The 57,286-nt window shown below is 69.0% G+C and carries 54 protein-coding genes and 3 pseudogenes (1 of these 57 cut by a window edge); 43 read left to right on the plus strand and 14 right to left on the minus strand.

Going from position 1 to position 57,286, the window contains the following annotated elements:
* The 14 genes and pseudogenes from A5787_RS28465 to A5787_RS06060 form a co-directional block, all read left to right on the plus strand.
* Positions 1-582: pseudogene (locus tag A5787_RS28465) on the plus strand (PE family protein); the annotation flags it as partial.
* Positions 583-649: 67 nt separating this feature from the next.
* A complete protein-coding gene (locus tag A5787_RS06000; protein WP_066963119.1) occupies positions 650-1,816 on the plus strand; it encodes a CaiB/BaiF CoA-transferase family protein in 1,167 nt (388 codons plus the stop codon).
* Positions 1,817-1,907: 91 nt separating this feature from the next.
* Positions 1,908-2,459 (plus strand): hypothetical protein, encoded by a 552-nt coding sequence (locus A5787_RS06005; RefSeq protein ID WP_066963122.1) that lies wholly within the window; start codon positions 1,908-1,910, stop codon positions 2,457-2,459.
* 3 nt (positions 2,460-2,462) lie between these two features.
* Entirely contained in the window at positions 2,463-3,167 is a 705-nt protein-coding gene (locus A5787_RS06010; protein WP_066963125.1) for an NIPSNAP family protein, read from the plus strand.
* A complete protein-coding gene (locus A5787_RS06015) occupies positions 3,164-4,375 on the plus strand; it encodes a cytochrome P450 (RefSeq protein WP_066963128.1) in 1,212 nt (403 codons plus the stop codon). The genes A5787_RS06010 and A5787_RS06015 overlap by 4 nt, the downstream gene beginning before the upstream one ends.
* Before the next feature lies 1 nt (position 4,376).
* Positions 4,377-5,345, plus strand: coding sequence for a zinc-binding dehydrogenase (locus tag A5787_RS06020; protein WP_066963131.1), 969 nt, complete (start codon positions 4,377-4,379; stop codon positions 5,343-5,345).
* Positions 5,342-6,082, plus strand: a complete 741-nt coding sequence (locus tag A5787_RS06025; protein WP_066963134.1) for an HpcH/HpaI aldolase/citrate lyase family protein — start codon at positions 5,342-5,344, stop codon at positions 6,080-6,082. The genes A5787_RS06020 and A5787_RS06025 overlap by 4 nt, the downstream gene beginning before the upstream one ends.
* On the plus strand, positions 6,079-6,477 hold the full coding sequence (locus tag A5787_RS06030; RefSeq protein WP_066963137.1) for a nuclear transport factor 2 family protein: 399 nt from the start codon (positions 6,079-6,081) through the stop codon (positions 6,475-6,477). The genes A5787_RS06025 and A5787_RS06030 overlap by 4 nt, the downstream gene beginning before the upstream one ends.
* A complete protein-coding gene (locus A5787_RS06035; RefSeq protein ID WP_066963140.1) occupies positions 6,474-7,202 on the plus strand; it encodes an SDR family NAD(P)-dependent oxidoreductase in 729 nt (242 codons plus the stop codon). Before A5787_RS06030 ends, A5787_RS06035 begins: the two co-directional genes overlap by 4 nt.
* Positions 7,184-8,671 (plus strand): flavin-containing monooxygenase, encoded by a 1,488-nt coding sequence (locus A5787_RS06040; RefSeq protein ID WP_369829086.1) that lies wholly within the window; start codon positions 7,184-7,186, stop codon positions 8,669-8,671. Before A5787_RS06035 ends, A5787_RS06040 begins: the two co-directional genes overlap by 19 nt.
* Complete coding sequence (locus tag A5787_RS06045; protein WP_066963146.1) at positions 8,668-9,609, plus strand: alpha/beta hydrolase; 942 nt, start codon at positions 8,668-8,670, stop codon at positions 9,607-9,609. The genes A5787_RS06040 and A5787_RS06045 overlap by 4 nt, the downstream gene beginning before the upstream one ends.
* A 54-nt stretch (positions 9,610-9,663) precedes the next feature.
* Positions 9,664-10,971, plus strand: a complete 1,308-nt coding sequence (locus A5787_RS06050; RefSeq protein ID WP_066963149.1) for a hydroxyacid-oxoacid transhydrogenase — start codon at positions 9,664-9,666, stop codon at positions 10,969-10,971.
* A 3-nt stretch (positions 10,972-10,974) separates the two neighbouring features.
* Positions 10,975-11,430, plus strand: coding sequence for a thioesterase family protein (locus A5787_RS06055; protein WP_156763785.1), 456 nt, complete (start codon positions 10,975-10,977; stop codon positions 11,428-11,430).
* A gap of 61 nt (positions 11,431-11,491) precedes the next feature.
* Positions 11,492-11,932, plus strand: coding sequence for an SRPBCC family protein (locus A5787_RS06060; RefSeq protein ID WP_066963152.1), 441 nt, complete (start codon positions 11,492-11,494; stop codon positions 11,930-11,932).
* A 6-nt stretch (positions 11,933-11,938) separates the two neighbouring features.
* Here A5787_RS06060 and A5787_RS06065 read toward each other — a convergent pair whose 3' ends face one another.
* Complete coding sequence (locus A5787_RS06065) at positions 11,939-12,631, minus strand: GntR family transcriptional regulator (RefSeq protein WP_066963155.1); 693 nt, start codon at positions 12,629-12,631, stop codon at positions 11,939-11,941.
* A 137-nt stretch (positions 12,632-12,768) separates the two neighbouring features.
* On the opposite strand from A5787_RS06065, the pseudogene fadD5 reads away from it, so the two are divergent.
* The 14 genes and pseudogenes from fadD5 (at position 12,769) to A5787_RS06135 (ending at position 28,336) form a co-directional block, all read left to right on the plus strand.
* Positions 12,769-14,438, plus strand: a pseudogene (gene fadD5 / locus A5787_RS06070) (fatty-acid--CoA ligase FadD5).
* Positions 14,439-14,633: 195 nt separating this feature from the next.
* The gene (locus A5787_RS06075; RefSeq protein WP_066963158.1) at positions 14,634-15,446 is read left to right on the plus strand and encodes an ABC transporter permease; all 813 of its coding nucleotides are present in this window, start codon (positions 14,634-14,636) and stop codon (positions 15,444-15,446) included.
* A gap of 1 nt (position 15,447) precedes the next feature.
* Positions 15,448-16,317 carry an ABC transporter permease gene (locus tag A5787_RS06080; protein WP_066963161.1) on the plus strand — a complete coding sequence of 290 codons (870 nt, stop codon included), beginning with the start codon at positions 15,448-15,450 and terminating at the stop codon, positions 16,315-16,317.
* Between the two features lie 2 nt (positions 16,318-16,319).
* Complete coding sequence (locus tag A5787_RS06085) at positions 16,320-17,699, plus strand: MCE family protein (RefSeq protein ID WP_066963164.1); 1,380 nt, start codon at positions 16,320-16,322, stop codon at positions 17,697-17,699.
* Positions 17,696-18,736, plus strand: a complete 1,041-nt coding sequence (locus tag A5787_RS06090) for a virulence factor Mce family protein (protein ID WP_066963167.1) — start codon at positions 17,696-17,698, stop codon at positions 18,734-18,736. The genes A5787_RS06085 and A5787_RS06090 overlap by 4 nt, the downstream gene beginning before the upstream one ends.
* Positions 18,733-20,322 carry a virulence factor Mce family protein gene (locus A5787_RS06095; RefSeq protein ID WP_066963171.1) on the plus strand — a complete coding sequence of 530 codons (1,590 nt, stop codon included), beginning with the start codon at positions 18,733-18,735 and terminating at the stop codon, positions 20,320-20,322. The genes A5787_RS06090 and A5787_RS06095 overlap by 4 nt, the downstream gene beginning before the upstream one ends.
* Positions 20,319-21,938 (plus strand): virulence factor Mce family protein, encoded by a 1,620-nt coding sequence (locus A5787_RS06100; protein WP_066963174.1) that lies wholly within the window; start codon positions 20,319-20,321, stop codon positions 21,936-21,938. The genes A5787_RS06095 and A5787_RS06100 overlap by 4 nt, the downstream gene beginning before the upstream one ends.
* A 17-nt stretch (positions 21,939-21,955) precedes the next feature.
* Positions 21,956-23,104, plus strand: a complete 1,149-nt coding sequence (locus A5787_RS06105; protein ID WP_066963177.1) for a virulence factor Mce family protein — start codon at positions 21,956-21,958, stop codon at positions 23,102-23,104.
* Positions 23,098-24,648, plus strand: a complete 1,551-nt coding sequence (locus A5787_RS06110) for a virulence factor Mce family protein (protein WP_066963180.1) — start codon at positions 23,098-23,100, stop codon at positions 24,646-24,648. The genes A5787_RS06105 and A5787_RS06110 overlap by 7 nt, the downstream gene beginning before the upstream one ends.
* An 11-nt stretch (positions 24,649-24,659) precedes the next feature.
* On the plus strand, positions 24,660-25,418 hold the full coding sequence (locus tag A5787_RS06115) for an Mce protein (protein ID WP_369829087.1): 759 nt from the start codon (positions 24,660-24,662) through the stop codon (positions 25,416-25,418).
* Positions 25,415-26,404: an RDD family protein gene (locus A5787_RS06120; protein ID WP_066963183.1), complete on the plus strand. Its 990-nt coding sequence runs from the start codon at positions 25,415-25,417 to the stop codon at positions 26,402-26,404. The genes A5787_RS06115 and A5787_RS06120 overlap by 4 nt, the downstream gene beginning before the upstream one ends.
* A complete protein-coding gene (locus A5787_RS06125; RefSeq protein ID WP_066963185.1) occupies positions 26,401-26,955 on the plus strand; it encodes a mammalian cell entry protein in 555 nt (184 codons plus the stop codon). Before A5787_RS06120 ends, A5787_RS06125 begins: the two co-directional genes overlap by 4 nt.
* Positions 26,922-27,635: a mammalian cell entry protein gene (locus A5787_RS06130; protein WP_066963188.1), complete on the plus strand. Its 714-nt coding sequence runs from the start codon at positions 26,922-26,924 to the stop codon at positions 27,633-27,635. Before A5787_RS06125 ends, A5787_RS06130 begins: the two co-directional genes overlap by 34 nt.
* Positions 27,636-27,658: 23 nt before the next feature.
* Positions 27,659-28,336 carry a YoaK family protein gene (locus A5787_RS06135; protein ID WP_066963191.1) on the plus strand — a complete coding sequence of 226 codons (678 nt, stop codon included), beginning with the start codon at positions 27,659-27,661 and terminating at the stop codon, positions 28,334-28,336.
* Here A5787_RS06135 and A5787_RS06140 read toward each other — a convergent pair.
* From A5787_RS06140 to A5787_RS06155, 4 genes are all read right to left on the minus strand, one after another.
* On the minus strand, positions 28,333-29,442 hold the full coding sequence (locus A5787_RS06140) for a phosphodiester glycosidase family protein (protein ID WP_156763786.1): 1,110 nt from the start codon (positions 29,440-29,442) through the stop codon (positions 28,333-28,335). The genes A5787_RS06135 and A5787_RS06140 overlap by 4 nt on opposite strands.
* Positions 29,443-29,521: 79 nt before the next feature.
* Entirely contained in the window at positions 29,522-30,916 is a 1,395-nt protein-coding gene (locus tag A5787_RS06145; protein ID WP_066963196.1) for a YhgE/Pip domain-containing protein, read from the minus strand.
* Between the two features lie 36 nt (positions 30,917-30,952).
* Positions 30,953-31,678 carry a pirin-like bicupin family protein gene (locus A5787_RS06150; RefSeq protein WP_066963199.1) on the minus strand — a complete coding sequence of 242 codons (726 nt, stop codon included), beginning with the start codon at positions 31,676-31,678 and terminating at the stop codon, positions 30,953-30,955.
* 10 nt (positions 31,679-31,688) lie between these two features.
* Positions 31,689-32,543, minus strand: coding sequence for a MarR family transcriptional regulator (locus A5787_RS06155; protein WP_156763787.1), 855 nt, complete (start codon positions 32,541-32,543; stop codon positions 31,689-31,691).
* Positions 32,544-32,605: 62 nt separating this feature from the next.
* Here A5787_RS06155 and A5787_RS06160 point away from each other — a divergent pair, with 62 nt between their 5' ends.
* Positions 32,606-33,745, plus strand: a complete 1,140-nt coding sequence (locus tag A5787_RS06160) for a dihydrodipicolinate reductase (protein ID WP_082977092.1) — start codon at positions 32,606-32,608, stop codon at positions 33,743-33,745.
* Here the strand turns inward: A5787_RS06160 and A5787_RS06165 are convergent, their stop codons facing one another.
* On the minus strand, positions 33,746-34,318 hold the full coding sequence (locus A5787_RS06165) for a TetR/AcrR family transcriptional regulator (protein WP_066963329.1): 573 nt from the start codon (positions 34,316-34,318) through the stop codon (positions 33,746-33,748). It abuts the gene before it with no gap.
* A 106-nt stretch (positions 34,319-34,424) separates the two neighbouring features.
* Between A5787_RS06165 and A5787_RS06170 the strand changes: the two genes are divergently transcribed.
* Complete coding sequence (locus tag A5787_RS06170; RefSeq protein ID WP_066963332.1) at positions 34,425-35,294, plus strand: SDR family oxidoreductase; 870 nt, start codon at positions 34,425-34,427, stop codon at positions 35,292-35,294.
* On the opposite strand, the gene A5787_RS06175 is transcribed toward A5787_RS06170, so the two are convergent.
* Together A5787_RS06175 and A5787_RS06180 are read right to left on the minus strand one after the other, a co-directional pair.
* Complete coding sequence (locus tag A5787_RS06175; RefSeq protein ID WP_066963206.1) at positions 35,285-36,715, minus strand: alpha/beta hydrolase domain-containing protein; 1,431 nt, start codon at positions 36,713-36,715, stop codon at positions 35,285-35,287. The two genes, A5787_RS06170 and A5787_RS06175, sit on opposite strands and share 10 nt — an antisense overlap.
* Positions 36,712-37,825 (minus strand): annotated as a pseudogene (locus tag A5787_RS06180) (sigma-70 family RNA polymerase sigma factor). Before A5787_RS06180 ends, A5787_RS06175 begins: the two are co-directional and overlap by 4 nt.
* On the opposite strand from A5787_RS06180, the gene A5787_RS06185 reads away from it, so the two are divergent.
* From A5787_RS06185 to A5787_RS06200, 4 genes are all read left to right on the plus strand, one after another.
* A complete protein-coding gene (locus A5787_RS06185) occupies positions 37,773-38,612 on the plus strand; it encodes an alpha/beta hydrolase (RefSeq protein ID WP_066963209.1) in 840 nt (279 codons plus the stop codon). The pseudogene A5787_RS06180 and the gene A5787_RS06185 sit on opposite strands and share 53 nt — an antisense overlap.
* A gap of 149 nt (positions 38,613-38,761) precedes the next feature.
* The gene (locus tag A5787_RS06190; protein WP_066963211.1) at positions 38,762-39,511 is read left to right on the plus strand and encodes a DUF2786 domain-containing protein; all 750 of its coding nucleotides are present in this window, start codon (positions 38,762-38,764) and stop codon (positions 39,509-39,511) included.
* Positions 39,508-40,008 (plus strand): TIGR04338 family metallohydrolase, encoded by a 501-nt coding sequence (locus A5787_RS06195; protein WP_082977093.1) that lies wholly within the window; start codon positions 39,508-39,510, stop codon positions 40,006-40,008. The genes A5787_RS06190 and A5787_RS06195 overlap by 4 nt, the downstream gene beginning before the upstream one ends.
* Positions 40,005-42,122, plus strand: a complete 2,118-nt coding sequence (locus A5787_RS06200; protein WP_197506973.1) for a beta-glucosidase — start codon at positions 40,005-40,007, stop codon at positions 42,120-42,122. The genes A5787_RS06195 and A5787_RS06200 overlap by 4 nt, the downstream gene beginning before the upstream one ends.
* Before the next feature lie 44 nt (positions 42,123-42,166).
* Here A5787_RS06200 and A5787_RS26445 read toward each other — a convergent pair whose 3' ends face one another.
* A complete protein-coding gene (locus A5787_RS26445; RefSeq protein ID WP_077100228.1) occupies positions 42,167-42,313 on the minus strand; it encodes a metallothionein in 147 nt (48 codons plus the stop codon).
* Between the two features lie 108 nt (positions 42,314-42,421).
* Between A5787_RS26445 and A5787_RS06205 the strand changes: the two genes are divergently transcribed.
* Positions 42,422-43,081, plus strand: a complete 660-nt coding sequence (locus A5787_RS06205; RefSeq protein ID WP_066963214.1) for an O-methyltransferase — start codon at positions 42,422-42,424, stop codon at positions 43,079-43,081.
* 5 nt (positions 43,082-43,086) lie between these two features.
* Here A5787_RS06205 and A5787_RS06210 read toward each other — a convergent pair whose 3' ends face one another.
* Positions 43,087-44,070, minus strand: coding sequence for a nitronate monooxygenase family protein (locus A5787_RS06210; RefSeq protein ID WP_066963217.1), 984 nt, complete (start codon positions 44,068-44,070; stop codon positions 43,087-43,089).
* A 116-nt stretch (positions 44,071-44,186) separates the two neighbouring features.
* Between A5787_RS06210 and A5787_RS06215 the strand changes: the two genes are divergently transcribed.
* The gene (locus tag A5787_RS06215; RefSeq protein ID WP_066963220.1) at positions 44,187-44,627 is read left to right on the plus strand and encodes an SPW repeat protein; all 441 of its coding nucleotides are present in this window, start codon (positions 44,187-44,189) and stop codon (positions 44,625-44,627) included.
* On the opposite strand, the gene ilvD is transcribed toward A5787_RS06215, so the two are convergent.
* Positions 44,624-46,339 (minus strand): dihydroxy-acid dehydratase, encoded by a 1,716-nt coding sequence (ilvD, locus tag A5787_RS06220; RefSeq protein ID WP_066963223.1) that lies wholly within the window; start codon positions 46,337-46,339, stop codon positions 44,624-44,626. The genes A5787_RS06215 and ilvD overlap by 4 nt on opposite strands.
* Positions 46,340-46,416: 77 nt before the next feature.
* Between ilvD and A5787_RS06225 the strand changes: the two genes are divergently transcribed.
* The 5 genes from A5787_RS06225 (at position 46,417) to A5787_RS06245 (ending at position 52,092) form a co-directional block, all read left to right on the plus strand.
* Positions 46,417-46,707, plus strand: a complete 291-nt coding sequence (locus A5787_RS06225; RefSeq protein ID WP_066963226.1) for a metal-sensitive transcriptional regulator — start codon at positions 46,417-46,419, stop codon at positions 46,705-46,707.
* A gap of 119 nt (positions 46,708-46,826) precedes the next feature.
* Complete coding sequence (locus A5787_RS06230) at positions 46,827-48,068, plus strand: MFS transporter (protein WP_066963230.1); 1,242 nt, start codon at positions 46,827-46,829, stop codon at positions 48,066-48,068.
* A gap of 130 nt (positions 48,069-48,198) precedes the next feature.
* Positions 48,199-49,179 carry an Ig-like domain-containing protein gene (locus tag A5787_RS06235; protein ID WP_369829089.1) on the plus strand — a complete coding sequence of 327 codons (981 nt, stop codon included), beginning with the start codon at positions 48,199-48,201 and terminating at the stop codon, positions 49,177-49,179.
* Positions 49,180-49,279: 100 nt separating this feature from the next.
* Positions 49,280-49,867: a TetR/AcrR family transcriptional regulator gene (locus A5787_RS06240; RefSeq protein ID WP_066963237.1), complete on the plus strand. Its 588-nt coding sequence runs from the start codon at positions 49,280-49,282 to the stop codon at positions 49,865-49,867.
* Entirely contained in the window at positions 49,864-52,092 is a 2,229-nt protein-coding gene (locus A5787_RS06245; RefSeq protein ID WP_066963240.1) for a molybdopterin-dependent oxidoreductase, read from the plus strand. The genes A5787_RS06240 and A5787_RS06245 overlap by 4 nt, the downstream gene beginning before the upstream one ends.
* Here A5787_RS06245 and A5787_RS06250 read toward each other — a convergent pair.
* The gene (locus A5787_RS06250; RefSeq protein WP_066963243.1) at positions 52,089-54,065 is read right to left on the minus strand and encodes a M13 family metallopeptidase; all 1,977 of its coding nucleotides are present in this window, start codon (positions 54,063-54,065) and stop codon (positions 52,089-52,091) included. The genes A5787_RS06245 and A5787_RS06250 overlap by 4 nt on opposite strands.
* A gap of 42 nt (positions 54,066-54,107) precedes the next feature.
* Here A5787_RS06250 and A5787_RS06255 point away from each other — a divergent pair, with 42 nt between their 5' ends.
* Positions 54,108-54,764, plus strand: a complete 657-nt coding sequence (locus A5787_RS06255) for a hypothetical protein (protein WP_066963246.1) — start codon at positions 54,108-54,110, stop codon at positions 54,762-54,764.
* A complete protein-coding gene (locus A5787_RS06260; RefSeq protein ID WP_066963249.1) occupies positions 54,761-55,450 on the plus strand; it encodes a hypothetical protein in 690 nt (229 codons plus the stop codon). The genes A5787_RS06255 and A5787_RS06260 overlap by 4 nt, the downstream gene beginning before the upstream one ends.
* A gap of 4 nt (positions 55,451-55,454) precedes the next feature.
* Here A5787_RS06260 and A5787_RS06265 read toward each other — a convergent pair whose 3' ends face one another.
* Positions 55,455-55,985, minus strand: a complete 531-nt coding sequence (locus A5787_RS06265) for a hypothetical protein (RefSeq protein ID WP_066963252.1) — start codon at positions 55,983-55,985, stop codon at positions 55,455-55,457.
* Positions 55,982-57,286 carry the end of an MMPL family transporter gene (locus A5787_RS06270; RefSeq protein WP_066963255.1) on the minus strand. It continues 1,716 nt past the right edge of the window, so 1,305 of the gene's 3,021 nt are visible here — the last part of the coding sequence; its start codon lies beyond the right edge, outside the window; the stop codon is at positions 55,982-55,984. Before A5787_RS06270 ends, A5787_RS06265 begins: the two co-directional genes overlap by 4 nt.

Raw genomic sequence — 57,286 nt, forward strand, 5'->3', positions numbered from 1 at the left:
GCCCGCCGCACCGGCGGGCGGGTGTACGGGAACGGCGGGGGCGGCGGTAACGGGGGCGTGGCCTTGCGGGACGGCGGCTTGAACGCCTTTACCGGCGGAACCGGCGGAGTCGGCGGCGCCGCGGGGTTGTGGGGCGCTGGCGGGAGCGGCGGGCAGGGCGGCAACAGCGGACCCAACAGTGCGACGGTGTCCACCGGCCAGACCACCTCGTTCGTCCTGAACGGCGGCAATGGCGGCGATGGCGGGCGCGGCGGGTGGCTTCACGGCCTAGGCGGAGCCGGTGGGCAAGGTGGGACGGGCAGCAGCAGTTCACCACCCGTGACCCTTGACGTCGGTACGGGCTTCACGATCCTCAACAACACCCCCGGAAGCGCTACCGTCGGCTACCTTCCCGCTCCCGGCGGCAACATCAATTCCATTAGTCCCGCGGCTTCAACCCTGGCTAGCGGCGGCACGGGCCAAGTGTCGATCACGCTCACGGCCGGCCACACCAGCGGCACCATCCAGTTCATATCCATACCCGCCGGTCTTGCCGGGACCGCGGGCCGGGCCGGCCTCCCCGGGCCCAACGGGTTGTTCTAGGGCGAAATCAGCGGCGCCGACCCCAGTCGATGAGTGGCGCCCGCAGCGGCTGATTAGTGTGCCAGTCATGGCCGGACCGGTGGAAGGCATCAAGGTCGTCGAGCTCGGGGTCTGGGTGGCCGGACCGGCCGCCGGCGGGATCCTGGCCGACTGGGGCGCCGACGTGATCAAGATCGAACCGCCGACCGGTGATCCGGGCCGCCTGTTCGGCCGGATGCTGGGTTGCGACCTCGGGGTCAACCCGCCATTCGAAATGGACAACCGCTCCAAGCGCAGCGTCGTCTTGGACCTCACCACCGACGAGGGTCGCGACACCGCACTCGAATTGCTCAGCGACGCCGATGTTTTCGTGACCAACGTGCGGCCCGGCGCGCTACAACGCCTCGGGCTCGACTTCGAGTCGGTGTCGGCCCACAACCCCCGACTGGTCTACGGCCTGATCACCGGGTACGGCGAGACGGGGCCCGACGCCGACCGCGCCGCCTACGACGTGGCCGCATTCTGGTCGCGGGCGGGGGTGGCCCACCTGCTCACCCGCCCCGGCGAGACGCCCCCGTTCCAGCGCGGCGGCATGGGCGACCACTCCGCCGGGATGACCCTGGCCGCGGCGGTGTGTGCGGCGCTGCTCGCCCGCGAACGCACGGGAACCGGCCAATTGGTGAGCACCTCGCTGTATCGCCAGGGCGCCTACACCGTCAGCTTCGACCTCAACACCTACCTGCTGACGGGCCAGCCGATCGCGATCGGTCAACGCGAAACGATGGGCAACCCGTGCATGAACAACTACACCGCCGGCGACGGGCGGCGGTTCTGGATCGTCGGGCTGGAGGCCGAGCGCCACTGGCCCCCGCTGTGCCGCGCCGTCGGCCGCCCCGAATGGTGCGACGACCCCCGCTTCGCCGACGCCCGGTCCCGCGCCGCCAATGCCGTGCAGCTCATCGCCGAGCTGGACGAGATCTTCGCGGCCCGCCCGCTCGACGAATGGGCGCGGATCTTTGCGGGGGAACCCGACCTCTTCTGGTCGCCGGTCAACGCGCTCGAGGACGTCGTGGCCGACGAGCAGTTCCACGCCGCCGGCGGCATCATCGAGGTGCCCGACGGACAAGCCTCCGTCGCGATGGTGGCCACCCCGGCGGACTTCCATGGCACGCCCTGGGCGCCGCGTTCCGCGGCGCCGGAGCTGGGGCAGCACACCGACGAAGTTCTCGCCGAACTCAAGGCCCGGCGGTCCTGAAGCCGGCCGGGCACCTTTACAAATTTCCCTCGAAGTGTCACGCTGTCCGGTGACAACAAGCCCAGGACAAGCGCTGCAGGAAACGCCAACGATGGTCACTCCAACGTTCAACATCGGCCACGACAGCCGGGTCAGGTCTGCACGATCGACCCGCGCCGACGGTGAATGCCTGCGCTACCGGTTGGACGTCGTCGCGGCCAGCACCGCCGACGTCGTGCAGTCCGCCGGGGGTTGGCTCTACGACCGGGTGATGGCCGGTTGGGAGGTGACCGTGCAGCTGCCGCACGGCTGCGACACCCGCGCGCTGCGGATCCTCGGGGTGCGGGCATTGGACTTCGACGAGCAGCCGGATCCGGCGGGCGCACGGAGCCACACCCTGGCGGTCAGCGCCGAGGCGTTCACCGCCGACGCGCGCGTGCGGGAGAAGGTGCTCGAGGCCATGGGTGACCGTCTGACCGAGGTCGCGTTGTGGGGTGACGGGTGGCCGTTGGCGGTCGACCGCGCGATGACCCAGGCGCAGCACGTGCTCACCGCGGCGGCGCGCAGGTTCAAGGGCTACGCCCTTGCGGCGGCCGGAATCGGCTGCGACTCGGTCGATCCCACCGAGACGCTGCTGTGCGACGCGGCGACCCGGCTCCACTAGCCCATGAAGAAGTACCACCGCCACACCCTGCTCTACCTGCACGAGACGATTTCGCTGGGATCCGGGCGAAGCGACGGCTTCACCGAGGCGTTCACCGACACCTACCAGCCGATGATGGACGACCTCGGCGCCAGGCTCTTCGCGATCTGGGAAACCACCCCCTACAACGGCCATTGGCCGCAGGCCACGGTCATTTGGGAGATCGACGGGTTCGCCGACTACGCCCGCATCGGGGCCGCCCAGGCGCGCGGCGGCAGCCACGAGGCCGCGGCCGGCAAGTGGGCGGCCTACCTGTCCGACATCGGCGCCTCGGGGGAGGGACGGATCATGTACCCCGGTCCCAGCAACAAGACGCTGGCACAGCTGCGCGAAGCGAATTTCGCTGCGCCGCTGGTAATCCAGGAGATCATGCAGACGAAGCCGGGGCGCCAGGACGACTACATTCGTGAGCTGGAGCGCCTGTATGTCCCGTGGTCGGAGCGCACCGGCAAGCGGTGGCTGGGTTCCTTCACCACGACGTTCCGCTACAACGAGGTCATCCACTACTGGGCGCTGGACGGCGGCTGGGAGTGCTTCGCCAATCACTATCCGTCATTCAAGGAGAGCCCGCCCGCCGAGCTCGTCACCTGGATGAGCGTGGCGCCGGCCCTGCGCGACGGCTGGGAAGACTCGATTCTGCAAGCCCTACCCCCATCGCCACTGCAGTGAGCTTTTCGTACGATCCGTTCGACGCGGAAGTAATGGCAAACCCGGTGCCGTACTACCGGATCCTGCGCGATGACCACCCGGCGTACTACATGCCGCAGTGGGACACCTTCGCGCTGTCCCGCTTCGACGACATCTGGCGGGTCCTGGAAGTCAACGACGGCACCTTCGTGGCGTCGGAGGGGACCCTGCCCGCGGCGGCCGTGCTGGCCAAGCACAACACCGGGCCGGTCGACGACCCGCCGCTGCACCCGCTGCCGTTCCACGCGGTGTTCGACACGGATTTGTACGCCGAGATCCGTCGTGCGCACTCCCAGCCGTTGCGCCCGAGGTCGGTGGCCGGACTGGAAGCCAGAATCCGCACGCTCGCCAACGAGCGCCTCGATGCGTTGCTGCCCCAGGGCTCCTTCGACCTGACTCAGCAGTACGGGGGCATCGTCGCGGCTTCGATGGTGTGCGGATTATTGGGCCTACCAGACGATCTCGCGCCACAAGTGCTGGCCGCGGTCAATGCCGGCAGCCTAGCCGAGCCCGGCGAGGGCGTCGACACTGCCCAAGCCAGGCCCAACTACCTCGAATACCTCACACCGGTGGTCGAGCGCCGCCGCGCCGACTCGTCCGGGGATGCGCTGCCGGTGGTCGACGGCCTGCTTGGCTACCGCCTGCCCGACGGCAGCGCGCTGTCCGACGTCGAGGTAGCGACCCAGATGCTCTGCATCTTCATCGGCGGGACCGAAACGGTCCCCAAGATCGTCGCCCACGGGCTGTGGGAGCTCAGCCAGCGGCCCGACCAGCTGGCCGCGGTGTGCGCCGACCCCGTTACCTACGTTCCGATCGCGCGCGAGGAGATGATCCGGTACTGCGCACCGGCGCAGTGGTTCGCCCGAACGGCGCGGAGGCCGTACACAATTCACGGCCAGACGATCGAGCCGGGCCAGCGAGTCATCACCCTGCTGGCGTCGGCCAACCGCGACGAACGGGAATACCCGGAGCCCGACGAGTTCATCTGGGACCGGCCCATCCGCCGCTCGCTCGCGTTCGGACGTGGTCAGCACTTCTGCATCGGCTACCACCTGGCGCGTCTGGAAATCGATGTGCTGCTGCAGGAATGGCTGCGACGGGTGCCGGACTTCGCCATCCAAGGAGACGCCGCCACCCGGCTGCCGTCCAGCTTCCAATGGGGATACAACAACATCCCGGTGGAGGTCTGACGTGTGGTCCTACCGGATCATCGCCCCGTACCGGTTCGAACGGAGGCCGATCCCCGACAACACGGCCGAGCACCTGGCCGACGGTCAAGTGCTGCTGCAGTTTTCGGCCGCCGGCGTCTGCGGCAGCGACCTACCGGCCTTCCGCGGCAACCGGGGCCGGCTTCCGGGCGACGACGGGAAAAGCGCCGCCGAGAAGGACGGCTTCCCGATCCACGAGGTGGCCGGCGAAGTCATCGCCAGCCGGCACCGCGATCACCGCGCGGGCGATCGCGTGGTGGGCTGGGCGTCGGGGTTCGACGGCCTGATGGAACGCGTGATCAGCGATGGCGACATGCTCGCCCCGTACGACCCGGCGCTGAGTCCGGCGGAGGCGGTCGGCCTGCAACCGCTGGCGTGCGTCCTGTACGCGTGCGAACAGCTGCCGGACCTGTCCGGGCGGCACGTCGCGATCGTCGGCCAGGGCTCGATCGGGCTGCTGTTCTCCTACGTCGCCAAGGCGGCCGGCGCCCGGCGCGTCACCGGCGTCGACCCCGTCGACCGCACTGGCCACGCAACGGCTTTCGGGGTCGACGACCCGGTGCGGGCCACCAGCGACCGCTGGGTGAGTCAACTGGCCCCGGGCGACCGCGCCGACGTCGTCATCGAGGCGGTCGGGCATCAGGTGGCCACCCTGGGGCACGCCATCGAAGCCGCTGCCCCCGGCGCCACCGTATTCTATTTCGGCGTGGCCGACGACGAGGCATACCCGATCAACATGCGCCTGATGCTGCGCAACAACCTGACGCTGAAATCCGGTGTGACCCTGGACCGGCGACGCGTCCTGGATCTCGCGGCCAAGTTCACCGATGAACATCCCGAGCTGCTCCGCAGCTATCTCACCCACACCTTCGGCGTCGACGACGTGCAGGGCGCGTTCGACCTGGCTTGCCGGCCGGACCCCGAGCGCATCAAGATCGCGATCGCGGGATGAGCGTCTTCGATCGCAACCACCCGGGCCCGATATGGGGCGGCTGGATCACCGGGCCGACGGTGCTCGGGCCGGAGGAATTCGCCCGGGCCGGTTACGACTACGTGGGTTTCGACACCCAGCACGGCTACCTCGACGACGCCGACGTCGCGCGCATGCTGCGGCGCATCGAGCATGTTCCCATCGGCACGGTGGTGCGGCTGCCCAACGCCGACGCGGCGCCGATCGGGCGGGTGCTGGACGCCGGCGCCGATGCCGTCGTCATCGCGATGATCGAGTCGGCGGATCAGGCCGCCGCGGCGGTGGCCGCCACCCGCCACCAGCCCAGGGGAATCCGCAGCTTCGGCCCGCTGCGCGCCAGCCTCGGCCACGACGCCGCCGCCCTGGAGTCCCGCGTCAGCTTGTTCGCGATGATCGAGACCGCGGCGGCGAGCTCGGGGCTCAGCGAGATCTGCGCCGTCGAGGGCCTAGCCGGCCTGTATGTCGGGCCCGCCGATCTGGCCCTCTCGATGGGAGTGGATGTCGTTGGTGCCACCCAGCATCCGGCGATCATCGATGCCGCCGCGCGCATCCACGCCGCCGCCACCAGCGCGGGGCTGGTCACCGGCATTCACGCGGGGGACGGCAAGACGGGTCGCACCATGGCGAAGCTGGGATTCCGGATGATCACCCTGGCGGCCGAATCGCAGGCGCTGCGGCGCGGGGCCGCGGAGCACCTCCGCGAGGCGACCGGACAATGACCGACCACCACACCGCGGTCCGCGAGGTGATCGCCGGCTACGCGCTGGCCCTCGACGCCGGAGACATCGACCAGTGCGTGGCCCTGTTCGCCGCGAACGCCGAGTTCCTGGTCTACGGCAGGACTTTCGCGGGCCACGACGCCATCGCCCAAATGTTCCGGGACGCGCCGCGCGGACTGCACCACACCGGTGTCTCGCGGATCGACGTCCGCGGGGACACCGCAACGGCCCGGTCGCAGGTGCTGTTCGTCAGGGCCGGTGACCTGCACCTGCGGCCCGCCCTCTACGACGACGAGCTAGTGCTCGCGGACGGGCACTGGCGCTTTCGGCGCCGACGGTGCCAATTCGTCACCAGCCGCGGCCTGTCCGACAGCCCCGAGGTCACGTCATCATGAATGAACGCGTCACCCTGGTGACCGGCGCCGCCGGCGGGCAGGGCTGGGCCATCGCCAAACAGCTGCGTGCGCAGGGCCATTCGGTGGCCGCCTGCGACCGGCGCGCCGGCGAACTCGCCGCCGCGGTCGCCGAGTTGGGTGACGACGGCGTGATCGGAATCGAGCTCGACGTCACCTCGCAGGCTCAGTGGGAGGCGGCCGTCCACACGGTGGTCGAGCGCTTCGGCTCGCTGAGCGCGCTGGTCAACAACGCCGGCGCGCTGCACCGCGCCTCCCTGGCCGACGAGACGGCCGAGGGCTTCGAAAAGGCGTGGCGGGTCAACTGTTTCGGGGCGTTCCTCGGGATCCAGTCGACGCTCCCACAGCTGCGCGCGGCGACGAACGCGTCCGTCGTCAACATCTGCAGTACCGGCGCGATCCGCCCGTTCCCGCGGCACAGCGCCTACGGTTCCGCCAAGTGGGCGCTGCGCGGCCTGACCCAAAACGCCGCCGCCGAACTCGCCCCGCTCGGCATCCGGGTCAACGCGGTCTTCCCCGGGCCCATCGCGACCCCGATGCTCGATGATGCGACCCAGCTGAGGCTCGCCGCCTCGTCGGCGTTCGGCCGCATCGGGCGGCCGGGTGAAATCGCCGACGCGGTCGCGTTTCTCGTCTCCGACGCGGCGTCCTTCATCACCGGCTCGGAGCTGGTCGTCGACGGTGGGCAATGCCTACAGATCGGATGAGTGCACCGAAGATCGGCATCATCGGTGCCGGGCCCGGCGGCATGGCGCTGGGAATCATGTTGGCTCAGGCCGGCTTCCACGACTTCACCATCTTCGACCGCGAGGACGACGTCGGGGGCACCTGGCTGATCAACAGCTATCCGGGGCTGGCGTGTGACGTCAAGTCGCACCTTTACTCCTACTCGTTCGACCTGAATTCGGACTGGTCGCGGCTGTGGCCGGCGCAGCCCGAGATCCTGGAGTACTTCCAACGGTGTGCAGACAAGTACGGCCTGCGCCCCCACCTGAGGTTGCGCACCGAAATCGTCTCCGCGCGTTGGGAGGAAAATAGCCAGCGGTGGTGTCTGACCACCGTGACCGGCGAAACGCACCACTTCGATGTCGTCGTGTCGGCCGTGGGCCTGTTCACCCGGCCGCTCCTCCCGGACCTGGTGGAAGAGGAGCCGTTCACCGGCACGGTGATGCACTCCTCGCGATGGGACCATTCGGTCTCGCTCGAGGGCGCGCGGGTCGCCGTGCTGGGCACCGGATCGACCGCCTCACAGCTGCTGCCGGAACTGGCCAAGGTGGCCGCCAAGGTGTATTCCGTGCAACGGTCGCCCACCTGGATACTGCCCAAGCCGGACCGGCCCTATACCGAAAGGGAGCGCTGGCTTTTCGCGCACATACCGTTCGCCAAGAAGCTGTACCGCACCCGGTTGTGGCTGCGCAGCGAAGCCAACATCTCGGTGATCGAGCACGGCAGCGAAAAGACCCAGGATTTCACCGCGGCCGCGCTCGGCCTGCTCGAAAAGACCGTCGCCGACGAGGAATTGCGCCGCAAGCTGACCCCGGACCACCCGATGGGCTGCAAGCGGCTGGTCTTCTCCTCGGATTACCTGCCCGCCCTGACCAGGCCCAACGTCGAGGTGCTGGACAGCCCGGCGCGCTGCCTGCGCGCCCGCAGCCTGGTCACCGAGGACGGCAGCGAGCGTGACGTCGACGTCGTGGTGTGCGCCACCGGTTACGCCGCGGCGGATTACCTGGGCGAACTGGACGTGTGCGGCGAGCGGGGGACCACGCTGCGGGAGGTGTGGCGCGACGGGGCGTACGCGTATTTCGGCATGGCCGTACCCGGGTTCCCGAACTTCTTCATGCTGTACGGGCCGAACACCAACGTCGGCTCCAACAGCGTGATCTTCATGCTGGAGGCCCAGGCCCGCTACATCGTGCGGGCGCTGAAATACCTGCGGCGCAAGAAAAAAACGTACATCGCGGTGCGGCCGGCCGCGCTGGCCGACTTCGTCGCCAAGGTCGACCGGTGGATGGTCGGCACGGTGTGGACCACCCAGTGCAGCAACTACTTCCGCGCCGCCAACGGGCGAGTGGTGACCCAGTGGCCGCGCAGCGCGCGTACCTTCTGGGGAATGACGCGCAGATTCAGGCCCGCCGACTTCAGCTTCCGGGCCCCGGACGAGCCCGGCCGATGACCGATTTGGACGGTTTCGGCCGCCTGGACCCCGCGCTGCGTGCCGTTGCGACCACGCGAACCGACTTCTCGCTGGACGCGATCCAGCTCATGCGCGAACCGTTCAACGAGCGCCGCCGGGAGGCCGCCGAGCAGACCGATGCCCAGGGCGTCCGCATCGTCGACGACACCGTGGCGGGCGGATCCCGTGGCGTCGCGGTGCGGATCTACCACGGCGCGGAGGCGGATCCGGCCCCCGCTCTCGTGTACTGCCACGCCGGGGGGTTCGCGCTGGGCAATCTCGACACCGATCACCGGCAGTGTGTGGAGCTCGCGCGCCGGGGCCGCTGCACGGTGGTCTCGGTCGACTACCGGCTGTCGCCCGAGCACCCCTTCCCGGCCGCCCTCGACGACGCGATCGCCGTGTTGCGCTGGGTGGCGGCCAACGCGGCGGAACTGGGCCTCGACCCGGCGCGCCTGGCCGTCGGGGGCAGCAGCGCCGGGGCCGCCTTGGCCGCGTGCCTGGCGCACGGCGCCGCCGACGGGTCGCTGCCGCCGGTCGCGTTCCAGCTGCTGCACCAGCCGGTGCTCGACGATCGAGAGACCGCGTCCAAAGCCGAGTTCTGCGCCAGCCCGGCCTTCGACAGCGAGGCGGCGGAGCAGATGTGGCGTTACTACCGGGGCCCCGAAGGCGGAGCCGCATCCGCGGCCGCGCCCGCCCGGCGGGGCGAATTCGGCGGTCTGCCACCGGCTTTGATCACCTGCGCGGAAATCGACCCGTTCCGCGACGAGGCGGTCGACTATGCGCTGCAGCTGCTGCGCGCCGGGGTCTCCGCCGAGCTGCACGTATTTCCGCGCGCCTGCCACGGGTTCGATTCGTTGCTGCCGGACTGGTCGGACTCCCAGCGGTTGTTCGCCCTGCAGGGCCACGCCCTGGCAAGGACCTTCTGCCCTACTTGAACGCCCGAGGCGCCGCAACGATCTGCTGGCCGCTGCACCCGAGATAATGGCGGCATGGCGTGCTGCGAATACCCCATTCCCGCCCAGGACTGCGACGGAGCCTTCACCGTCGACGCGTCGCGGGTGACCTTCGGGCGGGGTTGCCTGGCGGAGCTCGGTGACCGCGCCGGCACCCTGGGGCTGCGGCGGGTGGCGTTGTTCTCCGACGCCGGCGTGGCCGGACTGCCCATCTTTGCCAAGGCGCGCGACTCGTTGGTGGCGGCCGGGCTGGACGTCGTCGCCTATACCGACGTTCACGTCGAACCCACCGACGCGTCGTTCCGGGACGCCGCGCGTTTCGCGCTGGAGTCGAACCCGGACGGCTACGTATCGCTGGGCGGCGGGTCGGTCATCGACACGTGCAAGGCCGCCAACCTGTACGCCACCCACCCCGCCGACTTTCTCGCCTACGTCAACAAGCCGATCGGCGAGGGCAACCCCGTGCCCGGCCCGCTCAAGCCGCACATCGCCTGCCCCACCACCGCGGGCACCGGCAGCGAGGTAACCGGCATCGCGATCTTCGACCTCGTGTCGATGTCGGCCAAGACCGGCATCGCTTCGCATGCGCTGCGTCCCAGCGAGGCGCTGGTCGACCCCGACTGCACCGCGAGCCTGCCCCGCGAGGTCGTCGCCGCGGCGGGTCTCGACGTGCTGTCGCACGCGTTGGAGTCCTACACCGCGCGGCCCTACGTGCGTCGGCGCGCCGCCGAACGGCCCAGCCTGCGGCCCATGAGCCAGGGCGCCAACCCGTGGAGCGACCTGGGCTGCCGCGAGGCGCTGCGCGTCCTGGGCCAGTTCCTGGAGCGCGCGGTGAACGACGCCTCCGACACCCAGGCCCGCGAAGAGATGATGTGGGCGGCCACCCTGGCGGGCATCGCGTTCGGCAACGCGGGCGTGCACGCGCCGCACGGCATGGCCTACGCGGTGGCCGGGCTGGTCCGCGACTTCCGCCCCTCGGGCTACCCGGCCGAAGAGCCGCTCGTGCCGCATGGCATGGCCGTCATCCTCAACGCGCCGTCGTCGTTCCGCTTCACGGCGGAGGTCAGCCCCGAGCGGCACCTGGAAGGCGCCCGGCTGCTCGGTGCCGACACGCAGGGCGCCGGCGCGACCGACGCGGGCGAGGTCCTCGCCACCGAACTCGTCCGCATCATGCGAGCGGTGGGCATGCCCAACGGCCTGGGCGGGGTGGGCTACACCGACGACGACGTGGCGGCCCTCACCGAGGGGGCCCACCCCCAGCAGCGCCTCTTGCAGAACGCTCCGCGGGAGATGAGCAAACCCGTTCTGGCGGACCTGTTTCGGCAAGCCATGCGGTACTGGTAGAGCATGAGCTCACCTCCGTCGGAGAACCTGACCAGCGCCGACTTCCCGGTGCTGTGGCCGGTAGGAACCCGGTGGGCCGACAACGACATGTTCGGCCACCTCAACAACGCGGTGTACTACCAACTGTTCGACACCGCGATCAACGCGTGGATCAACACGACCACGGGGCTCGACCCGCTCGGCACGCCCGCGCTGGGCATCGTCGCCGAATCGGGCTGCCGCTACTTCTCCGAATTGCATTTCCCGGAAGGCCTCACGGTGGGTCTCGCGGTGACGCGCCTGGGCCGCAGCAGCGTCACCTACCGGCTCGGCGTGTTCCGCGGCGATGACGGCGAACCGCAACCCATCACCGCGCTCGGGCACTGGGTGCATGTCTACGTCGATCGGGCCAGCCGCAAACCGGTGCCGATCCCGGACGCCATCCGCGCGCTGCTGGCGACGGCCCGCGTGGACCGCTGAGCCTGAAAAAGCCCTCGGGGCGGCCGGTTTCGGCACGCGCGCGCCCCGCTATGCTTCGCCAATGCCAGTTCTGAGCAAGACCGTCGAGGTCAGCGCCAACGCCGCGTCGATCCTGGGCATCGTCGCCGATTTCGAGCGCTACCCGGAATGGAACAAGGAAATCAAGGGCCTGTGGGTGCTCGCCCGCTATGACGACGGGCGCCCCAGCCAGGTGCGCCTCGACGCCGATTACCAGGGCATGCAGGCCACGTTCATCCAGGCGATCTACTACCCGGGGGAAAACCAGATCCAGACGGTCCTGCAGCAAGGCGACCTGTTCTCCAAGCAGGAGCAGCTGTTCAGCGTCGTGGAGACCGGGGCGGCGAGCCTGCTGACGGTGGACATGGACGTCGAGACCACCCTGCCGGTCCCCGCGCCCATGGTGAAGTCACTCGCCGGCAACGTGCTCGACCATCTCGCGGAGAACCTGAAGCAGCGGGCCGAGCAGCTCGCCACGAGCTAAGCAGACTCAGTCGAAGATTCCGGCCCGGTTCAACATGACGGTCAGCCGGGCCGCCGCGTCGGTGAACTGCCAGACCGTGTGCTCGATCACGGCGTGCGCGTCGCGCCGGCGCAGCGCCGCGATCAACTCCCGGTGGTGGACGACGGTGGCCGCGCCCCACTCGGGGTCCGCCGCGTACACCTCCGCCGGCATGTAGCGCGCGGCGTTCAGCAGGAACCACGCCAACTTGATCCGGCCACTGGCCTGGTTGAAGACGCGGTGAAACGCGAACTCGATGCCGGCGATGGTCGCCGGCTCGCTGGACCCCACCGCCGCCTCGAGCGCGTTGTTGATGCGGACCAACTCGTCGATCTCGGCCTCGGTGATGTGGTCGGTGGCGGCCGAGGCCAGCTCGGTGGCGATCGTCGCCTGCAGCCAGAAGATGTCCTGAATGTCCTGCCGGCTCAGCGGCAGCACGACGTGGCCGCGGTGCGGTTCCAGCTGGACCATGCCCTCGCCGCGCAGCTTCAGCAGGGCCTCGCGCACCGGCGTAACGCTGACCCCGAGCTCGGCGGCGGTCTCGTCGAGGCGGATGAACGTCCCCGGCCGCAACGCCCCCGACATGATCGCCGCCCGCAGGTGGCCCGCGACCTCGTCGGACAACTGCGCCCGGCGCAGCGGCCGCCGGGTCCTCGGCTGCGTCGAAATCGGTGCGTTCACGCGGGCTGCCAGGGGTTTCGCGGGGTCGGCGGGTCTTGTCTTTGCGGCGCTAAACCCATAATGTGACCCACACCACACATGTTTGATCAAATATCAACCTGGCGCAAGCGGTGCCCGAGGTGAAGGGGAGGCAGCAGTTGACCGCGCAATTGGCCAGCCATCTGACCCAGGCCACCGAGCAGCCATACCTGGCCCGTCGGCAGAACTGGTGCACCCAACTCGAGCGGCACGCGCTGATGCAACCGGAGGCGGCGGCGCTGCGGTTCCTGGGGAACACGGTCACCTGGGGGGCGCTGCACCGCCGGGTCTCGGCGCTGGCCGACGCGTTGAGCCGCCGCGGAGTCGGCTTCGGCGACCGGGTCATGATCCTGATGCTCAACCGCCCCGAGTTCGTCGAGGCCGTGCTGGCCGCCAACGCTCTCGGCGCCATCGCGGTCCCGCTGAACTTCCGGCTCACCTCGGCCGAGATCGTCTTCCTGGTCGAGGACTGCGAAGCCCGCGTGCTGATCACCGAATCGGTGCTGGCCCCCGTGGCCACCGGTGTGCGCGACATCCAGCCGATGCTCGACACCATCGTCGTGGCCGGTGCGGCAACCGACGACCGCGTCTTCGGCTACGAGGACCTCATTAACGAGCCCGGCGAACCGCGCGCACCCGTCGACATCCCCAACGATTCGCCGGCGCTGATCATGTACACCTCGGGCACCACCGGCCGGCCCAAGGGCGCGGTGCTGACCCACGCCAACCTGACCGGCCAGACGATGACGGGGCTGTACACCAACGGCGCCGATATAAGTAGCGACGTCGGTTTCATCGGCGTCCCGTTCTTCCACATCGCCGGCATCGGCAACATGCTCACCAGCATGCTGCTCGGCATCCCCACGGTGATCTATCCGCTGGGGGCCTTCGACCCCGGGCAGTTGCTCGACGTGCTGGCGGCGGAGAAGGTCACCGGCCTGTTCCTGGTCCCCGCGCAGTGGCAGGCGGTGTGCGCCGAGCAGCAGGCGCGACCCCGCGAGCTGCGGCTGCGGGTGATGTCGTGGGGGGCGGCCCCGGCGCCCGACGCGTTGCTGCGGGAGATGTCGGCAACCTTCCCCGGAACCCAGATCCTGGCGGCGTTCGGGCAGACCGAGATGTCGCCGGTCACCTGCATGCTGCTCGGCGAGGACGCGATCCGTAAGCGCGGCTCGGTGGGCAAGGTGATCCCCACGGTCGCGGCCCGCGTGGTGGACGAAAACATGAACGACGTGCCGGTCGGCGAGGTGGGCGAGATCGTCTACCGCGCACCCACATTGATGAGCGGCTACTGGAACAACCCGCAGGCGACGGCGGAGGCGTTCGCGGGCGGTTGGTTCCATTCCGGCGACCTGGTCCGGATGGACGAGGACGGCTACGTCTGGGTGGTCGACCGCAAGAAGGACATGATCATCTCCGGCGGCGAGAACATCTACTGCGCCGAGGTCGAGAACGTTCTCGCCGGCCATCCCCAGATCGTCGAGGTGGCCGTCATCGGCCGGGCCCACGAGAAGTGGGGCGAGGTGCCGATCGCGGTCGCGGCCGTCGCCGGCGAGGAGTTGCGGCTCGACGACCTGCACGACTACCTGACCGAGCGGCTGGCGCGCTACAAGCATCCGAAAGCGCTCGAAATCGTCGATGCGCTGCCCCGCAACCCGGCCGGGAAGGTGCTCAAGACTGAGCTGCGGGTGCGCTACGGAGTCGTCACTACAACCGAAAGTGCTTCTGCAGCAAGGGATTCAGCGAACGGAGAGGCAGATTGACGGAAACTGTAACGTTTGCCCGCTGTTGACGAAGGGTTAATTGTGCGCACGCAGTTCACACGGTCACGGCCATCGGGTACATTCCTGTGGTCTCCGTTACTACTTGCGGGTAGGGAGCCGATGGTCACAGACGAAGGGTCGGGGCGAAGTGGGGGCACCCCCAGCGTTGTCGGGGCTAGGGGGATAGGCGTGCGGGCTCGCGGTGCCGAGGGGAGGGGGCAGCGGTGACGACGACGGAAAGTCGGCGGGGCCCCTACCTGGTCGGCTACCTGCGCGACCAGTTGGAGACGCCGCTGACTCTCATCGGCGGATTCTTCCGGATGTGTGTCCTGGCCGGAAAAGCGCTGTTCCGCTGGCCTTTCCAATGGCGCGAGTTCGTCCTGCAGTGCTGGTTCATCATGCGGGTGGCGTTCCTGCCGACGATCATGGTGTCGATCCCGCTGACGGTCCTGCTGATCTTCACCCTCAACGTTCTGCTGGCCCAGTTCGGCGCGGCCGACCTGTCCGGCGCGGGCGCCGCCATCGGCGCGGTCACCCAGCTGGGCCCGCTGACCACGGTGCTGGTGGTGGCCGGTGCCGGCTCGACGGCCATCTGCGCGGACCTGGGCGCCCGCACCATCCGCGAGGAGATCGACGCGATGGAGGTGCTCGGCATCGACCCGATCCACCGGCTGGTGGTGCCCCGGGTGATCGCCGCGACCCTGGTCGCCACGCTGCTCAACGGACTCGTCATCACCGTCGGCCTGGTGGGCGGCTACCTCTTCGGCGTGTACCTGCAGAACGTGTCGGGCGGGGCCTACCTCGCCACCCTGACCACCATCACGGGCCTGCCCGAGGTCATCATCGCGACGGTCAAAGCCGCCATATTCGGCCTGATCGCCGGGCTGGTCGGGTGTTTCCGGGGGCTGACCGTGCGCGGCGGATCCAAAGGGCTGGGCACCGCAGTCAACGAAACCGTGGTGCTCTGCGTGGTCGCGCTGTACGCGGTCAACGTGGTCCTGACCACCATCGGTGTGCGCTTCGGAACGGGGCGCTGACATGTCGACCGGCACCGTGCTGCGCGCCCGCTTCCCGCGGGCGGCCGAAAACCTCAACCGCTACGGCGGTGCCTTCGGCCGCGGACTCGACGACATCGGGCAGATGGCCTGGTTCGGCGCGACGGCCCTGGGGCACATCCCGCACGCGCTGCGCAACTACCGCAAGGAGACCCTGCGCCTGATCGCCCAGATCGGCATGGGCACCGGCGCGATGGCCGTCGTCGGCGGCACCGTCGCCATCGTCGGTTTCGTGACGCTGTCCGGTAGCTCCCTGGTCGCCATCCAGGGGTTCGCGTCCCTGGGCAACATCGGCGTCGAGGCGTTCACCGGGTTCTTCGCCGCGCTGATCAACGTGCGCATCGCCGCACCCGTCGTGACCGGCATCTCGATGGCCGCCACGGTGGGCGCCGGCGCCACCGCGGAGCTGGGGGCCATGCGGATCAGCGAAGAGATCGACGCCCTCGAGGTAATGGGCATCAAGTCGATTTCGTTCCTGGCGACCACCCGGATCATGGCCGGCCTGGTGGTGATCATCCCGCTGTACTCGCTGGCCATGATCATGTCGTTCCTGTCACCGCAGATCACCACGACCGTGATCTACGGACAATCGCACGGCACCTACGAGCACTACTTCCGGACGTTCCTGCGCCCCGACGACGTGTTCTGGTCCTTCGTGGAAGCCATCCTCATCACCGCCGTCGTGATGATCACCCACTGCTTCTACGGGTACAACGCCGGCGGCGGGCCCGTCGGCGTCGGCGAGGCCGTCGGCCGATCGATGCGCTTCTCGCTGGTATCGGTGCAGGTTGTCGTTTTGGCCGCAGCGTTGGCGCTCTACGGCGTCAACCCGAACTTCGCTTTAACGGTGTAGCCATGACGACCACGACAGGGCTCGCCGGAAAGATCAACGCCCCCCGCAATCCGCCGTACAAGTGGGCCGGGGTCGCGGTACTGGTTGTCGCCGTGCTGGTTTTCTTCTGTGTGTTCTGGCAGTTCAGGGGGAACTTCACCGAGAAGACCCAGTTGAGCATGCTGGCTAATCGGGCCGGGCTGGTCATGGACCCCGGCTCCAAGGTCACCTACAACGGGGTCGAGATCGGCCGGGTCGCCGGCATCGCCCCGACCACGGTCGACGGTCAGCCGGCGGCGAATTTCACCCTCGATGTATATCCGAGATACCTCAAGCTGATCCCGTCGAACGTGACCGCCGACATCAAGGCAACCACCGTCTTCGGCGGCAAGTATGTGTCGTTGACGACGCCGAAAAACCCGTCACCGCAAGGGATCTCGCCGCAGACTGTCGCCGCCGTGGTAGGGAACCAACGCTTCAATATCAAAGCCACGTCGGTGACGACGGAGATCAACACGCTGTTCCAGACCATCACCGAAATTGCCCAGCAGGTGGATCCCGTCAAGCTGAACCTGACGCTGAGCGCCGCCGCCCAGGCGCTGACCGGGTTGGGCGACAGGTTCGGCCAGTCGGTCGTCAACGCCAACGCGATCCTCGACGACGTCAACCCGCAGATGCCGCAGGCCCGTCACGACATCCGGCAGCTGGCCGGTCTGGGTGACACCTACGCCAACGCCGCACCGGATCTGTTCGACTTCCTCAACAACGCCGTCGTCACGTCGCGCACGATCAATGCGCAGCAGAAGGATCTCGACCAGGCGTTGCTGTCGGCGGCCGGGTTCGGCAACACCGGCGCGGACATCTTCGAGAAGGGCGGGCCGTACCTGGCGCGCGGGGCCAAGGACCTGGTGCCCACGGCCCAGCTGCTGGACACCTACAGCCCGGAGCTGTTCTGCACCGTCCGCAACTATCACGACATCGAGCCCACGGCCCGGTCGTTCCTCGGCGGCAACGGCTACTCGCTCAACGCCGACACGAAGCTGCTGTCCGGGCTTGGCCTATTGCTCAACCCGCTGTCGGCGGTGACCCTCGTCGGCTTGATCGGAATCTTCGCGCTGCCCACCCAAGGACTTGCGGGCCTGGGGAACATCGCCACTCTGATCGGCGGGGCGCCGAACCCGTACGTGTGGCCCGAGAACCTGCCGCGCGTGAACGCGCGCGGCGGCCCCGGCGGCGCGCCGGGTTGCTGGCAGCACATCACCCATGACCTGTGGCCCGCGCCCGAGTTGGTGATGGACTCGGGCAACAGCATCGCGCCATACAACCACCTCGACACCGGTTCCCCGTACGCGATCGAGTACGTCTGGGGCCGCCAAGTAGGGGACAACACGATCAACCCATGAAAATCTCCGGAACCATCGTCCGACTCAGCATCTTCTCGCTGGTGCTGCTGATCTTCACTGTGATGATCATCGTGGTGTTCGGTCAGATGCGCTTCGACCGCACCTACGGCTACTCCGCGGAATTCACCAATGTCAGCGGGCTGCGGCAGGGCCAATTCGTCCGGGCCTCGGGCGTGGAGATCGGCAAGGTCAGTTCGATCAAGCTGGTCGACGGCGGCAGGCGCGCCCGGGTGAACTTCAGCGTCGACCGCGCGATCCCGCTGTACCAGTCGACGACGGCGCAGATCCGTTACCTCGACCTGATCGGCAACCGGTACCTGGAGCTCAAGCGCGGCGAGGGCGAGGGCGCCGAGAAGGTCTTGCCCCCGGGTGGCTTCATTCCCGTGTCGCGGACCTCGCCGGCGCTCGACCTCGACGCGCTGATCGGCGGTTTCAAGCCACTCTTCCGGGCGCTGGACCCGCAGAAGGTCAACACCATCGCGACCGCGCTGATCACCGTGTTCCAGGGTCAGGGCGGCACCATCAACGACATCCTCGACAACACCGCGCAGCTGACCTCTCAGCTCGGCCAGCGCGACCAGGCGATCGGTGAGGTGATCAAGAACCTGAACGTCGTCCTGGACACCACGGTTCGGCATCGCCAGCAATTCGATCAGACCGTCAACAACCTCGAGGTGTTGATCACCGGGTTGAAGAATCACGGTGACCAGCTGGCCGGCGGGACCGCGCACATCAGCAACGCCGCCGGGACGGTGGCCGACCTGCTGGCCGAGGACCGCGGGTTGCTGCACGGCACCCTGAACTACCTCGACGCCGTCCAGCAGCCGCTCATCGACCAGCGCGAGCAGCTGAACGACTTCATCCACAAGGTGCCGACCGCGCTGAACATGATCGGGCGCACCATCGGTTCCTATGGCGACTTCGTGAACTTCTACGCTTGCGACATCACCCTCAAGATCAACGGGTTGCAGGCCGGTGGTCCGGTGCGCACGGTCAAGCTCTTCTCGCAGCCGACGGGTAGGTGCACGCCGCAATGAGGACGCTGGAACCCCCCAACCGGATGCGCATCGGCCTGATGGGCATCATCGTGACGCTGCTCGTCATCGGCGTCGGGCAAAGCTTCACGAGCGTGCCGATGCTGATGGCCAAACCGCACTACTACGGGCAGTTCACCGACACCGGCGGCCTGAGCACCGGCGACAAGGTGCGCATCGCCGGCATGGACGTCGGGAAGGTGGAAAGCCTCAAGATCGACGGCGACCACATCCTGATCAAATTCAATCTCGGCACCGAAAGGATCGGCACCGAGAGCCGGCTGGCGATCAAGACCGACACCATCCTCGGGAAAAAGGTCCTCGAGATCGAGAACCGGGGCAGCCAGGCGCTGCGGCCGGGGGACTCGTTGCCGATCGGGCAGAGCACCACGCCGTATCAGATCTACGACGCATTCTTCGACGTGACCAAAGCCGCGCAGGGTTGGGACATCGACACGGTCAAGCAGTCGCTGCACGTGCTGTCGGAGACGATCGATCAGACCTACCCGCACCTGAGTTCCGCGCTCGATGGGGTGGCCAAGTTCTCCGACACGATCGGCAAGCGCGACGAGCAGGTCAAGCACCTGCTCGCGCAAGCCAATCAGGTGGCCGGCATCCTGGGGGATCGCAGCGAGCAGATCGACCGGCTGCTGGTGAACGCGAAGGTGTTGCTGGCCGCGTTCAACGAGCGCGGCCAGGCGATCAACGCGCTGCTGGGCAACATCGCCGCCTTCTCCGAACAGGTCAAGGGCTTCATCAACGACAACCCCAACCTCAACCACGTGCTCGAGCAGTTGCGCACGGTCAGCGACATCCTGGTCCAGCGCAAGGACGACCTCGCCGCCGGTTTCACCGAGGTCGGCAAATTCCTGCCATCGTTGAACGAGGCCATCGCGTCGGGACCGTTCTTCAAGGTGGTGCTGCACAACCTGTTTCCCGGTCAGATCGTGCAGCCGTTCATCGACGCCGCGTTCAAGAAGCGCGGTATTGACCCCGAAAACTTCTGGCGCAGTGCGGGTCTGCCGGAATACCGGTGGCCCGACCCCAACGGCACCCGCCAGCCCAACGGCGCGCCGCCGCCGGCGCCGCCGGTGCTGGAGGGCACGCCCGATCACCCCGGTCCAGCAGTCCCGCCCGGGTCGCCGTGCTCGTACACGCCGGCCAACCCCGGCGGCAACATCACCACTGGTGACGAGGGCCTGCCGCGGCCGTGGAACCCGTTGCCGTGCGCGGGCGCGGCCATCGGCCCGTTCGGTGGAGTAGGTTTCCCGGCGCCCGTCGACGTCGCGACGTCGCCGCCGAACCCCGACGGGCTGCCGCCCACCCCGGGCATCAACATCGCCGGGCGGCCGGGCGACCCGCCGCCGAACGTTCCGGGCACGCCGGTGCCACTGCCGACTCAGGCGCCGCCGGGCGCGCGCACCGAGAACCTGGGGCCGGCCGGCCCGACGCCGCCTCCGTCGACGTTCGCGCCCGCGCTGCCACCGGGCCCGCCCGCGCCGCCCGGGCCGGGGAACCAGCTGCCGGCACCGTTCATCAACCCCGGCGGCACGGGAGGTAGCGGCATCACGGGAGGTAGCCAGAATTGAGCACCATCTTTGATGTCCGCAACATCCGGCTGCCGAAGCTGTCCCGGACGTCGGTGATCGTCGGGTCGCTGGCGATCGTGCTGGCGCTGGTGGTCGGCTACGCCGGGTGGCAGCTGTACCAGAAGCTGACCAACAACACCGTCGTCGCCTACTTCCCGGCAGCCAACGCGCTCTACCCGGGCGACAAGGTTCAGATCATGGGGCTGCGGGTGGGCACGATCGACAAGATCGAGCCGGCCGGCGACAAGATGCGGGTCACCTTCCACTATCAGAACAAGTACAAGGTGCCCGCCAGCGCGTCGGCGGTGATCCTCAACCCGACCCTGGTGGCCTCGCGCGCGATTCAGTTGGAGCCGGCCTACAAGGGCGGCCCGGTGCTGGCCGACAACGCCGTGATCCCCGAGGAGCGCACCCAGGTGCCGGTGGAGTGGGACGAGCTGCGCAACAGCATCACCAACATCATCTCCAAGCTCGGCCCCACGCCCCAGCAGCCGAAGGGTCCGTTCGGTGAGGTCATCGAGTCCTACGCGAACGGGCTGGCCGGCAAAGGCAAGCAGATCAACAACACGCTGAACAGCCTGTCGCAGGCGTTGACCGCGCTGAACGAGGGTCGCGGCGACTTCTTTGCGGTGGTGCGCAGCCTGGCGCTGTTCGTCAACGCCCTGCACCAGGACGATCAGCAGTTCGTCGCGCTGAACCAGAACCTGGCCGATGTCACCGGCCGGCTCGCCAGCTCCGACGGCGCCCTGGCCGACGCGATCCAGCAGTTCGACGGCCTGCTTTCCACGGTGCGGCCCTGGCTGGACAAGAACCGCGAGGTGCTGACCCACGACGTCAACAACCTGGCGACGGCGACGAACGCGCTGCTGCAACCCGATCCGCTGAACGGTCTGGAGACCGCCCTGCACGTCCTCCCGACGGCCGCGGCGAACATCAACCAGATCTACCACCCGACGCACGGGTCGGTGGTGGCCGTCCCGGCGATCACCAACTTCGCCAACCCGATGCAGTTCATCTGCAGCTCGATCCAGGCCGGCAGCCGGCTGGGTTACCAGGATTCCGCCGAGCTGTGCGCGCAATACCTGGCGCCGATCCTCGACGCGATCAAGTTCAACTACTTGCCGTTCGGCCTCAACGTGGCCAGCACGGCCGAGACGCTGCCCAAGGAGGTCGCCTACTCCGAGCCTCGCCTGCATCCACCGGACGGATACAAGGACACCACCGTCCCGGGCATCTGGTCACCGGATACGCCGACGTCGCACCGCAACACCGAACACGGGTGGATCGTGGCCCCCGGCATGCAGGGGCAGCAAGTGGGACCGATCACACAAGGCCTCATGACGCCTGAGTCACTTGCCGAACTGATGGGTGGGCCCAACATTCCGCCCGTGCAGTCGACTCTCCACACCCCGCCCGGGCCGCCGAACGCCTACGACGAGGGCCCCTCGCCGGTGATCGGTCAAAACCCGCCGCAGGTGCCGATACCCCCGCCGCCGCCGGGGCCGGAGGTGGCCCCCGGCCCGGTCGCTCCGACGCCCGCGCCGGTCGCGGCGCCGGCCCCCAACGCCGGCGGGCCGGCGGCGCCCGCCGCGGCTGACCTAGGGGGTGGCCAGTGAGTGCGCTGCTAAGGCTGATGCCGAGGATGCGTCACCGGGCCTGGCAGGGGCTGGTGCTCGGGGTGGCCGCGCTGGTGCTGAGCTCGTGCGGATGGAAAGGGATTTCCAACGTGGCGATCCCGGGCGGCCCGGGCAGCGGCTCGGGCGCGATGACCATCTACGTGCAGATGCCGGACACGCTGGCGATCAACGGCAACAGCAAGGTGATGGTCGCCGACGTGTTCGTGGGCTCCATCAAGGACATTCAGTTGAAGAACTGGGTGGCGACGCTCACGCTAGGGATCGACAAGAACGTCAAGCTGCCGAGGAACGCGACGGCCAAGATCGGTCAGACCTCGCTGCTGGGTTCGCAGCACGTGGAACTGGCGGCGCCGCCCAACCCGGTGGGGCAGCTCAAGGACGGCGACACCATTGCGCTGAAGAACTCGTCGGCGTTTCCCACCACCGAGCAGACCCTGGCGAGCCTGTCGCTGATCCTGCGCGGCGGCGGCATCCCGAACCTGGAGGTGCTGCAGAACGAGGTCTTCAACATCTTCAACGGCCGGGGCAATCAGATCCGGGCCTTCCTGGGCAAGCTGGATACCTTCACCGACCAGCTGAATCAGCAGCGAGATGACATCACCCACGCCATCGACTCGACCAACCGGCTGTTGGCGTACGTGGGTGGCCGGGCCGATGTGCTGGATCGGGTGCTGACCGATGTCCCGCCGCTGATCAAGCATTTCGCCGACACCAAGCAGCTGCTGATCAACGCCGTCGACTCCGTCGGCCGGCTGAGCCAGGCCGCCGACCAGTACCTGTCGGAGGCGCGCGGCCCGCTGCATCAGGATCTGCAGGCGCTGCAGTGCCCGCTGAAGGAGCTCGGCAGGGCGTCGCCGTATCTGATCGGGGCGCTGAAGCTGATCCTGACGCAGCCCTACGACATCGACACCATTCCGAAGCTCATGCGCGGCGACTACCAGAACATTTCGATCACCCTGGACGTCACCTACAGCTCGATCGACAATGCGTTCCTCACCGGCACCGGATTGTCGGGGGCCCTGCGCGCGCTCGAGCAGTCGTACGGGCGCGACCCGGAGACGATGATCCCCGACGTCCGCTACACGCCGAACCCGAACGACGCGCCCGGCGGTCCCCTGGTGGAAAGGGCGGATAGGAATTGCTGACTCCCTTCATCCGACGGCAGCTGATCGCGTTCGGGATCCTGACGGTGATCTCGATCCTGGTGCTCGGCGTGTACTACCTGCAGATCCCGAGCCTGGTGGGCATCGGCCGGTACACGCTCAAGGCCGACCTACCCGCGTCGGGCGGCCTGTACCCGACGGCCAACGTGACCTACCGCGGCATCACCATCGGCAAGGTCACCGATGTCGAGCCCACCGAAACGGGCGCGCAGGCGACGATGAGCATCGACAGCCGCTACAAGATCCCGTCCGACACGGTCGCCAACGTGCACTCGGTGTCGGCGGTCGGCGAGCAGTATCTGGACCTGGTGTCGGGCGGCAACCCGGGCAAGTACCTCTCGTCCGGGCAAACCATCACCAGGGGCACCGTGCCCGCCGAGATCGGGCCCGCGCTGGACACCGCCAACCGGGGGCTGGCGGTGTTGCCCAAGGAGAAGATCGGCCAGCTGCTCGATGAGACGGCGCAGTCGGTCGGCGGGTTGGGCCCTGCCCTGCAGCGGCTGGTGGACTCCACCCAGGCGATCGTCGGTGACTTCAAAACCCAGATCAGCGACGTCAACGACATCATCCAGAACTCCGGGCCGATCCTGGACAGTCAGGTCAATTCCAACGCCGCGATCGAGCGCTGGGCGCGCAACCTGAACAACCTGTCCGCGCAGGCCGCCCGGGAGGACGGGCACCTGCGCAGCGTGCTGCGGCAGGCTGCGCCGACCGCCGATCAGGTCAACGAGGTGTTCAACGACGTCCGCGACTCGCTGCCGCAGACGCTGGCGAACCTCGAGGTGGTGTTCGACCTGCTGAAGCGCTACCACACCGGTGTTGAGCAGGTGCTGGTCTTCCTGCCCCAGGGTGCGTCGATCGCGCAGACGGTGGCCGCGCCGTTCCCGAACCAGGCCGCGCTCGACCTGGCGTTGTCGATCAACCAGCCCCCGCCCTGCCTGACCGGCTTTATTCCGGCCGCGGAGTGGCGGTCTCCGGCGGACACCAACCTGGCGCCGTTGCCGTCGGGCACCTACTGCAAGATTCCGATGGAAACCCCGGCCAACGGCGTGCGCGGATCGCGCAACATCCCGTGCACGGACGCGCCCGGCAAGCGGGCGGCCACGCCGCGGGAGTGCCGTGACCCCAACCCGTACGTGCCGGCGGGCACCAACCCCTGGTACGGGGACCCGAACCAGATCCTGACCTGTCCGGCGCCCGCGGCGCGCTGCGATCAGTCGGTGCGGCCCGGCATGGTGATTCCGGCACCGTCCGTTAACAACGGCCTTAACCCGGCTCCGTCGGACCGGGTCCCGGGCACGCCGCCGCCGACCAGCGACCCGTTGTCGCGGCCGGGGAGCGGCACGGTGCAGTGCAACGGCCAGCAGCCCAATCCGTGTGTCTACACTCCGAGCGGGCCCCCCGCCGCCATCTACAGTCCGCAGAGCGGTGAACTGGTGGGGCCCGATGGGGTGAAATACTCCGTCGAGAACTCGACCAAAACAGGAGACGACGGATGGAAGGAGATGCTGGCGCCGGCCGGCTGAACCCCCCACCCATGCCGAGGTTTCGTCGACAGCGCAGGCCCTCCCAGAGATCCAGTCCGAAGATTCATCAGGAGCCGGTGGCTGCTGTTGAGGAGACCATCCCGCAGGAGACGGCTGAAGCTTCGAAGGAATCCGAGGACGGAACCGAGCAGACCAGCCCCGAGGTGACGGCCGAGGATTCGAAGGAATCCGAGGACTCGGCTGAAGCCGAGGAGCCTACGGCGGAGGAGACGCCGGAGTCCGGGGCCGAGGCCGCGGGCGCCGAACGCCGTCCGTCGCGACTGGGTCGCGGTTGGCTCGCCGGCATTGCCGCGGCGCTGGTGGTGTTGGCCGGCGGCCTCGGCGCGGGTGGCTACTTTGCTCTCCGCTACCACCACGACAGCCAGCTCATCGCGGGCAAGGACGCCGCGGCGCTCAAGGCGGCGGTGGATTGTGTGTCGGCGACTCAGGCGCCCGACACCAATGCGATGGTCCAGAGCGAACAGAAGATCATCGAGTGCGGCACGGACGCGTTCCGCTCCCAGGCGCTGCTGTACACCAACATGATCGTTCAGGCGTACCAGGCGGCCAACATCCACGTTCAGGTGTCCGATGCGCGCGCGGCGGTGGAGCGTAACAACGACGACGGCACGGTCGACGTGCTCGTCGCGATGCGCGTCAAGGTGTCAAGCGACCAGTCGCAAAAGGAAACCGGTTACCGCCTGCGCGTGAAGATGGCATTCGCCGAAGGGCAGTACCGAATTTCCAAGCTCGACCAGGTGACGAAGTGACGGTGGTGGTCGAGGAGATTCGGGCTCGGACTGAAACCACGGCGGCCGTACCGGAGTCACCGCGGGATGCCTTGGCCCCCTGGCAAATTCGAGCGGCCGCGTTCGCCGTCGACGTCCTGCCGTGCGTCGCCGTGGCGACGACGATGGCGTTGGTCGCCTGGACCGTGGCCGCGCACTCTGCTTGGTGGTGGGTGTGTGTCTCGGTCGGCGGCCTGGCCATCCTGCTGATGTTGGCCGACCGGTTGCTGCTGCCAACCCTTACCGGCTGGAGCCTGGGACGCGGCCTGTTCGGAATCGCGGTGGTGCGCCGCGACGGCACGACTATCGGGCCGTGGGCGCTGCTGCTGCGGGACCTGGCCCACCTGCTCGACACCGCATCGGTGGTGGGATGGCTTTGGCCGCTGTGGGATTCGCGGCGCCGCACCTTCGCCGACATGCTGCTGGGTACCGAAGCGCGCCGCGTCGAGCCCGACGACGAGGCGCTGGGAAAGTCGCGGCGCTGGACCACGCTGGCGGTGCCGATCGCGACGGCGGTGTGCCTCGCCGGGGTCGCCCTGAGCTACCTGGTGGTTTACTCCCGCGATCAGGCGAGCGATCAAAGCAGGGCGCAGATCGAGGTGCAGGGGCCCAAGATGGTCGCGCAGATGCTCACGTACGACCCGAAATCGTTGCGCGACGACTTCGCTCGCGCCCGGTCGCTGGCGACCGACAAGTACCGAAGCCAGCTGTCGGCGCAGCAGGACGTGGTCCAGAAAAGCAATCCCGTCATCAACGAGTACTGGCCCACCGACTGGTCGGTGCAATCGGTCACGCCGGATCGCGCGACGATGCTGCTGTTCCTGCAGGGGCGGCGCGGCGCGGGACCCGACGAGCGCTACATCAGCGCGACCGTTCGGGTGGAATTCGCCAAGGGCGCGGACGCGCATTGGCGCGTTGACGACCTCGCCGTGCTGACCAGACCGAAACAGCCGGGGAACGGAAAATGAGCCCCCGCCGCAAGTTTGAGTCCGGCGAGGAGTCGCTGCTCGTGGCGCGACCGGTGCCGCCGTCGCGCCCGCGGTGGATGCCGGCCGGCGGCGCGGGCGCCGCGGTGCTGATGGTCGTGTCGATCGTGGCATGCACGCTGATGCTGATTTCTCACGAACGTCGGGCGCGCGTCGCGTCGAAGGAGCGCGAGGTGCTCAGCTACGTGGGCGGGTTCATGACGCAGTTCACCTCCATCGATCCGTATCACGCCAACGACTATGTGAACCGAATATTGGCCCAGGCGACAGGCGATTTCGCCAAGCAGTACCACGACAAGGCCAACGAGATCCTGCTGCAGGTCGCCCGGGCCGAACCCGCGACCGGCACCGTCCTGGGCTCCGGCCTGGAACGGTGGAACGACGACGGCAGCGCCACCGTGATGGTGGCCACCGACGTGACCTCCAAGTCGCCGGACGAAAAGCAGGTATTCGAGAACACCAATCGTTGGGCGGCAACCGTCACGCAGGAAGGGAATCAGTGGAAGATCAGCAACCTGCTGCAGGTGACCTGACCGCCGACGCGGAAAAGACCGGAGAATCGTCTGGCGAGGACGCTCCGGAGACCACCGAAAGCGCCGACGGGGCAACCGAATCCGCCGACGTCGCCGACGCTCCCGCGCCCGACGACGAAGAGGCGGCGACGGATGCAAAAGAAAAGCAGCCCCGGCGCAAGATCCTGGCCGGCAAGCGGCTCGCCATCGCGATCGCGCTCGCTGCCGCGCTGTTCGTCGGCTCCGCGGCGTTCGCGGGCGCGGCGGTGCAGCCCTACCTTGCCGATCGCGCCACCGCCGCGACGAAGCTGAAGGTCGCGCGCACCGCGGCCAACGCGATCACGACGCTGTGGACGTACACGCCGGAGAACATGGACGGCCTCGCCGACCGCGCGGCGGCCTACCTCAGCGGTGACTTCGCGGCCCAGTACCGCAAGTTCGTCGACGCGATCGTGGGCCCCAACAAGCAGGCCAAGGTGACCAACAGCACCGAAGTGGTCGGCGCGGCGGTCGAGTCGCTGGACGATCCGAATGCCGTCGTCATCGTGTACACCAACACCACGTCCACCAGCCCGCTGACCAAGAACATCCCGTCGCTGAAATACCTGTCGTATCGGCTGTTCATGAAGCGCACCAACGGCCACTGGCAGGTGACGAGGATGACGACGATCACCTCGCTGGACCTGACCCCGCAGGTCTGACGCGGCTGGATCCCAACCCGCACATGCCCGTTGCGTCGCCGGTCTCCGAGCGCTCGACCGTCGCGGCGCTGCTGTTGTTGACCTTCGCCACCGGCTTGGCCGACGCGATCAGCATCCTGGTTCTCGGCCACGTCTTCGTGGCGAACATGACCGGCAACGTGATCTTCCTCGGCTTCTGGTTGGCGCCCCGAACCAGCATCGACCTGACGGCGGTCGTGGTGGCCCTGCCGACGTTCGTCTGCACGACGATCGTCAGCGGCCGGGTGGCACGGCATTTCGGCGAGCGGGTGCGACCGTGGATTACCACCGTGCTGGCAACTGAAATCGTGTTGTTGGTTGCGTTGTCGATCCTGGCCGGCAGCGGCGTACTGCACTACCACGACGACACCAAGCTGATCATGATCGCCCTGCTCGCCGTGACGTTCGGTCTGCAGCACTCGAGCGCGCGCCAGTTCGGGATCCAGGAGCTCTCCACCACGGTGCTGACGTCGACGATCGTCAGCCTCGGCCTGGACAGCCACCTCGCCGGCGGGACGGGTGCCCGCGAAAAGCTGCGCTTCAGTGTCGTTTTCACGATGGGCGCCGGCGCCCTGGTCGGCGCGACGATGTCACGGTTCGTCGTCGCGCCGGTGTTCGCGGTCACGGCGGCGGTCGTCGCGGCCAGCCTGCTGATCTTCCGCTTCGGGCCCGCGGACGCCTAATTGAAGGCCAGCCAGCTCGGCAGCGCCCGTTCGTGGGAGTCACACAGCACCTGGCGGGTGTCGCACGATCCGCGCGGTGACCCGGCGCCGGCCCACATGCCGCCCGTGTCGCGCCGCAGCACGATGGCCGACGACCCGCCGCCGTCGAGCAGGACCGCGGTGTCGCTGCCCAGGCCGCGGAACAGGTCCTGGATGTTGTCCGGGGTGTAGCTGCCACCCTCGAAGACGTACATTTCGTCCCGTTGCTTCACGTAGGCGAGGGCCGTGCGCGCCGCGCTCGGACCGCCGTCGTTGAGCTGCCCGGTCTTGCCGGGCGATAGCAGGCCGATCCCCGATACCGCGACGAACCGCTCGTTGCGGTTCAGGAGGTCGGCGACCACCGGCGTGGCGACGTCATAATCCTGTGGATTCTTGGGGCGCAACACATACGGTGCGCCGCCCGCCGGCAGGATCATGGTCGACAGGGCGCTCCAGCTCTCGCCGCCGCCGGAGAGGCCCTGCTTGCCCGGATACGCGACGGTGCCGGTGACCGCCTGGTTCGCCCGGCCCTGGCCGTGGGTGTTGTCGACGAAGGCGCCCAGCGGGGAACTGCAGCCGGTCTGGCGCCAAGAGCCGGCCTTCTGCGGCCGGATGTCGAAGAAGTTGGCATTGATTGCGATCGTCGGCTGCCCCAGCCGCTGCCACGCCTGCAGCGGCGCGTAGACCTCCGATGCCTGCCACAGCCCCTCGCCCGTGCGGGCGCCGGGATTGTTTTCGCAGCGCGCCTGATCGCCCTGGTGGCTGTCCACCAGCAGGTGCGGCGCGAGGCGGCCCGCGGCGTTCTTGATGACCATCAGGTGCCCGCCGTTGTTCATCTCGTACCAGCTGCCACCGGCGTTGAGCATCGGCGTCGGGTGACCGGGGCCGAAGTTATAGACCAGGTAGGAGCCCTTGGTGGTCTCGATGGCGTTGGCCAGCAGGTCGCGCCCGTCGGCGGCGCGCGCGAGGGGCTGCCCGGTCGTGCAGGCGAGCACGGCGCACGCGGCCACCGCAGTGCAGCAGGCCGCCAGCCGGCGCAGGCTGGCGAGGGGCGTCGGCACGGTGGACCTTTCGGCACTGATGGCTATGCAACATCAATAGCATCAGTCACACCAGTCACACTGTCAACTTTGATAACGAACCGGTGACGCTTGGGCCGCGCTCGAATTACGTTTGCTCGCTTGGGGTTTCGCTTTCGGTGTCGACCGGGGCCGCGCGGGCGGTCTCGCGCTTGCTCACGCGCGCCTGGTGCTCCGCCTGATGTTGCGCGGCGATCGCCAGCTCGACCGCGCCCTGGATCCGGTGGAAGCCCTGGCGGTCGTAGAGCTTCGTGATGATGCCGCCCAGCAACAGGCCGATCACCAGGCCGATCGTTGTCAACCACAGCGCCTGTGACAGACCGGAATCGGCACGGCCATCGAGATAGACCAGCGACCGCACACCCAGGAAGACCTGGTGCATCGGCTCGAATTCGGCCAGCCAGCGGAAGAACTGTGGCGTGGCCTCCAGTGGCACGGTCGCGCCCGCGGACGGCAGCCCGAGGATCACGAAGATCAGCATGCTGACCAGCAGGCCCATCGAGCCCAGGACGGACAAGATGGAACTCGACGTGATGCCCACCGCGATGATCGCGAACACCCCAAACTCCCACAATTGCCAGCCGAGTGGGATGGGCATGCCGAGCCCGTGGGCGATGGCCAGATAGACCGCCGACGTCAGCAGCGCCAGCACCACCATGATGGCCCACTTGAGCAGCAGCGTCTGGAATCTCGAGATCCTGACCTGCTCGGCGAATCGGTACACCGGGCCCCACTCCGCGGGCACGTAGCCGAGCAGCGCGTCCACCAGCGTGCTGACCACGACGCTGCCGGTGAACCCCGCGAGCAGCAGCAGCAGCGCGAAATAGAAGGCCGACAACCCATTACCGGTGCCGTTCGGCAGCGGGTTGTACACGTTCGCCTTGACCTCGATCGGATTGGCGAGGCCCAGCGCCGACGCGCCGGTCAGCGGCGCGCCCCCGGTTTGCGCCGCGACATCGGCCGTAAGCCGTTGCCCCACTTTCCCATTGGCCACGGCCATCACCTGGGTGAGGGTTTGTCCCGCGATGCTGGAGCCGAGTGTGCCCGCTCGCGGGTTGGTAGAGATGGTGACCGACGGCCGGGTCGCGCGGCCGGGCGTGACGGCGCTGGCCCCGTATTCGCGCAGGTTGGACGAAAAGGTGGGCGGAATGACCATTTCCGCATACACACGAGCCGTGTCCAGTTGGCGCTGCGCCTCGTCGTGGGACACGACGCGGACGTCGAACTTGTCCTTGTCCAGCCCGGCAACGACGCCGTCGGTGATCTGTCCCCCGAACGGGCCGGCGTCCTCGTTCACCACGGCGATCGGGAAATGCCGCAGGTTGGTCATCGGGTTCAGGATGCCCCCGAGGTAGAGCGCGCACAGCGCCGACATCAGCGCCAGCGTGACGACGATGGGCAGCGCCCAGAATCGCACGGTCCGAACTGCCTTGATATTCCGCTTGGGGTTGGGCGCCGCGTGCCGCGGCTGCGATTGAGACATGCGGGCTCCTGTCTGTCGTGCCCACTCTATGTGGTCTCAGGAGCCCAACTCTGCATGCATCTCCCAGATCAGCAGCTCCGACGGCTCCGCCGCCGTCACCCGCGCGCCGTCGGCGCCGGTGAACCGGACGGCGTCGCCCTCGTCGAGGTCACCGATTTCGGCCGCGCCGACACGGCCCTGTGCGACGAATACGTGCAGGTAGGGCGACTGCGGTAGGTCGACCGAGGCGCCGGGCCGCAGCCGCGTGCCGTGCAGTGCGGCGTTGCGGTTGTGCAGCGTGATGGCCGCCGCACTACCGGGGATGCCTGAGGCGATGGTCACAAGTCCGCCAGACAGCTCCTCGTCGCCGATCTCGTGTTGTTGGTAGCTCGGTGTGATACCGGTCTCGTCGGTCACCACCCACATCTGCACGAAATGGACTGGTTCCGTGGGGGAGTCGTTCTTCTCCGAGTGCAGGATGCCGCTGCCCGCCGACATGCGTTGGGCCAGTCCGGGATAGATGACCCCGCGGTTGCCGGCGGAGTCCCGGTGTGTCAGCTCGCCGCGCAGCACCCAGGTCACGATCTCCATGTCGCGGTGTGGATGCGTGTCGAATCCCGTTCCGGGCGCGACGATGTCGTCGTTGTTGACCAGGAGCAACCCGTGGTGGGTGTTGTCGGGGTCGTAGTGGTCGCCGAACGAGAAGGAATGCCGGGACTTCAGCCAGGACGTCGTGGTGACGGCCCGGTCGGCGGCACGCCGGATCTCCGCGGTGGCAGGCACGGGCTCCAGCCTAGGTCAACATCGCCTGCGCGTGCCGGAGCGCAGTCTCGAGCGCGGCCAGCGTCAGGCCGGCCGGGCGACCCAGGTGGATCTCGATTTGGTACTCGGGCTGGCCGCCATGGGCGAAGATCGGCAGGACGACGAATTCCGTTGATGCCAGCTCGGTTTCGAGCTCATGCGTGACGGATCGCATCGTCACCATGGTCATCAGGGTGGTGAGCTGGCGGGTCACCCGCGCGGTCGGCTCCAGCGACGCCAGCACGTCCGCCAGGCGGTGGTGTAGCGACTGGTGGGTGTCGTCGAACCGCCACGCGCCGTAGCCGCGGGCCCGGATGTCGGCCAGCACCCGCTGGTGCTGGGCGACCTCGGCGCGCGTCAGCCGCGGGGTGACGCGGTGCAGCCAGCTCTCGACGAATTCGTCGTCGCGCCAAGCCATGGCGACCAGGCCGAACGGCGGGTCGATGGGGAAGCGCTGACCTACCGCGTGCTCGCCGTCGGTGCCGTGGCCGACCGTGTCGACAGTGGTCAGGTCGCGGTCGCCGATCCTCGACATCGAGCAGCCGGCGCCGAGCGTGTCATGCAGGTCGCGCAGCGCGTCGCGCCCGCGGTCCAGCAGGGGGAATTGCGTGCGCAGCCCGTGCACCAGGCCGAACAAGCCACTGCCCAGCACGTAGCGGCGGTCCTCGCGGCGCGCCACCCACGCGCGCCGCTCCAGTTCGGCCAGCACCAGGGCGCAGGTCGAGGTGCTGATCCGGCAGGCCTTCGCCAGCTCCGCCGAGGTGTGCCCGCCCGGTGAATTCGCCAGCGTCCCAAGCACATCCAGCACGCGGGCGGTGGGCGGTGATTTGGTGGTTGACTCACCCACGCGCGGCTCCCTACGATCCGTCCAAAATGTAATGATAGGCGTCCTAATATTAGGAGACGATTGTGCTGAAGGTGGGGGTTTGGGGGCCGGGTTCCATGGGCGTGATCGCCCTGCGCGGCGTGATCGACCATCCGGAACTGGAGCTGGTCGACCTCGTCGTGCACAGCGATGCCAAAGCGGGTCGCGACGCCGGCGAGCTGTGCGGGATCGCGCCGGTTGGCGTGATCGCCACGCAGGACCCGGCGCCGATGCTGGCCGGCGACGCCGACGCGGTGGTCTATGCGGCCGGTGCCAACCTGCGGCCGCTCGAGGCGGTCGAGGACATGGCCTCGATCCTGCGGTCCGGGAAGAACGTGGTGTCGTGCTCGGTGGTGCCGCTGGTGTTCCCCGACGCCCTCGATGGGGCGTTCACCGACCCGTTGCGCCAGGCCGCGCTGGACGGCGGCGTGTCGTTCTTCACCACCGGCATCGACTCCGGCTTCGCCAATGACGTGCTGCCGCTGGTGCTCTCGGGGGTATCCCGCGTCATCGACTCGGTGCGGGTGACCGAGATGTTCAACTACGCCACCTACCCGGACCCCGCCGCGGTCTACGAGATCCTCGGGTTCGGCAAGCCGCCGGAATACCCGGCCTTCGCGGCCCAGCCGGGAATCTTCGCGTTCGGCTGGGGTCCGGTGCTGCACCAGCTCGCCGCCGGGTTGGGCGTCAAGATCGACAGCATCGAGGAGAGCAACGACCGCATCCCCGCCGCCGAGTCCTTCGACACGCCCACCGGCCGCATTGCGGCGGGAACCATCGCGGCCATGCGCTCCACCCTGACCGGATATGTCGGCGGGAAGCCGACTTTCGTCCTCGACCACGTGACGCGGATGCGTGACGACATCGCCCCGGACTGGCCCCAGCCCCACATCTGCATCCCGCCACAGGATCTCGGCTACGGCGCGGCGTCGGGGCGCGGCCTGTATCGCGTCGAGATCGAGGGATCCCCCAGCATGCGTTGCGAATTCGAGATGGCCGAGGACCACGACCACGATCTTGGCGCGCGCATCGCCGGCGCGTCGCGGATGGTGAACGCCATTCCCGCGGTGTGCGCGGCCCCGCCCGGCCTGCTGTCGGCGCTGGACCTGCCGCTGATCACCGGGGCCGGGCTGGTCCGCCCGGTGGCGGGACCGGCGCCCGACAGCCGGCTGTTCTCGGGCTAGTCACTGCGCGGCCGGCAGCAGGCCGATGAGCGTGTCGATGAGTTGCTCGGCATCGGTGTGCCATTTATCCCAGGCCAGATGGCCGCTCAGCTCCAGGCCCGTGATGCCGTGGGCACTGGTCAGCAGTAGCGCCCCGTAGCGGCGTGCCCGTTTAGCGCCGACGATGCGGCCCACCAGGTCCAGGAACAGGTCCTGGGCGCGCTCGGCCGACCGGGTCAAGGCGGTGGGATCTCCCGCGGGCATGGTGAACATCAGGCGGTACAGGTGCGGCCGGGTTCGGCCCACGGCGACAAACGCGAGCAACGCGGCGCGCAACGACTGCTTCGGCGGGTTAGCGCTGGTGACCAGAAGTTCGAGCGCGTCGCCCAGATCGCTCCACGCATTCGTGGCCAGGGCGGTGAGCAGGCTTTCCTTATCGGCGAAGTGGCGGTAGGGCGCCGAGCGCGAAACGCCCGTGCGCGCACCCACTTCGCGCAGCGTGACCGCATCCGGGCCGCCGATGTCCAGCAACACCTCCGCGGCGTCGAGGAGCGACCGGCGCGTCGCCGCGGCGGCCTCTGATCGTGTCGCCATCCGCAGAAGCATAGGCTCCCACCGTTTGAGTTGACACCGTCAACAAAGCTGCTAGATTCTGTTGACGTTGTCAACTCAACGTATCGACCCCACGAGGGAGATGGTCATGACTGCTTCGAACGACCCCGAACCGCGCGAGCTCATCGTCGTCACCGGCGCCTCGACCGGCATGGGGGCGGCCACCGCGCGGGCGCTGGCGCGCCAGGGATTCCACGTGCTGGCCGGTGTCCGTCGTGAGGTCGACGCGGATGCGGTGCGGGCCGAGGGGATCGAGCCCCACATCCTCGACATCACCGCGGAATCCGACGTTGCGGCCATCGCCGACCGCGTCGCCCGCGATCCGATGCGCCGGCCGCTGCGCGCGCTGATCAACAACGCCGGGATCGCCGTCAACGCGCCCGTCGAGACGCTGCCCCTGGACGAATGGCGCCGGCAATTCGAGGTCAATCTGTTCGGTCACATCGCGATGGCGCAGGCGTTGTTGCCGGCCCTGCTGCAAAGCTCCGGCACCGTCGTCAACATCAGCTCCGTCGGTGGCAGGGTGGCGCTGTCGACCTATGGCGCCTACGCGGGTTCGAAGTTCGCGCTGGAGGCCGTCAGCGATGCCATGCGCCGCGAGGTCGCGGAGTTCGGGGTCAAGGTCGTCGTCGTCGAACCCGGCGGGGTGAAGACGGAGATCACGGAGCGCGGAATCGCCACCGCCGATCGACTGAGCGCCGGAATGACCGCCGACCAACTCCACCGGTATGGCGACCTGGCGGAGGCCGTCAAGGCGCAAGCCCGATCGTTCACCGCGGGGGGTGTGACGGCCGAGCGCGCCGCGAGGGTGATCGCCAAGGCCGCCACGGCATCTCGGCCCCGCACCCGCTACACCATCGGGCGTGACGCCGCCGTCCTGGTCCGGGTCGCCCGCGTGGTGTCCGACCGGCTGCTCGATCGCATGCTGCGCCTCAACCTTCGGCCGCACTACGCGTGAGCGCCGGCGCGGGGATACGTCGCGGCGGCGAGTTCGAGGATCTCGGCGCGGTCGGCCGGCAGGATGAATCCCGATCCGATCGCCCTGTCCAGCGCCGCCGTGAAGGCGTCGAGGTACTGCTCGGCCCCAGCCGGATAGAGCCGGTGTAACGTCGCGGCGTCGAACGGCTCGCCGGAGCCGAAGATCGCGGCCATCAGGCTCTCCTCGCCGGCCCCTGAGCTGGGCAGGCCGGATGTCCGGGCGATCGGCACGTCCACCCAGGGGGTCCGGATGCCGCCCCGGGCGAGGCCGTTGGCGTCCGGCACGGCCCGTGGCGGGTCGCCGTCGCGCACCTCGATCGGCGGGGCGGCCGGCGCCGGCTCGCCGGTTCGCACCCAGGCGTGCAGGGCCGCGATCGCCGCCTGCACCACGTAATGGTGCTGCGGCGCGAAGTTGATGTAATGCCCCAGCTGCTGGCCCATCAGCATCCGTGTCGGCGCGTAGGCCGCCACCACGGCATCCAGCGGCGCCGAGCCGTCGTCGATGGGCGCCACCTGGATCGTGTAGTTGTCGGCGTGTGCGGCGCCGGCGATCTCCCAGACCCGCAGCCATTGATCGTCGGGTTGCCTCGCGAGGTAGTAGCCGTGCCGGGGGCCGCCGAGCAGATCGGTCTCGGTGATGATCGCGAGCAGCGGGACGCGCAGGTCGGTGCGGAACGCGACCGCGTCCGGCGAGCCGGCCTGCGATTCGTCGAAGATCGACGCGCCGTCCAGCGGTGCCGCCGACGCGAACCGGGAATGCACCAAAAAGCCGTCGTAGCTTCGGGCGAGCGGGGCGACGGCGTTGACGTAGGTGGTCAGGAACATCGCGGATTGCGACTCGCCCACGGCGATCACGTGGCGCACGCTCAGATCGCCCAGCGCGCCGTTGCGGACCAGCTCGCCCGCCCGGGAAAAGATGTCGTAGGAGAACTCGTCGCCGGGGTGGTGCAGGGCCGCGTACCGCGCCGGGTCCTGGCTCTTCAGGGACATGTCGAAGCCGAGCATGCTGGCGCCGCCGCTCTCCACCCCCACCCGCTGGGCCGAGACCGCCACGTAGGCGTAGCCCGCGCGAACGATCTCGCGATGGGCCATCATCCACACGGCCGGGGCGTCGATGCCGCCACTGACATTGAGCCATTCGACGAGCACGGTGCCATTGAACTGCGCCCGATCGGCGGGGGTCAGCGCCACGATCCGCGTCGTGTATTCGGCGGTGCCGCTGGGCGTTACGCCCCACTGGCCGTCGGCACCCAGCTCGGCGGTGGGCGCGTAGGACGAGGCCGTGCCGGACACGAAGTATTCCTCGGCGACGTAGCCGACGGCTTCGATGTCGAAGGCGCCCAGCAACAGCAGCGGTTTGCCGGGCGCGGGCGCGACGAGCGGCGGATTCGGTGTCGTCACAGCGAACCGGGCAGCCCGAACTTCGGGAACAGGGTGTCGTCGAGGAACGCCACCACGTGCGACACCCGACCGTCCTGCACGTCGAGCACGTGCAGCTGGAACGGCACGTGTACGTCGCCCGCGCGCATGTACATGGCCGCGCCGGGCTGGCCGTTGGCGACCACGGGAAGCAGCCGCATGTCCCCGGGGTGCTCGGCGGGGCACTGCTGATGAATCAGCGTGACGATGTCCCGGGGACCCCGGTACCAGCCGACGTACGGCGGCATTTCCCAGATCGCCTCGGCGGTGAACAGCTCGACCAGCCGGTCGATGTCGTAAGCCTCGAACGCGGCGATGTAGCGGTCCAGCAGGTCCTGCGCCTCGGCCGAATCCGGCGGCGTCAAGCGGTCGCTGGTGCTGGGCTGCACGGCTTCGAGCTGGGTGCGGGCCCGCTGCAGCAGGCTGTTGACGGCGGTGGTGGTGGTGCCGATCGCCGCGGCCACTTCGGCCGCCTTCCACTGCAGCACGTCGCGCAGCAGCAGCACCGCCCGCTGCCGCGGCGAAAGGTGTTGCAGCGCGGCGACAAACGCCAACCGCACCGACTCCCGGGACCCGACGATGACCGACGGGTCCGCCGGATCGTCGGTCAGCTCCGGCAATGGCTCGAGCCAGGGCACCTCGCCGCGCTCCACCAGCTCCGCCGTCGGGTCCGAGCTGGGCGCGCCCAGGCCGGTCGGCAAGGGGCGCCGCTCGCGGCCCTCCAGCGCCGTCAGGCACGTGTTGGTGGCGATGCGGTGCAGCCAGGTCCGCATCGAGGACCTGCCCTCGAAACGGTCGTAGGCCTTCCAGGCCCGCAGCAGCGTCTCCTGCACCAGGTCCTCCGCGTCGTGCAGCGACCCGGTCATCCGATAGCAGTGGGCGAGCAACTCGCGACGGTACGGCTCGGCGTCGGTCGAGAAGTCCCCGCCGACTGCCGAGTCGGCGTCAAAGTTTCCGGCGTTTTCGGTGAGCAGCCTCACCCGGATGAGCCTACGCAGTGTCTCCGACACCGCCCACCCCTCGAGCCACTACGCTGCCGATGATGACTACGCGCACTGAACGGACCTTCGACGGCGTCGGCGGCGTGCGCATCGTCTATGACGTCTGGACGCCGGACACCGCGCCGCGGGCAGTGGTCGTGCTGTCGCACGGCCTCGGCGAGTATGCACTGCGCTACGACCACGTCGCGCAGTGCTTCGGCGGCTCGGGCCTGGTCACCTACGCGCTGGACCACCGCGGTCACGGCCGCTCCGGCGGCAAGCGGATGCTGGTGCGGGACATCTCCGAGTACACGACCGACTTCGACACCCTGGTCCGCATCGCCACCCGGGAACACCATGGCCTCAAATGCATCGTGCTCGGACACAGCATGGGCGGCGGGATCGTGTTCGCCTACGGGGTCGAACGCCCGGACAACTACAACATGATGGTGCTGTCGGCGCCGGCGGTGGCGGCCCAGGATCTGGTGTCGCCGCTGATGGTGCTCGCCGCCAAGGTGCTCGGCGTCGTCGTGCCCGGCCTTCCGGTGCAGGAACTCGACGTCGACGCCATCTCCCGGGACCCGGCGGTGGTGGCGGCCTACAACGCCGATCCCCTGGTGTATCACGGGAAGGTTCCGGCCGGCGTCGGGCGCGCGCTGCTGCAGGTGGGCGAGACCATGCCGCAGCGGGCGCCGGCGTTGACCGCGTCACTGCTGGTGGTGCACGGCTCCGACGACCGCCTCATCCCCGTCGACGGCAGCCGCCGGCTGGTTGAATGCGTGGGATCCACCGACGTCGAGCTGAAGGTCTACCCGGGGCTCTACCACGAGGTCTTCAACGAGCCGGAGCGCAATCAGGTGCTCGGCGACGTCGTCTCGTGGATCACCGCCCGGCTCTGAGCGGCCGTCGGCGGACTGTCGTCTCGTTGCGTTAGTTTGGCGCACATGACCCGCGCCGCGACGATGCAGAGCGGAGCGATGAGGAGGAGTGGCGCACATGACCCGCGCCGCGACGATGCAGAGCGGAGCGATGAGGAGGAGTGGCGCACATGACCGACGACAAAATGCTGGCTCGCATCGCCGCGCTGTTGCGTCAGGCCGAGGGCACCGACAACTCGCACGAGGCGGACGCCTTCATGAGCGCCGCCCAGCGGTTGGCGACGGCGGCGTCCATCGACATGGCGGTGGCGCGGTCCCATGCGGCCAAGCGGTCGCCGGTGCAGGCCCCGACGCAGCGGACCATCACCATCGGCGCGGCCGGCACCCGGGGGCTGCGGACCTATGTGCAGCTTTTCGTGGTGATCGCGGCCGCCAACGAGGTGCGCTGCGACGTGGCGTCGAACTCGACGTTCGTCTACGCGTACGGGTTCGCCGAGGACATCGACGCGACGCACGCCCTCTACGCCAGCCTGGTAGTCCAGATGGTGCGGGCGTCGGACGCCTACCTCGCCTCCGGGGCGCATCGGCCCACGCCGACGATCACCGCGCGCCTCAACTTCCAGCTCGCGTTCGGGGCCCGGGTGGGGAAGCGCCTGGCCGAGGCCCGCGCGGAGGCCACCCGCGAGGCCACCAAGGACCGCCGCCGCCCGCCCGGCACCGCTATCGCCCTGCGGAACAAGGAACTTGAGCTGCGAGACTTCTACCGCGGCGCGTCGAAGGCGCGCGGCACCTACCAAGTCAGTCGCGCGACGGCGGGGTATTCGTCGGCGGCGCGCCGCGCGGGGGACCGGGCCGGCCGGCGGGCGCGGCTCGGGAACAGCCCCGAACTGCCCGGAGCGCGGAGCGCACTGCGCCAGTGACGGCGGCCCGCGATGCGCAGCGCGCCAAGGTGTATGCGGCCGAGGACTTCGTCCGCACGTTGTTCGACCGCGCCGCCGAGCACGGATCGCCCGCCGTCGAGTTCTTCGGCACCCGGTTGACACTGCCGCCGGAGGGGCGCTTCGGGTCGGTAGTCTCCGTGCAGCGCTACGTCGACGACGTGCTCGCGCTGCCGTCGGTCCGGGGACGCTGGCCGGACGTCTCGCCGCTGCGGGTGCGGCCGCGCCGCGCCGCCACCGCGGCGCACTACGAAAACCGGGACGGTGCGGGCACTATCGCGGTTCCCGACCGCGACACCGCCGACTGGGCGCTGCGCGAGCTGGTGGTGCTGCACGAGGTGGCGCATCATCTGTGCCGGGCCGAGCCGCCGCACGGCCCGGAGTTCGTCGCGACGATCTGCGAATTGGCGGAGCTGGTGATGGGACCGGAACTCGGGCACGTGCTGCGCGTCGTGTATGCCAAAGAGGGTGTGCGGTGATCGATCCCGACGCTCGGGCCCGCGAGGTCGAGGCCCAGATGACCGACGACGAGCGGTTCTCGCTGTTGGTCGGGGTCATGGGCGCCGGGGAACTGTGGCCGCTGCGGGACGAACGCATCCCGCCGGGGGTCCCGATGAGCGCGGGGTACGTGCCCGGGATACCGCGACTCGGTGTCCCGGCGCTGTCGATGAGCGACGCCGGGCTCGGCGTCACCAACCCCGGCTATCGTCCGGGTGACACGGCCACCGCCTTACCCGCCGGGCTGGCGCTGGCCGCCAGTTTCGATCCCGCGCTGGCGCGCGCCGCCGGCGGCCTGATCGGCCGGGAGGCCCGCAGCCGCGGATTCAACGTGCAGCTCGCCGGCGCCATGAACCTCGCACGCGATCCCCGCAACGGCCGCAATTTCGAATACGTCTCCGAGGACCCGCTTTTGACGGCGACGATAGCCGCCGAATCGGTCAACGGGATCCAGCACGAGGGCGTCATCTCGACGGTCAAGCACTACTCGCTGAACGGCAACGAGACCAACCGGCACTTTCTGGATGCGGTCATCGACCCCGACGCGCACCGCGAATCCGACCTGCTGGCCTTCGAGATGGCCATCGAGCGCTCGCAGCCCGGCGCCGTGATGGCCGCCTACAACAAAATCAACGGCGACTACGCCGCCGCAAACGACGTCCTGATCAACCAGGTGCTGAAAGGCGCCTGGGGATACCGCGGTTGGGTCATGTCCGATTGGGGCGGTACGCCGAGCTGGGAGTGCGCGCTCGCCGGGCTCGATCAGGAGTGCGGCGCGCAGATCGACGCGTTGTTGTGGCAGTCGGAGGCGTTCGGGGATCCGCTGCGCGCCGCGTATGCCGAGGGCAGGCTGCCCAGGGAGCGCCTGTCGGACATGGTTCGCCGGATCCTGCGGTCGATGTTCGCGGTCGGAGTCGATCGTTCCGACGCCGCACCCGCACCGGACATGGACGCGCACAACGAGATTGCGCTGCGGGTCGCCCGCGCGGGGATCGTGCTGTTGGCCAACCGCGGGGTGCTGCCGCTGGCGCCGGAGTCGAGGGCACGCATCGCCGTCATCGGTGGCCACGCGCACCTGGGTGTCGTGGCCGGCTACGGCTCGGCCGCCGTCGTCCCACCCGGCGGGTACGCCGCGGTGGTGCCGATCGGCGGCACCGGCCTGGAGGCCGGGTTGCGCAACCTGTACCTGCTGCCGTCGAGCCCGCTGAGCGAGCTGCGAAAGCGGCTGCCCCAGGCGCAGATCGAGTTCGATCCCGGCCTCAGCCCCGCGGAGGCGGCGACGGCGGCGCGACGGGCCGACGCCGCGATCGTGTTCGCGGTCCGCGCCGAAGGCGAGGGCTTCGACGGCGCCGACCTGTCGCTGCCGTGGGGCCAGGACGCGACGATCGCCGCGGTGTCGGCCGCCAACCCGAACACGGTCGTGGTGCTGGAGACCGGCAACCCGGTGACGATGCCCTGGCGCGACTCGGTGAACGCCATCGTGCAGGCCTGGTACCCGGGCCAGGACGGTGGCCGGGCGATCGCGGAAGTCCTTGCCGGGCTGGTGAATCCGTCAGGCCGGCTGCCGATCACCTTCCCCGCCGACCTCGCCCAGACGCCGCGCCCGGAGCTGCCCGATCCCGGTGCGCCGTGGGGAACGCCGACCACCATCGACTATTTCGAAGGGGCCGATGTCGGCTACCGCTGGTTCGCCAAACGCGGACTGGCACCGATGTTCGCGTTCGGCCATGGCTTGTCCTACACCAGGTTTGAGTATGGCGACCTGGTGGTCGGCGGCGGGGACACGATCAGCGCCAGTTTCAGCGTCGCCAACGTCGGCGACCGCGGAGGGGCCGACGTCCCGCAGCTCTACCTGACCGCGGCCCCCGGCGAGCGATGCCTGCGGCTGCTGGGATTCGAGCGGGTGGAGCTCGAGCCGGGCGCGACCCGCCGGGTGAGCATCGAGGCCGACGCGCGCCTGCTCGCCCATTACGACGGTGGCGCGCGGGCCTGGCGCATCGCGCCGGGCGGTTACACCGTGGCGGTGGGCGCGTCGGCCGGCGCGCTCCACCTGGCGGGCGCGGTGGAACTGGCCGGCCGTGCGTTCGGGCGCTGATTCGCGGTGCTCCGCCAGGCCCGGACGCACGACCGGCCCGACGGCTACTCGACCGGCGTCAGCTCGTCGCCGCAGGTGCAGCGGTACGGCTCGCCCGCGCCCGAGCAGTGGCAGGGAACCTCGATGCGAACGCGGCACCCGCAGCCCTCGTGGCCACAACTCAGCAGGGCTCCTGCCTCATAGGTTGCCATTTCAATCCCCTTCTTTCTCGTCGTGGACTCGCGGGCTCACTCTATACCCCATGGGGGTATTCAGTAAATAGGTATTCGGGCGCGCGGCGCCCGGGTAGCGTTGGCGACATGACGGCAGACCCGACCCCGCAAGACGTCGACGCATTCTTGGACAGCACGGTGGTGGGTGACGACCCGGCCCTGACCGCGGCGCTGCAGGCCAGCGATGCGGCCGGGCTGCCGCAGATCGCGGTCTCGGCGCAACAGGGCAAGTTCCTGTCGCTGCTCGCCGGTGCGATCGGGGCGCGCCGCATCCTCGAGATCGGCACCCTGGGGGGCTTCAGTACCATCTGGCTGGCGCGCGGCGCGGGGCCCGAAGGTCGTGTGGTGACGCTGGAATACGAGCCCAAACACGCCGAGGTCGCGCGGTCCAACCTGCAGCGCGCCGGGGTGGGCGACCGCGTCGAGGTGATCGTCGGCGCCGCGCTGGACACTTTGCCGACGCTGAACGATGGCCTCTTCGACCTGGTGTTCATCGACGCCGACAAGGAGAACAACGCGGCCTATCTCGAGTGGGCGGTTCGGTTGGCTCGTCCCGGTTCGGTCATCGTGGTGGACAACGTCATTCGTGAAGGACGGATCCTCGACACGGAGTCCGGCGATGCCAAACTACGGGCGACGCGCCAGACCTTGCAGGCGATGGGCGCGCACCCGCGGCTGGACACGGCCGTGATCCAGACCGTCGGGGCCAAGCAGTGGGACGGTTTTGCGCTCGCGGTGGTGCGCTGAGGGCGTCAGTGCGGGGTGAGGTCCTTGACGGCCTGATCGGCGGAGGTGAGTTCGCTGATCCGCAAAGCGGTTTCGCCGGCGTACAAAGCGGCGCTGTCCAACCAGGCATCCGGCACCCCGGCCACGGGCGCCAACGGCGTGAAGAACGGACGGGCCGGCGACTGCAGGCGCATCAGCGCCCCCGCGTCGAAATAGCCCAGCACCGACAGCGGGCGGCTGGCCGCGTTGAGGGCGGCGGGCAGGGCTTTGGCCTTCCCGTCGTCGCCGCACCAGCGGCGGGTCGCCGCGTTGGGGATGACGCGGTGGCGCAGCGGCCAGCTCAGGCCGAAGAGGTTGGTCTCAATCGTCCTGTCCGCCTGCAGGATTCGCCGCTGATACTCCCGGCTCGCGTTGGCCTCGTGGGTCAACAGGAATCGCGTGCCGGCGATGACGCCGCTGGCGCCGCCATCCAGGGCGGCGCGGGTGTCGGCGGCGGTGGCGATGCCGCCGGCCACAAAGACCGGGCGATCGCCGGCCACCCCCAGGGCGTGGGGCAGGAAGTCCAGGGCCGGCATGGTTCCCACCAGGTGCCCGCCGGCCTGTCGTCCCTGCGCGATCAAACCGTCGGCGCCCCAGCTGACCGCGGCGCGCGCCTGCGCCTCGGTGCCGACCATCACGAACACGAAGACTCCGGCGCCGCGCAGGTGCTCGACGAGCCCCCGCTTTTCGCCGAACGCCAACACGACGGCGTCCACGCGCGAGTCGACGCAGACCGCCACGTGGTGGCGATGAACGAAGGGCATCAACAGGTTAACCGCGACGGCGCGCCCCGGTGCCCGGTCGCGCACCTGGTCGATCGACGCCCGCAGCTGGCGCGGGGTGGCGATGCCCAGGGTTCCCAGGCCGCCCGCGTTGGCGACCGCGGCCGCCAGCGGCGCGCCCGCCAGCCCGCCGCCCATTCCGGCCTGTCCCACCGGAACATCGAGCCGCAATCGGTCGGCGATGTCCATGTCTTACGACGCTACGCGGTCTCTCGAATTGGTTCGTGATCGGGCGTAATCTTGACCACAGATGGATGGGTGCAGTGGAGCTCAAAAGGCTTGCTGCATAACAGAAAGGTCACAAAATGAGTACGGTCCATTCATCAATCGATCACCACCCCGATTTGTTGACCCTGCGGGCGAATTACGAGCGCGTCGCCGAGTCGACGAGCGCGCATGTCACCTTCGGCCTGGCCCTGCTGACGGGCCTGTACCTGGCCGCCTCACCGTGGATCGTCGGGTTCAGCGCGACGGCATCGCTTGCCACATCCGACCTCATCGTCGGGATCGCGGTGGCGTTCCTGGCGTACGGGTTTGCCACGGCGCTGGACCGCGCGCACGGCATGACGTGGACGCTGCCGGTGCTCGGCGTCTGGGTCATCGTGTCGCCGTGGATCCTGCCGGGCGTCGCGCTGACGGCGGGCATGCTGTGGTCGAATGTCGTCGCGGGCGCGTTGCTGACCGTCGTGGGTCTCAACGCCACCTACTTCGGCATGCGCACGCGGGCCGCCGCCACGCGGGCTTAGCCGCAGACCGCGCCGATCGCGGCCGAGCTGACCAACTTGACGTACTTGGCCAACACCCCGGTCTTGTAGCGGGGCGGGGGAGGCGTGAAATCCCCTCGCCGCGCCTCGAACTCGGCGGGGTCGGTCAGCACGTCGAGGGTGCGGGCGGCCACGTCGAGGCGGATCCGGTCGCCGTCACGCAGCAGCGCGATCGGTCCGCCGTCGACCGCCTCCGGCGCGACGTGCCCCACGCACAGGCCGGTGGTGCCGCCGGAGAACCGGCCATCGGTAAGCAGCAGAACGTCTTTGCCGAGGCCGGCGCCCTTGATCGCGCCGGTGATGGCGAGCATCTCGCGCATCCCGGGGCCGCCCTTCGGGCCCTCGTAACGGATCACCACCGCGTCCCCCGTGGTGATGGTGCCGTCCTCGAGGGCGTCCAGCGCGGCCCGCTCGCCGTCGAAAACCCTTGCGGTGCCTTCGAACACGTCGGAGTCGAAGCCGGCCGTCTTGACCACCGCGCCCTCGGGCGCGAGCGATCCGTGCAGGATGGTGATCCCGCCGGTCGGGTGGATCGGGTTGTTGATGGCGCGCAGCACCTTGCCGTCCGGGTCGGGCGGCGCGATGGCGGCCAGGTTCTCAGCCAGGGTCTGGCCGGTCACCGTCAGGCAGTCGCCGTGCAGCAGGCCCGCGTCCAGCAGCGCCTTCATCATCACCGGCACGCCGCCGATGTGGTCGACGTGCGACATGACGTGCCGGCCGAACGGCTTGACGTCGGCCAGGTGCGGCACCTTCGAGCCGATCCGGCTGAAGTCGTCGAGGGCGAGCGCGACGTCCGCCTCATGGGCGATGGCCAGCAGGTGCAGCACCGCGTTGGTCGAGCCGCCGAACGCCATCACCACCGCAATCGCGTTTTCGAAGGCCTCCTTGGTGAGGATGTCGCGGGCGGTGATGCCGCGCCGCAGCAGCTCGACGACGGCCTCGCCGCTGCGGCGCGCGAACCCGTCGCGGCGGCGGTCGGTGGCCGGCGGCGCCGCGCTCCCCGGCAACGACATGCCCAGCGCCTCGGCGGCGCTGGCCATCGTGTTGGCCGTGTACATGCCGCCGCAGGCGCCCTCGCCGGGGCAGATCGCGCGCTCGATGGCGTCGACGTCCTCGCGGGGCATCAATCCGCGCGCGCACGCCCCCACCGCCTCGAACGCGTCGATGATGGTGACTTCGCGTTCGCTGCCGTCGGACAACTTGGCCACCCCCGGCAAAATGGAGCCCGCGTAGAGGAACACGGCCGCCAGGTCCAGCCGTGCGGCGGCCATCAGCATTCCGGGCAGCGATTTGTCGCAACCGGCCAGCAGCACCGAGCCGTCGAGGCGCTCGGCCTGCATCACGGTTTCGACGCTGTCGGCGATCACCTCGCGCGACACCAGGGAGAAATGCATGCCCTCGTGACCCATCGAGATGCCGTCCGAAACCGAGATGGTGCCGAACTCGAGCGGGTAGCCGCCGGCCGAGAACACGCCCTCCTTGACCGCCTTGGCGAGCCGGTCCAGTGAGAGGTTGCACGGCGTGATCTCGTTCCAGGACGAGGCCACCCCGATCTGTGGCTTGGCGAAGTCCTCGTCGCCCATGCCTACTGCGCGCAGCATGCCACGGGCGGCGGCCTTCTCCAGGCCGTCGGTCACGTCACGACTACGCGGTTTGATGTCGGCGACCGGCGCCGAATCGGTGGGTGTGGGCATCGGGTAAGTATGCCGGGCACACCGCGCCCGCAAACGCGCGGGTCATACCCCGTCGGGGTATGGGGTAGACTCGAGCGGTGACGAGCGCACACGGATATTCGCAGCAGAAGGACAACTACGCCAAGCGGCTGCGGCGCATCGAGGGCCAGGTGCGTGGCATCGCGCGCATGATCGAGGAAGACAAATACTGCATCGACGTCCTCACCCAGATCAGCGCGGTCAACAGCGCCCTGCGTTCGGTGGCGCTGAATCTGCTCGACGAGCACCTGGGTCACTGTGTGACCCGCGCCGTGGCCGAGGGTGGCAGCGACGCCGACGAAAAACTGGCCGAAGCCTCGGCCGCCATCGCGCGCCTGGTGCGTTCCTGATCGCCGGTTGGTAGGCGTGTTGAACCGCTAACTTGCGGGAACCTATTGTTGCGGTGCGTACGGTAGGTGCAGCGTGATTTCGCCAGCAGCCTTGCCCGGCCGATTGCGTGCCCCAACCGATGACTGCCATGACTGCCGCCCCCACCACTGCAGCGCGAACGTGGACGCCACGGATCGCGGCGCAGCTGGCCGTGCTGGCCGCAGCGGCGTTCACCTACGTCACCGCGGAAATCCTGCCGGTCGGCGCCTTGTCGGCGATCGCGCGCAACCTGCACGTCAGCGTGGTCCTGGTGGGCACCCTGCTGTCGTGGTACGCGCTGGTGGCGGCCCTGTCGACGTTCCCGCTGGTGCGCTGGACGGCCCACTGGCCACGCCGGCGCGCGTTGGTGTTCAGCCTGGTCTGCCTGACCGTGTCGCAACTCATCTCGGCGCTGGCGCCCAGCTTCGCGGTGCTGGCCGTCGGGCGGATGCTGTGCGCGGTCACGCACGGCCTGCTCTGGTCGATCATCGCCCCGCTGGCGACGCGGCTGGTGCCCCCGAGCCACGCCGGGCGCGCCACGATGTCGATCTACGTCGGCACCAGCCTGGCGCTGGTGATCGGGAGCCCGCTCACGGCCGCCATGAGCCTGATGTGGGGCTGGCGGCTGGCGGCGGCGTGCGTCACCGTCGCCGCGGCCATCGTCACCGTGGCGGCCTGGCTTTTGCTGCCGCAACAGGTGCTCACCGACGACCAGCTCAAATGCGTGGGTCCGCGGGCACGGCACCACCGCAATCCCCGGCTGATCATCGTCAGCCTGATCACCATGGTCGGGGTCACGGGGCATTTCGTGTCATACACCTACATCGTGGTGGTCATCCGCGACGTGGTCGGCGTGCACGGACCGAATCTCGCCTGGTTGCTGGCCGCCTACGGTGCCGCCGGGGTGATCGCGGTGGGTTTGGTGGCACGGTCCTTGGACCGCCGGCCCAAGAGCGCCGTCATCCTGTGTATGGCGGGATTGACCGCCGCATTCGTGGTGCTCACCGCGCTCGCGTTCGGCGGCGCACCCGCCGCGGCAACAGCCCTCATCGGGACCGCCGCGATCGTGTTGTGGGGCGCCATGGCCACCGCCGTGTCGCCGATGTTGCAAGCCGCAGCGATGCGCAACGGGGTCGACGACCCCGATGGGGCGTCGGGCCTCTACGTGACGGCGTTTCAGGTCGGCATCATGGCCGGCTCGCTGGCGGGGGGCCTGCTCTATGAGCGCAGCGTCGCGCTGATGCTGACCGCGTCGGCGGGCCTGATGGCCGCCGCCCTGGTCGCCATGGCGGCCAACCGGCAGACGCTGGACGTTGCCCCGGCAAGCTCACGCAATTCATAGCTGCGCAGGTCAGCGCCGCCAACCGGGGTGCGCATCGGCCGAGCGACGGCCTCGGCGGCAGTAGCTGGCCCGCCCGCTATGCCACACTATTTCGGAGATGGTGACTGAAGGGATGCGTATGTCGGCCTTGATGCGGAAGGGCGTCGTCACGGCGCTGAAGGCGGCCGGAGTGGCGTCAATGTTCGGTGTGCTGGTGTTGAGCGCCGGCCCCGCGCTGGCGGATCCGGACCCCGCCCCCGGCGACCCTGGGGTCGTCGCCGCACCCCCAGGCCCGCCCGCGCCGCCGCCGGCGCCGGACCCGCTCGCGCCGCCGCCTCCGCCGTGGTTGCAATTGCCGGGTGCGCAACCGGTGGCAACGGGTCCCGCCGCCGGGCAGAACCCGACGGCGTTCACCGGCACGCCGCCCTTCGGGCCGCCCTCGATCGTGCCGAAAAACGGCTCGACGGTGGGCGTGGGCCAACCGATCATCATCAACTTCCCCGGCCGGGTCGACGACGCGGGCGCGGCCATCGACGCGGTCCACGTGATGTCGACCCCGCCGGTGCCGGGCAAGTTCTACTGGATGACCCCGACCCAGCTGCGCTGGCGGCCGCTGAGCTTCTGGCCCGCCCACACCGCGGTGACGGTCGACGCCGGCGGCACCGTGTCCAGCTTCCAGACCGGGGACTCGCTGATCGCCACGGCGGACGACTCCACCCACCAGCTGACAGTGACGCGCAACGGCACCGTGGAGAAGACCATTCCCATGTCGATGGGCATGACCTCCGGCAACCACCAGACCCCCAACGGCACCTACTACGTGCAAGAGAAGATGCCCTCGGTGGTGATGGACTCCTCGACCTACGGGGTCCCGGTCAACTCGACGTATGGCTACAAGGTCACCGTCGAGCTGGCCGTCCGGTTCGACAACGTCGGCGACTTCGTGCACAGCGCCCCGTGGTCGGTGGACGACCAGGGCAAGCGCGACGTCAGCCACGGGTGCATCAACATCAGCCCGTCCAACGCGAGGTGGTTCTTCGACAACTTCGGGCCGGGGGATCCGATCATCGTGAAGAACTCCACCGGCGGCGACTACAAGAAGAACGACGGCTCCGCCGACTGGATGTCGTAACGGCTTAGCCGAGCAAAGCCCCCGTTTCGGTAAGAATCGGGGGCTTTTGCGTCGGCCGGGCCTCTTCCGCGGGCCGCCGGTTATGTATAGCATCATACATATGCGTAGCCCCCGCGAGCGGATGGTGGTGTCCGCCGCTCTGCTGATCAGGGAGCGCGGCGCGCACGCCACCGCCATCTCGGACGTTCTCGAGCACAGCGGCGCGCCCCGCGGGTCGGCCTATCACTACTTCCCGGGCGGGCGGACCCAACTGCTCTGCGAAGCCGTCGACTACGCGGGCGAACACGTCGCCGGCGTCATCACCGAGGCCGCCGGCGGCTTCGAACTGTTGGACACGCTGATCGACAAGTACCGTCGCCAGCTCCTCGAGACCGATTTCCGCGCCGGCTGCCCCGTCGTCGCGGTCTCCGTCGAGGCGGGTGACGGGTCCGATCGCGAACGGATGGCACCGGTGGTCGAGCGCGCCGCGGCGGTGTTCGACCGCTGGTCCGACCTGATCGCCCAGCGCTTCATCGCCGACGGCATCGCCGCCCACCGTGCCCGCGAATTCGCGGTGCTGGCCACTTCGGCGCTGGAGGGGGCGATCGTCCTGGCCCGGGTGCGGCGCGACCTCACCCCGCTCGATGTTGTGCGCCGCCAGCTACACCGGCTGCTCGAGGCCGAGCTCTCCGAAGGGAATTCGCGATGACGACCACTGACTGGCAGCCGACCGCCTGCATCCTGTGCGAGTGCAACTGCGGGATTGTCGTGCAGGTCGAAGACGGCCGGTTGGCCCGCATCCGGGGCGACAAGGAGCACCCCGGGTCGCAGGGCTACACCTGCAACAAGGCGCTGCGGCTGGACCACTACCAGAACAACCGCGCCCGCCTGACCTCGCCGATGCGTCGCCGCCCCGACGGCACCTTCGAGGAGATCGACTGGGACACCGCGATTGTCGAGATCGCCGAGGGGTTCAAACACGTCCGCGACGCCTACGGCGGAGACAAGATCTTCTACTACGGCGGCGGTGGGCAGGGCAACCATCTGGGCGGCGCCTACAGCGGCGCGTTCCTGAAGGCCCTCGGCTCGCGCTACCGGTCGAACGCGTTGGCGCAGGAGAAGACCGGCGAGGCCTGGGTCGACGCGCACCTCTATGGCGGTCACACGCGGGGCGAGTTCGAGCACGCCGAGGTGTCGGTGTTCGTGGGGAAGAACCCGTGGATGTCGCAGAGCTTTCCGCGGGCCCGGGTGGTGCTCAACGAGATCGCAAAGGACCCGGCCCGGTCGATGATCGTGATCGATCCCGTCGTCACCGACACCGCGAAGATGTCCGACTTCCACCTGCGCGTGCGACCGGGAACCGACGCCTGGTGCCTGGCGGCGCTGGCCGGCGTCCTCGTCCAGGAAAAGCTTTGCAACGAAGCGTTTCTCGCCGAGCACGTGCGCGGCTCGGACGCCGTCCGCACCGCGCTGCGCGAGGTTCCGGTCGCCGACTACGCGCAGCGCTGCGGCGTCGACGAGGAGCTGCTGCGGGCGGCCGCGCGGCGCGTCGGCGCCGCCGCCAGCGTCGCGGTGTTCGAGGACCTCGGGGTGCAGCAGGCGCCCAACAGCACCCTGTGCTCCTACCTGAACAAGCTGCTGTGGATCCTGACCGGCAACTTCGCGAAAAAGGGTGGCCAGCACCTGCATTCGTCGTTCGCCCCGCTGTTCAGCCAGGTCACCGGGTGCACGCCCGTCACCGGTGCCCCCGTCATCGCCGGGCTGATACCGAGCAACGTGGTGCCCGAGGAAATCCTGACCGACCACCCGGACCGCTTCCGGGCCATGATCGTCGAGAGCAGCAATCCCGCCCACTCGCTGGCCAATTCGGCCGCCTGCCGGCAGGCCTTCGGCGCGCTGGAACTGATGGTGGTCGTGGACGTCGCGATGACCGAGACCGCGCGGCTCGCCCATTACGTGCTGCCCGCGGCGTCGCAGTTCGAGAAGCCCGAGGCCACCTTCTTCAACTTCGAGTTCCCCGCCAACACCTTCCAGTTGCGCCGGCCGTTGCTGCCGCCGCTGCCGGGGACGCTGCCCGAACCCGAGATCTGGGCGCGGCTGGTGCGCGCGCTCGGCGTGCTCGACGACGCCGAGCTGCGCCCGCTGCACGAGGCCGCGCGGCGCGGCCGGCAAGCCTACGCCGAGGCGTTCCTGACCGCCGTGGCCGCCAATCCGACTGTGGCCAAGCTGGTTCCGTATGTGCTCTACGAGACGCTCGGGCCGACGCTGCCCGACGGGATGTCCGGCGCGGCCGCCGCGTGGGGGCTGGCCCAGAAGACCGCCATGGCCTACCCCGAGGCCGTTCGGCGGGCCGGCCACCCCGACGGCAACGCGCTGTTCGATGCGATCCTGGCCAGCCCGTCGGGCGTCACGTTCACCCGGCACGAATACGAGGACGACTTCGCGCTGATCAGCCACGCCGACCGCAAGATCGCGCTGGAAATCCCCGAAATGCTGAACGACCTAAGGGCGTTGGCCACGGCGCCGGCCCGGCTGACCACCGCGGAGTTCCCGATCGTGCTGTCCGTCGGTGAGCGGCGCGCCTACACCGCCAACGACATCTTCCGCGATCCGTCCTGGCGCAAACGCGACGCCGACGGGGCGTTGCGGGTCAGCGTCGAGGACGCCCAGGCCCTGGGGCTCGCCGACGGGCAACGGGCCCGGGTCAGCACCGCGGCCGGCAGCGCCGAGGTGGCCGTCGAGATCACCGAGACCATGCTGGCCGGGCATGCGGCCCTACCCAACGGTTTTGGCCTCGACTACGTCGACGAGGACGGCAACACCGTCGTTCCGGGCGTCGCCCCGAACGCGCTCACCTCGACGGAATGGCGCGACCCCTACGCCGGCACGCCGTGGCACAAGCACGTGCCGGCCCGGATCGAAGCGGTGGCCTAGTTCCAGATCCTGACCCGGCTCCGCGGCTCCAGGTACAGGGCGTCGCCCTCGGTCACGTCGAAGGCATCGTAGAAGGCGTCCATGTTGCGGATGACGCCATTGCACCGGAACTCCGGCGGCGAATGCGGGTCCACCGCCAATCGCCGGATCGCTTCCGCATCACGGGATTTGGTGCGCCACACCTGGGCCCAGCCGTAGAACACCCGCTGCACGCCGGTGAGCCCGTCGATGACCGGGGCGGGCTCGCCGTTCAGCGACAGCTGGTAGGCCAGCAGCGCGATGGACAACCCGCCGAGGTCGCCGATGTTCTCGCCGACGGTGAATGCGCCGTTGACGTGATACGCCCCGTCGAGCGCCCTGGGCGTGTACGTGTCGTACTGCTCGATCAGCGCCTTGGTGCGGGCGCCGAACTCGGTGCGGTCGTCGTCGGTCCACCAGTCGACCAGGTTGCCGTCACCGTCGTACTTGGCGCCCTGGTCGTCGAAGCCGTGCCCGATCTCGTGGCCGATCACCGACCCGATGCCGCCATAGTTGGCGGCGTCGTCGGCGTCGGCGTCGAAGAACGGCGGCTGCAAAATCGCTGCAGGGAAGACGATTTCGTTCATCCCCGGGTTGTAGTAGGCGTTGACGGTCTGTGGTGTCATGAACCACTCGTCGCGGTCCACCGGGCCGCCGAGCTTGGCCAGCTCGCGGTCGTGATTGACCGCGTACCCCCGTTGGTAGTTGCCGTACAGGTCGTTGCGGTCGATCGCCAGCGCCGAGTAGTCCCGCCACTTCGCCGGGTAGCCGACCTTGGCGGTGAACTTCTCCAGTTTGGTCAGCGCGCGCTCGCGGGTCTGCGGCGTCATCCAGTCCAGTTCGCTGATGGACAGCCGGTACGCCGCCTTCAGGTTGTCCACCAGGGCGTCGATGCGGGCCTTGGCGCCCGGCGGGAAATGCCGTTGCACGTAAAGCTTTCCGACGGCATCGCCCAGCAGGCCCTCCACCAGCGACACCGCCCGCTTCCAGCGCTCGCGGATCTGCTCGGCGCCGGTCAGCAGGCGACCGTAGAAATCGAAGTCCGCGGCGACGAGGTCGTCGGTCAACCAGGCCGCGCGGGCGCGGATCACCCGCCAGCGCGCCCAGCGCTTCCAGTCCTCGATGTCTTCGCTGTCCCACAGCGCGGCGAACGCGGTCAGGTAATCCGGTTGGCGCACAACGACTTCCGCGAGGGTGTCGGCGGAGCCGCCCAGCGCGGCCGCCCAGCCGGTCCAGTCGAAGCCCGCCGCCTCGTCCTGCAGCCCGGCGAAGGCCCGCAGGTTGTAGGTGAGGTCGGCGTCGCGGCGCTTGACCACGTCCCAGTGCGCGGCCGCGAGTTTGCTCTCCAGCGCCACGATCCGGGCCGCGGTGTCCGAGTGATCGCCGCCGAAGACCAGGCCGAACATCCGCGCGATGTGTGCCGGGTAGGCGGCCAGCACGGCGGCGTGCTGCTCCTCGCGGAAGTAGGACTCGTCGGGCAAGCCGATGCCCGACTGGGAGAAGTGCACCAGGTAGCGGGCCGAGTTCTTGGCGTCGGTGTCCACATAGAACGCGACGCCGCCGCCGACCCCGGTGCGCTGTAGGGCGCCCATCGCGGCGGCCAGGGCAGCGGGATTCGCGCAGTCGTCGATCGGGGCCAGCTCGTCGAGCAGCGGCGCCAGGCCCCGGCGTGCGACGGCTTGTTCGTCGAGGAAGCTGCCGTAGAGGTCACCGATGCGTTGTTCGTCAGTGCCCGCCGGCGCGCCCTGCCCGCTGGCCTCCTCGATCAGGTCGCGGACCTGCTCCTCGGCCCGGTCGTAGAGCGCGCGGAACGCGCCGTCGGTCGCGCGGTCCGGGGGAATCTCGTAGTCGGCCAGCCAGCGGCCGTTGACATGGCCGAACAGGTCGTCTTGGGGGCGGGCGTTCGCGTCGACAAAGCTCAGGTCGACGCCCGATCGGATGGCCTCTACAGTCACCCCGCCATCCTTCCATCTTCTTTTGGATGCAACGATCGGCCCATGTCAGACGACGCCGAGCTGGTCGAATCCGAAGACGACGGCGAATCCGAGGACGACGGCGAATCCGAGGACGCCGTCGACCCCGAGGCCGAACCCGCGGCCCCCCGGGTCTTCTCGCCCTACGGCATCGCGTCCACCGTTCTGGCCGTGCTGGCGGTGGCCGCGGTGGTGTTCGGCTACTTCATCTGGTCCGCCCACCGCGACGAGCTGGGCGAGCGCGCCTACCTGACGCGCGTCATGCAGACCGCCGCGGAGTGGACCGGCGTGCTGATCAACATGAACAGCGGCAACATCGACCCCAGCTTGCAAAAGCTGCACGACGGCACAGTCGGCGAACTCAACGTCGACTTCGACGCGGCCGTGCAACCCTACCGGCAGGTGGTGCAGAAGCTGCAGTCGCAGAGCGCCGGCCGGATCGAGGCGGTGGCGATCGAAACGGTGCACCGCGACCTGGACACCCAGCCCGGTGCCTCGAGGCCGGTGGTGACCACCAAGCTGCCGCCGTTTGCCACCCGGACGGACTCGGTGATGGTGGTCGCGACGTCGGTCAGCGAGAACGTCGGAGCCAAGCCGCAGGTGGTGCACTGGAACCTGCGGCTCGACGTCTCCGACGTGGACGGCAAGCTGATGATCTCCGGGCTGGGATCCATCCGATGAGAAACATGTGGCGCCTGCTCGCCTTCGACATCCTGGCGCCGCTGGCCGCCATCGCCGCCCTGCTGGCCATCGGGATGGTCCTCGGCTGGCCGCTGTGGTGGGTGTCGGGATGCACGGCGCTGCTGGTGCTGATCGCCGAGGGCGTGGGCGTGAATTTCTGGCTGCTGCGCCGTGATTCGGTCAGCGTCGGCACCGACGACGACGCGCCGGGGCTGCGGTTGGCCGTGGTGCTGCTGTGCGCGGCCGCCCTGTGCGCGGCGGTGCTGACCGGCTACACGCACTGGACGCGGCCGGACCGCGACTTCAGGAAGGATTCCCGGGAGGTGGTTCAGGTCGCCACGGGGATGGCCGAGGCGATGGCGTCGTTCACCCCGAGCGCCCCGACGAGCTCCATCGACCGGGCCGCGGCGATGATGGTGCCCGAGCAGGCGGACGCCTTCCGCGACCAATACAAGAGGTCCAGCGCCGACCTGGCCCAGCACAACGTCACGGCGCAGGCCGCCACGCTGGCGGCCGGGGTCGAGGCGCTCGGGCCGTCGGTGGCCAGCGTGGCCGTGATCCTGCGGGTCACGCAGAACGCGCCCGGCCAGCCCCCCAGTCAGGTCGCACCGGCGCTGCGGGTGACCCTGGCCAAGAAGGGCGGCACCTGGCTGGTGGCGGACGTGCGGGCGATCAATTCCCGGTGACCGGTTATTCGGTCGGCCGCGCGGACTTCACCTTGACGAACCGATCCGACAGCCTGCGCATCCGGATCATCAGCGCGGACGTCGGGCTGATGCTGCCGTCGAGGTAGGTGCCCAGATCTTCCGGCGACACCCCGATGCGCGACGCGAATTCCTGTTCACCCAGGCCCGACCGGTCGATCAGCAGCCGCACGTGGCGGGCCACCTCGGCGCGTTCGTTGGCCTCCAGGTGGGTGCGGGCGCGCTCCAGCACCTCCCAGAGGGCCTTGGAGATGCCCGACGGACGGGTCCCCTCGAGTACCTCCTCGACCTGGCGGGCTGTCCGGCCGTACGGGTCGCGCTTGAGCGCGGCCGCGATGCGCTTCCAGGTCGCGATGTCACCACCCTGCAGGGCCGACCGGATGGCGGCCGTCGGCCAGAACTCCACCGGCTGGTCGGGGTCCGGCAGGGCCCCGGCGGGCCCGCCGTTGGGCCTGCGCTGGTCGCCGGCGGGCCGCTGGGGCGGCGGCGCCTGGCGTCGCTCGGATGCCAACGTCACCTCGCCTCCTCCAGCATCGCTACGGCCACCGAGAGGCAGCGCTGCTTGACATCTTCCCAGTCTGCCTTGGCGTCGGGTTCCGACCACTGGTCGTCGCTGAAATCGGAAGGATGCGGATCCGCGAGCCGGCGGACTAGCTGCGTTGCCATCCATTCCCGCCTGGACGTCTGAGAACAGTAATAGCTGTCCATGCCGGCCAGCACCACAGCGGCGGTCTCGGGCTCGACGTTGTCCACCATGTCTGCAAAGTCGGCGTAATCGCGGCTGCTGTTACGGCACATGATCAAGTAGCCCTTGAGCCGCAGCGCCTCCGCGCCGGTCGGGACGAGCAGGCGGTCGCCCGTGGGCAGCTGCACATTCGTGGTCTCCACCGGGCTGCGCCGCTCGTACCTCGGCGGCTCGCAGTCGTCGACGTCGGTCTCCAGCGCGTCGATGGCGACCGACAGCCGCCCCCGCCACAGCGTGACCGGGTGGATCGGGCGGTCCCCCGCGATCGCGCGGGCGATGCCGTTGCGCGACGCCAGGCCGCCGACCCGCTTCTTGGCGGCCGAGTGACCGTTGCTGCCGTTCTTGGCGGCCGGTGTCCCCCCGTTGCCCGCCTCGTCGTCGATGCTGACCTGGTGGGGGATCTGTCCGGGGCCGAGCCCCCGGTTGCCCGCGGGGTCGACGTGAGGCGCCTTGCCGTTGCGCCCGCACCCGGTGAATGCCAGCGGGTCGGCGACGCAAATGGCATCGGGCGCAAGGTGTTTGAGCTTCGCGGCCGACTTCAGCACCATGCGCAGGTCTGCGCTGGGCGCCGCGAGCGCCGAGATGTCGTCGGGGATGACCACGACGTCACCCAGGTCGACCTCGGGCAGCGGCCGGTCGAAGTCGACCGACGGCAACACGCGGCGCAGCCACCCGGGCAGCCACCAGTTCCACTGGGTGAACATCGCCATCAGCGCCGGGACCAGGACCAGCCGCACCACCGTGGCGTCCACCGCGATCGCGACGGCGCACGCCACTCCGATCTCGGCGACCAGCGGCATGCCGGCGAACGCGAAGCCGATGAACACCGCGATCATGATCAGCGCGGCGCTGGTGATGGTGCGGGCGCTGGTGCTCACGCCGTAGGCGACCGCGTCGCGGGTGTTGCCGGAGTGCAGGAACCGCTCGCGGATGCGGGTGAGCAGGAAGATCTCGTAATCCATCGACAGCCCGAACGTCATCGCCAGCACCAGCGGGGGAACGGTGCTGTCGATCGAGCTGATCTGGGTGAAACCGAGGCCCTGCAACCAGCCCCACTGGAAAACCATCACCAG

This window comes from Mycobacterium sp. 852002-50816_SCH5313054-b (assembly GCF_001667185.1).
Lineage (GTDB): Bacteria > Actinomycetota > Actinomycetes > Mycobacteriales > Mycobacteriaceae > Mycobacterium.

Excerpts from the sequence above, each read along its gene's own strand:
- A5787_RS06215 (WP_066963220.1), top strand. The coding sequence starts at position 44,187 with ATGAGTACGGTCCATTCATCAATCGATCACCACCCCGATTTGTTGACC.
- A5787_RS06125 (WP_066963185.1), top strand. The coding sequence starts at position 26,401 with ATGAGCCCCCGCCGCAAGTTTGAGTCCGGCGAGGAGTCGCTGCTCGTG.
- A5787_RS06025 (WP_066963134.1), top strand. The coding sequence starts at position 5,342 with ATGAGCGTCTTCGATCGCAACCACCCGGGCCCGATATGGGGCGGCTGG.
- A5787_RS06080 (WP_066963161.1), top strand. The coding sequence starts at position 15,448 with ATGTCGACCGGCACCGTGCTGCGCGCCCGCTTCCCGCGGGCGGCCGAA.
- A5787_RS06210 (WP_066963217.1), bottom strand. The coding sequence starts at position 44,070 with ATGGACATCGCCGACCGATTGCGGCTCGATGTTCCGGTGGGACAGGCC.
- A5787_RS06260 (WP_066963249.1), top strand. The coding sequence starts at position 54,761 with ATGAGAAACATGTGGCGCCTGCTCGCCTTCGACATCCTGGCGCCGCTG.
- A5787_RS06165 (WP_066963329.1), bottom strand. The coding sequence starts at position 34,318 with ATGGCGACACGATCAGAGGCCGCCGCGGCGACGCGCCGGTCGCTCCTC.
- A5787_RS06000 (WP_066963119.1), top strand. The coding sequence starts at position 650 with ATGGCCGGACCGGTGGAAGGCATCAAGGTCGTCGAGCTCGGGGTCTGG.
- A5787_RS06235 (WP_369829089.1), top strand. The coding sequence starts at position 48,199 with ATGCGGAAGGGCGTCGTCACGGCGCTGAAGGCGGCCGGAGTGGCGTCA.
- A5787_RS06185 (WP_066963209.1), top strand. The coding sequence starts at position 37,773 with ATGATGACTACGCGCACTGAACGGACCTTCGACGGCGTCGGCGGCGTG.
- A5787_RS06190 (WP_066963211.1), top strand. The coding sequence starts at position 38,762 with ATGACCGACGACAAAATGCTGGCTCGCATCGCCGCGCTGTTGCGTCAG.
- A5787_RS06050 (WP_066963149.1), top strand. The coding sequence starts at position 9,664 with ATGGCGTGCTGCGAATACCCCATTCCCGCCCAGGACTGCGACGGAGCC.
- A5787_RS06040 (WP_369829086.1), top strand. The coding sequence starts at position 7,184 with ATGCCTACAGATCGGATGAGTGCACCGAAGATCGGCATCATCGGTGCC.
- A5787_RS06230 (WP_066963230.1), top strand. The coding sequence starts at position 46,827 with ATGACTGCCATGACTGCCGCCCCCACCACTGCAGCGCGAACGTGGACG.
- A5787_RS06170 (WP_066963332.1), top strand. The coding sequence starts at position 34,425 with ATGACTGCTTCGAACGACCCCGAACCGCGCGAGCTCATCGTCGTCACC.
- A5787_RS06095 (WP_066963171.1), top strand. The coding sequence starts at position 18,733 with ATGAGGACGCTGGAACCCCCCAACCGGATGCGCATCGGCCTGATGGGC.
- A5787_RS06245 (WP_066963240.1), top strand. The coding sequence starts at position 49,864 with ATGACGACCACTGACTGGCAGCCGACCGCCTGCATCCTGTGCGAGTGC.
- A5787_RS06005 (WP_066963122.1), top strand. The coding sequence starts at position 1,908 with ATGGTCACTCCAACGTTCAACATCGGCCACGACAGCCGGGTCAGGTCT.
- A5787_RS06240 (WP_066963237.1), top strand. The coding sequence starts at position 49,280 with ATGCGTAGCCCCCGCGAGCGGATGGTGGTGTCCGCCGCTCTGCTGATC.
- A5787_RS06205 (WP_066963214.1), top strand. The coding sequence starts at position 42,422 with ATGACGGCAGACCCGACCCCGCAAGACGTCGACGCATTCTTGGACAGC.
- A5787_RS06010 (WP_066963125.1), top strand. The coding sequence starts at position 2,463 with ATGAAGAAGTACCACCGCCACACCCTGCTCTACCTGCACGAGACGATT.
- A5787_RS06060 (WP_066963152.1), top strand. The coding sequence starts at position 11,492 with ATGCCAGTTCTGAGCAAGACCGTCGAGGTCAGCGCCAACGCCGCGTCG.
- ilvD (WP_066963223.1), bottom strand. The coding sequence starts at position 46,339 with ATGCCCACACCCACCGATTCGGCGCCGGTCGCCGACATCAAACCGCGT.
- A5787_RS06045 (WP_066963146.1), top strand. The coding sequence starts at position 8,668 with ATGACCGATTTGGACGGTTTCGGCCGCCTGGACCCCGCGCTGCGTGCC.
- A5787_RS06090 (WP_066963167.1), top strand. The coding sequence starts at position 17,696 with ATGAAAATCTCCGGAACCATCGTCCGACTCAGCATCTTCTCGCTGGTG.
- A5787_RS06055 (WP_156763785.1), top strand. The coding sequence starts at position 10,975 with ATGAGCTCACCTCCGTCGGAGAACCTGACCAGCGCCGACTTCCCGGTG.
- A5787_RS06030 (WP_066963137.1), top strand. The coding sequence starts at position 6,079 with ATGACCGACCACCACACCGCGGTCCGCGAGGTGATCGCCGGCTACGCG.
- A5787_RS26445 (WP_077100228.1), bottom strand. The coding sequence starts at position 42,313 with ATGGCAACCTATGAGGCAGGAGCCCTGCTGAGTTGTGGCCACGAGGGC.
- A5787_RS06085 (WP_066963164.1), top strand. The coding sequence starts at position 16,320 with ATGACGACCACGACAGGGCTCGCCGGAAAGATCAACGCCCCCCGCAAT.
- A5787_RS06035 (WP_066963140.1), top strand. The coding sequence starts at position 6,474 with ATGAATGAACGCGTCACCCTGGTGACCGGCGCCGCCGGCGGGCAGGGC.
- A5787_RS06255 (WP_066963246.1), top strand. The coding sequence starts at position 54,108 with ATGTCAGACGACGCCGAGCTGGTCGAATCCGAAGACGACGGCGAATCC.
- A5787_RS06115 (WP_369829087.1), top strand. The coding sequence starts at position 24,660 with ATGCCGAGGTTTCGTCGACAGCGCAGGCCCTCCCAGAGATCCAGTCCG.
- A5787_RS06105 (WP_066963177.1), top strand. The coding sequence starts at position 21,956 with ATGCCGAGGATGCGTCACCGGGCCTGGCAGGGGCTGGTGCTCGGGGTG.
- A5787_RS06145 (WP_066963196.1), bottom strand. The coding sequence starts at position 30,916 with ATGTCTCAATCGCAGCCGCGGCACGCGGCGCCCAACCCCAAGCGGAAT.
- A5787_RS06135 (WP_066963191.1), top strand. The coding sequence starts at position 27,659 with ATGCCCGTTGCGTCGCCGGTCTCCGAGCGCTCGACCGTCGCGGCGCTG.